At 46.8% G+C, this 57,671-nt stretch carries 47 protein-coding genes (2 of these 47 cut by a window edge); 25 read left to right on the plus strand and 22 right to left on the minus strand.

The annotated features are described in order from the left end of the window. Nucleotides 1-454: the 3' portion of a hypothetical protein gene (locus CWE08_RS00275; protein WP_241973792.1), read on the plus strand. It extends 14 nt beyond the left edge of the window; 454 of the gene's 468 nt are visible here — the last part of the coding sequence; its start codon lies beyond the left edge, outside the window; its stop codon occupies nt 452-454. A 25-nt stretch (nt 455-479) separates the two neighbouring features. On the opposite strand, the gene CWE08_RS00280 is transcribed toward CWE08_RS00275, so the two are convergent. The 3 genes from CWE08_RS00280 to CWE08_RS00290 form a co-directional block, all read right to left on the minus strand. Next, a complete protein-coding gene (locus CWE08_RS00280; protein WP_126764669.1) occupies nt 480-734 on the minus strand; it encodes a hypothetical protein in 255 nt (84 codons plus the stop codon). 59 nt (nt 735-793) lie between these two features. Then, entirely contained in the window at nt 794-1,966 is a 1,173-nt protein-coding gene (locus tag CWE08_RS00285; RefSeq protein WP_126764670.1) for a dicarboxylate/amino acid:cation symporter, read from the minus strand. Between the two features lie 104 nt (nt 1,967-2,070). Next, a complete protein-coding gene (locus CWE08_RS00290; protein WP_126764671.1) occupies nt 2,071-3,000 on the minus strand; it encodes a patatin-like phospholipase family protein in 930 nt (309 codons plus the stop codon). A 123-nt stretch (nt 3,001-3,123) separates the two neighbouring features. On the opposite strand from CWE08_RS00290, the gene CWE08_RS00295 reads away from it, so the two are divergent. After that, nucleotides 3,124-8,718 carry an alpha-2-macroglobulin family protein gene (locus CWE08_RS00295; protein ID WP_126764672.1) on the plus strand — a complete coding sequence of 1,865 codons (5,595 nt, stop codon included), beginning with the start codon at nt 3,124-3,126 and terminating at the stop codon, nt 8,716-8,718. 24 nt (nt 8,719-8,742) lie between these two features. On the opposite strand, the gene mnmE is transcribed toward CWE08_RS00295, so the two are convergent. From mnmE to rpmH, 5 genes are all read right to left on the minus strand, one after another. Beyond that, nucleotides 8,743-10,164, minus strand: a complete 1,422-nt coding sequence (gene mnmE, locus CWE08_RS00300; RefSeq protein ID WP_126764673.1) for a tRNA uridine-5-carboxymethylaminomethyl(34) synthesis GTPase MnmE — start codon at nt 10,162-10,164, stop codon at nt 8,743-8,745. A 247-nt stretch (nt 10,165-10,411) separates the two neighbouring features. Beyond that, complete coding sequence (gene yidC, locus CWE08_RS00305; protein ID WP_126764674.1) at nt 10,412-12,079, minus strand: membrane protein insertase YidC; 1,668 nt, start codon at nt 12,077-12,079, stop codon at nt 10,412-10,414. Between the two features lie 2 nt (nt 12,080-12,081). Next, complete coding sequence (gene yidD / locus CWE08_RS00310) at nt 12,082-12,363, minus strand: membrane protein insertion efficiency factor YidD (protein ID WP_476723709.1); 282 nt, start codon at nt 12,361-12,363, stop codon at nt 12,082-12,084. Next, a complete protein-coding gene (gene rnpA / locus CWE08_RS00315) occupies nt 12,327-12,698 on the minus strand; it encodes a ribonuclease P protein component (RefSeq protein WP_126764676.1) in 372 nt (123 codons plus the stop codon). Before rnpA ends, yidD begins: the two co-directional genes overlap by 37 nt. A 36-nt stretch (nt 12,699-12,734) precedes the next feature. Further along, nucleotides 12,735-12,869, minus strand: coding sequence for a 50S ribosomal protein L34 (gene rpmH / locus CWE08_RS00320; protein WP_007419525.1), 135 nt, complete (start codon nt 12,867-12,869; stop codon nt 12,735-12,737). 358 nt (nt 12,870-13,227) lie between these two features. On the opposite strand from rpmH, the gene dnaA reads away from it, so the two are divergent. Genes dnaA through gyrB form a run of 4 tightly spaced genes read left to right on the plus strand, consistent with a single transcriptional unit; the run spans nt 13,228 to nt 19,375 of the window. After that, complete coding sequence (gene dnaA, locus CWE08_RS00325) at nt 13,228-14,691, plus strand: chromosomal replication initiator protein DnaA (protein WP_126764677.1); 1,464 nt, start codon at nt 13,228-13,230, stop codon at nt 14,689-14,691. A gap of 40 nt (nt 14,692-14,731) precedes the next feature. Next, complete coding sequence (dnaN, locus tag CWE08_RS00330) at nt 14,732-15,832, plus strand: DNA polymerase III subunit beta (protein WP_126764678.1); 1,101 nt, start codon at nt 14,732-14,734, stop codon at nt 15,830-15,832. A gap of 17 nt (nt 15,833-15,849) precedes the next feature. Then, nucleotides 15,850-16,944, plus strand: coding sequence for a DNA replication/repair protein RecF (gene recF, locus CWE08_RS00335; protein WP_126764679.1), 1,095 nt, complete (start codon nt 15,850-15,852; stop codon nt 16,942-16,944). A 13-nt stretch (nt 16,945-16,957) separates the two neighbouring features. After that, nucleotides 16,958-19,375: a DNA topoisomerase (ATP-hydrolyzing) subunit B gene (gene gyrB, locus CWE08_RS00340; RefSeq protein WP_126764680.1), complete on the plus strand. Its 2,418-nt coding sequence runs from the start codon at nt 16,958-16,960 to the stop codon at nt 19,373-19,375. A 238-nt stretch (nt 19,376-19,613) separates the two neighbouring features. Here the strand turns inward: gyrB and CWE08_RS00345 are convergent, their stop codons facing one another. The 3 genes from CWE08_RS00345 to glyQ form a co-directional block, all read right to left on the minus strand. Then, nucleotides 19,614-19,904: a hypothetical protein gene (locus CWE08_RS00345; RefSeq protein WP_126764681.1), complete on the minus strand. Its 291-nt coding sequence runs from the start codon at nt 19,902-19,904 to the stop codon at nt 19,614-19,616. Nucleotides 19,905-20,165: 261 nt separating this feature from the next. Beyond that, nucleotides 20,166-22,235, minus strand: a complete 2,070-nt coding sequence (glyS, locus tag CWE08_RS00350; protein WP_126764682.1) for a glycine--tRNA ligase subunit beta — start codon at nt 22,233-22,235, stop codon at nt 20,166-20,168. 1 nt (nt 22,236) lies between these two features. After that, nucleotides 22,237-23,187, minus strand: coding sequence for a glycine--tRNA ligase subunit alpha (glyQ, locus tag CWE08_RS00355; RefSeq protein WP_126764683.1), 951 nt, complete (start codon nt 23,185-23,187; stop codon nt 22,237-22,239). Nucleotides 23,188-23,293: 106 nt separating this feature from the next. On the opposite strand from glyQ, the gene CWE08_RS00360 reads away from it, so the two are divergent. Continuing rightward, on the plus strand, nt 23,294-23,884 hold the full coding sequence (locus CWE08_RS00360; RefSeq protein WP_126764684.1) for a DNA-3-methyladenine glycosylase I: 591 nt from the start codon (nt 23,294-23,296) through the stop codon (nt 23,882-23,884). 144 nt (nt 23,885-24,028) lie between these two features. Continuing rightward, nucleotides 24,029-25,342 carry a serine aminopeptidase domain-containing protein gene (locus CWE08_RS00365; RefSeq protein ID WP_126764685.1) on the plus strand — a complete coding sequence of 438 codons (1,314 nt, stop codon included), beginning with the start codon at nt 24,029-24,031 and terminating at the stop codon, nt 25,340-25,342. On the opposite strand, the gene CWE08_RS00370 is transcribed toward CWE08_RS00365, so the two are convergent. Continuing rightward, nucleotides 25,259-26,008 carry a helix-turn-helix domain-containing protein gene (locus CWE08_RS00370; RefSeq protein WP_126764686.1) on the minus strand — a complete coding sequence of 250 codons (750 nt, stop codon included), beginning with the start codon at nt 26,006-26,008 and terminating at the stop codon, nt 25,259-25,261. The genes CWE08_RS00365 and CWE08_RS00370 overlap by 84 nt on opposite strands. Nucleotides 26,009-26,131: 123 nt before the next feature. On the opposite strand from CWE08_RS00370, the gene CWE08_RS00375 reads away from it, so the two are divergent. After that, a complete protein-coding gene (locus CWE08_RS00375) occupies nt 26,132-26,614 on the plus strand; it encodes a GNAT family N-acetyltransferase (protein ID WP_126764687.1) in 483 nt (160 codons plus the stop codon). A 146-nt stretch (nt 26,615-26,760) separates the two neighbouring features. Here CWE08_RS00375 and tusA read toward each other — a convergent pair whose 3' ends face one another. The 3 genes from tusA to fadB form a co-directional block, all read right to left on the minus strand. After that, complete coding sequence (gene tusA, locus CWE08_RS00380; RefSeq protein ID WP_126764688.1) at nt 26,761-27,003, minus strand: sulfurtransferase TusA; 243 nt, start codon at nt 27,001-27,003, stop codon at nt 26,761-26,763. A 407-nt stretch (nt 27,004-27,410) separates the two neighbouring features. Beyond that, nucleotides 27,411-28,574: an acetyl-CoA C-acyltransferase FadA gene (gene fadA / locus CWE08_RS00385; RefSeq protein ID WP_126764689.1), complete on the minus strand. Its 1,164-nt coding sequence runs from the start codon at nt 28,572-28,574 to the stop codon at nt 27,411-27,413. An 18-nt stretch (nt 28,575-28,592) separates the two neighbouring features. Beyond that, nucleotides 28,593-30,734: a fatty acid oxidation complex subunit alpha FadB gene (fadB, locus tag CWE08_RS00390; protein ID WP_126764690.1), complete on the minus strand. Its 2,142-nt coding sequence runs from the start codon at nt 30,732-30,734 to the stop codon at nt 28,593-28,595. 259 nt (nt 30,735-30,993) lie between these two features. Here fadB and CWE08_RS00395 point away from each other — a divergent pair, with 259 nt between their 5' ends. Both CWE08_RS00395 and CWE08_RS00400 read left to right on the plus strand, forming a co-directional pair. Next, nucleotides 30,994-33,150, plus strand: a complete 2,157-nt coding sequence (locus tag CWE08_RS00395; protein WP_126764691.1) for a transglycosylase SLT domain-containing protein — start codon at nt 30,994-30,996, stop codon at nt 33,148-33,150. A gap of 45 nt (nt 33,151-33,195) precedes the next feature. Beyond that, nucleotides 33,196-34,695 carry a TrkH family potassium uptake protein gene (locus CWE08_RS00400; RefSeq protein ID WP_126764692.1) on the plus strand — a complete coding sequence of 500 codons (1,500 nt, stop codon included), beginning with the start codon at nt 33,196-33,198 and terminating at the stop codon, nt 34,693-34,695. Between the two features lie 74 nt (nt 34,696-34,769). On the opposite strand, the gene trkA is transcribed toward CWE08_RS00400, so the two are convergent. Genes trkA through def form a run of 4 tightly spaced genes read right to left on the minus strand, consistent with a single transcriptional unit; the run spans nt 34,770 to nt 39,030 of the window. Beyond that, nucleotides 34,770-36,152, minus strand: coding sequence for a Trk system potassium transporter TrkA (gene trkA, locus CWE08_RS00405; RefSeq protein WP_126764693.1), 1,383 nt, complete (start codon nt 36,150-36,152; stop codon nt 34,770-34,772). 13 nt (nt 36,153-36,165) lie between these two features. Further along, entirely contained in the window at nt 36,166-37,506 is a 1,341-nt protein-coding gene (gene rsmB, locus CWE08_RS00410; RefSeq protein WP_126764694.1) for a 16S rRNA (cytosine(967)-C(5))-methyltransferase RsmB, read from the minus strand. Between the two features lie 23 nt (nt 37,507-37,529). Beyond that, a complete protein-coding gene (gene fmt / locus CWE08_RS00415) occupies nt 37,530-38,492 on the minus strand; it encodes a methionyl-tRNA formyltransferase (protein ID WP_126764695.1) in 963 nt (320 codons plus the stop codon). Between the two features lie 25 nt (nt 38,493-38,517). Continuing rightward, nucleotides 38,518-39,030 carry a peptide deformylase gene (gene def / locus CWE08_RS00420; RefSeq protein ID WP_126764696.1) on the minus strand — a complete coding sequence of 171 codons (513 nt, stop codon included), beginning with the start codon at nt 39,028-39,030 and terminating at the stop codon, nt 38,518-38,520. 149 nt (nt 39,031-39,179) lie between these two features. Here def and dprA point away from each other — a divergent pair, with 149 nt between their 5' ends. From dprA to CWE08_RS00450, 6 genes are all read left to right on the plus strand, one after another. Continuing rightward, complete coding sequence (gene dprA, locus CWE08_RS00425; RefSeq protein WP_126764697.1) at nt 39,180-40,361, plus strand: DNA-processing protein DprA; 1,182 nt, start codon at nt 39,180-39,182, stop codon at nt 40,359-40,361. A gap of 5 nt (nt 40,362-40,366) precedes the next feature. Further along, nucleotides 40,367-40,843 (plus strand): DUF494 family protein, encoded by a 477-nt coding sequence (locus CWE08_RS00430; RefSeq protein ID WP_007419504.1) that lies wholly within the window; start codon nt 40,367-40,369, stop codon nt 40,841-40,843. A 29-nt stretch (nt 40,844-40,872) separates the two neighbouring features. Further along, entirely contained in the window at nt 40,873-41,433 is a 561-nt protein-coding gene (locus CWE08_RS00435) for a DNA topoisomerase family protein (protein ID WP_126764698.1), read from the plus strand. A gap of 32 nt (nt 41,434-41,465) precedes the next feature. Then, nucleotides 41,466-42,038 carry an L-threonylcarbamoyladenylate synthase type 1 TsaC gene (gene tsaC, locus CWE08_RS00440; RefSeq protein WP_126764699.1) on the plus strand — a complete coding sequence of 191 codons (573 nt, stop codon included), beginning with the start codon at nt 41,466-41,468 and terminating at the stop codon, nt 42,036-42,038. Continuing rightward, a complete protein-coding gene (hemF, locus tag CWE08_RS00445) occupies nt 42,035-42,958 on the plus strand; it encodes an oxygen-dependent coproporphyrinogen oxidase (RefSeq protein WP_126764700.1) in 924 nt (307 codons plus the stop codon). Before tsaC ends, hemF begins: the two co-directional genes overlap by 4 nt. A 177-nt stretch (nt 42,959-43,135) precedes the next feature. Then, nucleotides 43,136-43,900: a prolipoprotein diacylglyceryl transferase gene (locus CWE08_RS00450; protein WP_126764701.1), complete on the plus strand. Its 765-nt coding sequence runs from the start codon at nt 43,136-43,138 to the stop codon at nt 43,898-43,900. Nucleotides 43,901-44,107: 207 nt separating this feature from the next. On the opposite strand, the gene CWE08_RS00455 is transcribed toward CWE08_RS00450, so the two are convergent. Beyond that, complete coding sequence (locus CWE08_RS00455) at nt 44,108-44,536, minus strand: group II truncated hemoglobin (RefSeq protein WP_126764702.1); 429 nt, start codon at nt 44,534-44,536, stop codon at nt 44,108-44,110. On the opposite strand from CWE08_RS00455, the gene aroE reads away from it, so the two are divergent. The 4 genes from aroE (at nt 44,535) to polA (ending at nt 52,123) form a co-directional block, all read left to right on the plus strand. Next, the gene (gene aroE / locus CWE08_RS00460; RefSeq protein WP_126764703.1) at nt 44,535-45,377 is read left to right on the plus strand and encodes a shikimate dehydrogenase; all 843 of its coding nucleotides are present in this window, start codon (nt 44,535-44,537) and stop codon (nt 45,375-45,377) included. The two genes, CWE08_RS00455 and aroE, sit on opposite strands and share 2 nt — an antisense overlap. A gap of 67 nt (nt 45,378-45,444) precedes the next feature. Continuing rightward, nucleotides 45,445-47,424: an SLC13 family permease gene (locus CWE08_RS00465; protein ID WP_126764704.1), complete on the plus strand. Its 1,980-nt coding sequence runs from the start codon at nt 45,445-45,447 to the stop codon at nt 47,422-47,424. Nucleotides 47,425-47,494: 70 nt separating this feature from the next. Then, on the plus strand, nt 47,495-48,712 hold the full coding sequence (locus tag CWE08_RS00470) for a DUF945 family protein (protein WP_126764705.1): 1,218 nt from the start codon (nt 47,495-47,497) through the stop codon (nt 48,710-48,712). A 588-nt stretch (nt 48,713-49,300) separates the two neighbouring features. Further along, a complete protein-coding gene (gene polA, locus CWE08_RS00475) occupies nt 49,301-52,123 on the plus strand; it encodes a DNA polymerase I (protein WP_126764706.1) in 2,823 nt (940 codons plus the stop codon). Between the two features lie 161 nt (nt 52,124-52,284). On the opposite strand, the gene CWE08_RS00480 is transcribed toward polA, so the two are convergent. Then, a complete protein-coding gene (locus tag CWE08_RS00480) occupies nt 52,285-52,926 on the minus strand; it encodes a c-type cytochrome (RefSeq protein WP_126764707.1) in 642 nt (213 codons plus the stop codon). A 176-nt stretch (nt 52,927-53,102) separates the two neighbouring features. Between CWE08_RS00480 and yihA the strand changes: the two genes are divergently transcribed. Together yihA and CWE08_RS00490 are read left to right on the plus strand one after the other, a co-directional pair. Continuing rightward, a complete protein-coding gene (gene yihA / locus CWE08_RS00485) occupies nt 53,103-53,744 on the plus strand; it encodes a ribosome biogenesis GTP-binding protein YihA/YsxC (protein WP_126764708.1) in 642 nt (213 codons plus the stop codon). Next, nucleotides 53,741-54,646, plus strand: coding sequence for a DMT family transporter (locus CWE08_RS00490; RefSeq protein ID WP_126764709.1), 906 nt, complete (start codon nt 53,741-53,743; stop codon nt 54,644-54,646). The genes yihA and CWE08_RS00490 overlap by 4 nt, the downstream gene beginning before the upstream one ends. 90 nt (nt 54,647-54,736) lie before the next feature. Here CWE08_RS00490 and CWE08_RS00495 read toward each other — a convergent pair whose 3' ends face one another. Next, entirely contained in the window at nt 54,737-56,452 is a 1,716-nt protein-coding gene (locus tag CWE08_RS00495; protein ID WP_420837067.1) for a DUF885 domain-containing protein, read from the minus strand. Nucleotides 56,453-56,976: 524 nt separating this feature from the next. Here CWE08_RS00495 and CWE08_RS00500 point away from each other — a divergent pair. After that, the gene (locus CWE08_RS00500; RefSeq protein ID WP_126764710.1) at nt 56,977-57,156 is read left to right on the plus strand and encodes a hypothetical protein; all 180 of its coding nucleotides are present in this window, start codon (nt 56,977-56,979) and stop codon (nt 57,154-57,156) included. 328 nt (nt 57,157-57,484) lie between these two features. Then, nucleotides 57,485-57,671, plus strand: partial view of a Der GTPase-activating protein YihI gene (yihI, locus tag CWE08_RS00505; RefSeq protein WP_126764711.1) — the 5' end (the start) only. It continues 317 nt past the right edge of the window; the window shows 187 of its 504 coding nt (coding positions 1-187); the start codon lies at nt 57,485-57,487; its stop codon lies off the right edge, out of view.

The following is a 57,671-nucleotide window of genomic DNA, read 5'->3' on the forward strand; positions in this document are numbered from 1 at the left end:
TGCAGATGCAGCAATAGTGCAAAAAATGATTCAGATAGTTGCACCAATTTACGCCGTAATGGAGCCATATTTACCCATAATTGCCAGCGTGAGTGTACTAATGGTGCTCGCCTCTATGCTGATTATTCCGTTTTTAATCGTAAAAATGCCAGCTGATTACTTCGTGAATAAGCGCCGGCCGCGCACATGGAGTATCCCAAGAATTGTGCTGTATATTCTACGGAATTTTGTTGCTTTCATTTTGTTTATAGCAGGGGTGCTAATGCTGGTGTTACCGGGGCAAGGGTTACTCACCCTTATTGTGGCGGTTGTGGTATCTGATTTTCCGGGGAAGTTTCGATTAGAGCGCTGGCTTCTTAAACAACGCGGCGTATTGCGGAGCATTAATTGGATTCGAAAACGCTATGATAAGCCTAAAATACATGTACCAGAGGAATTAGAAGATAAAAGTTAGCGCTTACTAACTTTTCAAATAGTTACTATTCATCAATATACCGAGCAAACACTGATTGCCCGGTAGTATTCAAACCATTTACCGACCATGCGCCGGTGATAGGATTCTGCAAAACCCGCCCCATCATTTGCATTATTTCACCGGAATCAAAAGTAACGGTGATTTCGCACATGTGATTAGCTTCTTTTTTGAAATCAGGAACCGCCACCGCCACAGGTTTTGGCTCATTTCCGGGCTTGCGCCGTTTATGCCAACTGAGCTGGCGAATTTCAAAAGGCATAGGTTAAAACCACCCCCCAGGGGAAAGGAGGGTGGTTTATAACTGTAGCTTTATGGATATCAACTTGGCTCATTATCGCCGGGCTTCGTTTCCGGAGCAGCTTCGTTTACGAAAAGCGCTATGGCGCCATCGCCGGTAACATTACATGCGGTTCCGAAGCTATCTTGGGCCATATACAGCGCAATCATCAGGGCGATCGCCGTTTCACCGAAGCCAAGCATAGAGCCAAGCAGGCCAACGGCCGACATCACGGCACCCCCAGGAACACCCGGAGCCGCGAGCATTACGATGCCCAGCATCAAAATGAATGGGAAGATGGTGATAAACGAAGGAATGGCCAACGAACCATGGAGCACCATAACGGCTACTGTGCAGCTCACAATGGTAATCGTGGAGCCGGCCAAGTGCGTGGTAGCGCAGAGCGGAATCGTGAAGTTGGCAACGTCGTCATCAACGTTATTATTTTTTGCACATTGCAGCGTTACTGGAATGGTAGCAGCACTCGACATGGTGCCCAAGGCGGTGAAGTATGCGGGCAACATATTCTTAATCAGCTTCACAGGTGAAGCGCCCGCTTTGATACCCGCTAGTACAAACATGGTAACGATATAGAGCCAATGTAGGGCTACGGCTAGAACCAAAATCACGCCAAAGGTTTTCAAGGTTTCAAATACCGAACCGGCGGCAGCCATTTCCGCAAATACACCGGCAATGTAAAACGGCAATAAAGGAATGATAATTTTCACTAGCAATAGCTCAATGATATCGCGGCCCTGATCCGATAACGCCTTTAAGGTTTGCGCACCGGTGGCAGCAATTCCCAAACCTAAAATAAACGCAAGCGTGAGCGCTGTCATCACCCCAAATACAGGCGGAATCTCAAGCTCAATAAAAGGTTCTAGCACTACACCGGTAATGCCGGCCACATCGGTGTTTTCGGTGGCGAGCATGGGTACAATTAATGCGGCGGCGAAAAAAGCAACAACGCCGGCGATAATCGTTGATAAGTAGGCAATACCCAAGGTTCTTCCGAGTAATTTGCCAGAGTTATTCGGCAAGCTAGCAATACCACTGGTGATAAAAAATAGAATCAAAAGTGGAATAGTAAAGAAGAGGAGTTGGCCAAACATTACTTTGAAGGTAAGTAATAATTGCGTAACCCAATGCGGTGCATACAGCCCAATAAAGCTACCAACAACAATACCGGCGATTAATTTAAAAATGAGGCCCATAATATTTTCTCGTTTTTGTTATAGGTGTTTAGAATTTAGGGTAACCCTTAATATTTGCGCAGCTACCATAGCCTTTTCGGCATAATAGCACAAAATAGAATCGCTTAAGGATGAGTATGATGGCGAACCAATGATTCAGAAATAAACCGAGAACCGGCGTTCAGGCCTTGGTTATAGCCCATATTCAACGAGTCCAGATCCATAGTGAAACGGCTCACTGGAAAATTCGAAGGTGGCGCAATGATATTTAATTGTAAATCTTCAGGCGGTTCGGCAATGAAATCGAGCGCGCGATTATATTGATCATTACGCTTAGTAACCGCTTCAAACAGCGCAGGGTGTTCAGTAAACAAAGGTTTCAGCAAACTTGGAAAGCGTGCTTCTTTCTTCTTAAAGCCTAGGGGCTGAGATAACAATACCGTTATATTGCGCGCGCCCTGTTCGTAGGCGTAAATAACCGGAATAGAATCGGCTAAGCCGCCATCGGTCATAGGTTCATCGTCGATAGGTGGAAATTCTCGAAATACCACCGGCATGGCGCACGAGGCAGGGAACAGCAGGTTCATGTTTTCTTCATCCACCAAGTAGTAACAAGCCTTGCCGGTAACAATACTGGTGGTTACTACCGTAAGCGGAATGTTCCGCTGCAGAAACTGCGATATGTTCAGTGGCACCTCTTCAAAGGACGTATGCCAAAGCCAATTCACATCGCAAAAATGCCCGCCTTTGAGATAGCGGCGGATATTCATAAATTCATCGCGCCGAGCATACTCGGTAATCACACGGTAAGAACGCTTGTGATTTCCGGCAAGGTAGCCAATAGAATTAGTAGAACCCGCGGAAACACCAATTACTGAATCAAAGGGATAGAAATTCGCCTCAATGAAAGCATCGAGCACACCAGCGGCAAAAATGCCGCGCATAGCGCCGCCTTCCACAACCAGAGTGTGATGCTGTGAATCAGGCGCTATTGTTGCTTCTTTTCCGTGAGTATCTGCCGCTACGGGAAAAGCTGTTTGTTCGCTAGTTGTCATTGAGGGCCTCTTCACGGGCGCTGGAATATTATTTTGTTTGTTTATTAGTGTAGCAAATTTATGCTGAAGCGAGCGTAAATGTTGCTATAGTAAAAACTCTCATTAGAGTGAAAAAGGAATTTTATGTTGCGGCCGATACTTTCAAACCAAGGGCTATCTTCGCTGGTTGCGAACCTGCCAAATCTGCGCACTGGTATAGTGTCTTTGCTTATGGCTTTCTGGGTAACCGGCTGGTTATCAGCGTGCAGCCCTACGCTTGAAAATACCCCCTCTGCAACCGCAAGTACAGCATCGAATGCAAGTGAAAATAACGATGTTATCTTCACGCAGAACGATGCCAGCGGGAAAGATGTTCGGCAGTTGCGATTTCAATTTTCCGAGCAGATTGCGATTGCTGGCGCTTTACCAAGAAGGGAGCAGGTTGCCGCTATTCACTTTGAGGGCGAACACTTCCCAGGCTGCGCTTGGCGGTTTTTAAATACAAAAACCTTAGCGTGCGAACTCGAAAAACCTTTACCGTTAAGTTCCGAATTTAGGGTATTGATTAGCGCTGAATTTGCCACCATAAATCAGCCCTTGGGAGCGAATTATCGGTTTACCGTTACCACCCCAGCGCCGGAATCTTTGGCAGACATTTTCAACGACAACGTGAGTATAACCTTCAATACCGATTTAAATGAGCGCCAGATCGAGGGTTGGGGTTATGCATACCCCCTCGATGACACGAGAGATGTTTTAGCAGAATTTAGCACAACGGTAACCGAGCTTATTGAGCTAAAACGCCCAAATGGAGAGCTGCTGCCGATAAACGGCGAAATTGAAATAGATGATGGTTATTTATCTTGGAGAACGCAATTAACGTTGCCGGATGCAGGCCTCTATCAACTGCAAATACCAGCAGGAAGTTTGCTGCCCGGTACCAATCAACCGCTCCCAGAAACCTTGATAATCCATAAAGCGCGGATATACAACCAGTTGCGGTGGCTGGGTTATCGGTGTGTCAGTCATGATTCTGAACAGCAAGCCTGGATATTGGATGATGCAGAAGAATATGTAGCGGAGTGTCCATCTGCTGGCGTGGAAATGCGGTTTAGCCATACTTTCCCAACGCAGAAAACCTGGGGAACTAGTGTTGGCCGTTTATTGCATGAATATCCTTGGTTATCAGCCCCGGCTTACCCTTTAGATAGCTATAATGATGGCGAAGAATCTTTGTTCGTGGTTACGTTTTTACCGCTTCCCGATACGAATTATGAAATTGATTTGAATGGGATTTGGCTAGCTCATTTTGCAAATGGTATGAACGCGGAATCAAGCGCAAAGCCGAGGGCTAATAATGAGGAGCAGCCGAGCATTCAAATAGAAGCGCCAACTCAGGGTGTAATCAAAGTAAAAACACGTGATTTCCCCTCAGATTGGTGGCCCGCTTGGCAGCAATTAAATGAATTTTTCGATAATCCTTTTCAAACGGTTTTGCGTCTTACCGATGATCAACCGGCGCAAGCAAGTATTCGCTATTCCGATCCGATTCAATTACAAGTGCAGGCGCTTACTTCGGCAAATGAGCTAGCTAAATTTCTGAGTAATTCTTTTAACCTTACACCGTTTGAATGGCAATTGGATGAGCAGAGCAATGGCAACCTCCATCAGTTACCGCTCGATGAGCTGCTTGGACCATCTGGTGTGTTATATGTGGAAGGGCCAAGCGCTTTGCCGAAGAAGCCTGGCTTTATACAGCGCGATAGTTTTTTATTGGACGTTTTATATGCCTCGGAATGGACCATTTTCACCTGGGATTTAGCTGGCGCAGCTCTTCCGAACGTAGCTATTTACCAAGTATGTGCCGGCGAGAGCGAGCCTGCGTTATTGGGTGTTACCGGCGCCGATGGTGTTTTAGTAAGTGCGCCGCAATGGCCGTTGGAGGAAGATTTAGAGTGCTGGTTGTGGGCAACAGCAGCATCGCCGGAACACAGTAGCGAGAAGCATGCGAGCATAGCGCTTACTTTACGCGGTGCAAGATTCGAGTTCGCCCAGGTGACCGGGAGCTTGATACCGGCACAGAAGCATGTGCGTTATCACGATACGCTACATTTTTTAATCGAGTTGCGAAATCGCTATGGTGAGAAGCTCGATAGCGAAGAACTCGAAGTTTCGATGCGCTCAGACAATCAGGTTTATCCGGTTACGGTGAGCGCTATTAGCACTCAGGGGTTAGCCTCCGGTGCTGTTCAATTTACTGAGGATATGGCGGCAGGCTCATATTGGTTCCGTGTGAGCTATCAAGGCAAGCTGATTGACTCGGAATCAATTGAACTAACCAAATTTATAGCGCCGGAACTCGATCTTTCAATGCAAGCCGAGTTGCAACTGGAAAATACTGATTGGTGGTTTTTACGTGGTGAATTACAGCGGATATCCACTGCGGCAATGTCCAATCAAGCGGTGGATATCACCTTTGAATTTGATTCATCGAAGTACATTCCACAACAATCCGGCTGGCCAGAATCGTTGGATTATGGATTTTCGTTAGAAGAAGCCAATACCGAGTATGATTTCGAGCATCGGGTGTTACTGCAAACGGCGAATAACGGTGAATTTACCCTAACTGCTCGAGAGAATGCTGAAGCGGCTGAAACACAAGGGTTTGCTGCGATCGTTCCGCAGTTATCGCCAAACACACAAGGTTATTTGCGCTGGGAGGTTAGTATCGGAACGGTTAGCGGCGAGCCGGTTGTAAAAAGTGATAGCCAGGTAATTTATGGTTTACCCGCGTATCCAGGGCTTATTCGGCGTGCTGATAGTGATGTTGAAGTTCGCCTGATTAATGCTGAAGGGCAGTGGGCCAGTAACGATTTTGTGGCAGAGTTTTATGAGTTAGATAATGAAAATAATTTATTAAACGCCTGTGAGGGCGAGAACGGCAGTGCTAGATGCGAGCTTCCAGAGGGTAAAGATTTTTTATTGAAGGTTCGAGTAGCTGAGGCGGTTTTTGAACGAATCCTACGGCGTATCGAGATTGAGCAGTTGCAGCGGCCAACCCTTGATCTTCCCGATGCTTTTTTTGTTGCTCCGGGCAGTGTTTTGCCGGCGAACGAAGATGCACAGAACTTAGAAACAGAGAACGTAGAAACAGAGAACTTAGGCATTGAGAACATAAGTGCAGGCAACAATACGGTTAGCGTAAATTCACCCACGGCACGTTCGGCGTTACTTCTGGTTTACAGCGATAAACTTGAGCATAAAGAATGGATCGCGTTGGCACCCGGTGAAAACTCGATTCCAATACCTGTTATAGAAAGCTGGGGGGCGGCGGTAGAGGTGGCGCTCGCTTATATGGAAGCAGGCGCTATAAAATTTACGAGTGATGCAGTGAACATCAGGAAAACACAACAACGGTTGCAGCTCGATATGCGCAGCCATAGTGATGTTTTAACCGTAGGCGAGCCGCTTCATGTGCGTTTTTACAGCGAACAAGATGCCGAAGTGCAACTTTGGTTTGTAGATGAAGGTTTAGTTGTTGGGAATTTAGCGGAAATCCCAACAAAGAAGCAGATTCAGAGTGATGATGCCAGGGAATGGCAATCGGCGTTTAGTTATTTCTCAAATCACCGGAGTGTTTCGATCCCGCCTGAGCCACAAGGTTTTTACAGTGGTTTATTTCTTGATGAAGAAAGCGTTGCCCAGATTCGTCGCCGTTCTGCCTCACCCATGCAGCCTGGTATGGGCCTCTATCTTGGCGAGCATAAAGTAGAGGCTGAGCAGCTTGTTCTGTGGCAAAAGCCGATTCAGCTAACGGCGGGCGAGGAGGAAAACGTTGAATTCAATCTACCACCAAGGCCAACAGGCTGGCGCCTTGTTGCGGTAGCGGCCACAGCAGATGAGCGCTACGTGCTAAATGAATCAGTATCCGTTCAGGCACCTTTTGAATTTAGTGTGGAGGCGGCAGAAGATAGCTTCGAGGGCGATGAATTGCAGTTAGCCCTTAGTGCCACAAACCGCTCTAGTGATCAGCGCGTTATTGAATCGGTGGTTGTGAAGCTTAATCATGAATTACTTGAGGTGGTTTCGTTTCAGCTTGAGCCTAACGAATCACAGAGGCAAACAATTAAGCTACCGGGCCTAACCGTTGGCCGCCATCAGGTAATCGTTTCGCACCAAGGCAGTGAACAAGCGCGAACAGTTGCGTTATCGGTTAGGCCGGAGCACATCTTTGCGCAACAACGTATTTTTCCAGAAGGGGCGAATACCTTTAGTTGGCAACAACCGGATGGCATTGATGAGGTAGAATTTTATCAATTAGAAGGTGAGCTTGCATTGGATTGGCACTTACTTCGCGAGCAGATGCTGCAGAACAGGGTTCGATCTTGGCAGCAGCGATTAAATGCCGCTTTATTGTTAGCGATGATGCCGGAAGCGCACGTAGAGGATGGCGATGAAGCACTTGTAGGGAAATTGCTTGCCGAACCCTTTGGGTACTTTGGCCGGCGTTTTCAAACCTTTCCAAACTATGATATTACCTTTGATGATTGGCTAACAGCCTACAGTATTTTGCTGTTACAGAGGTTTCAGGATCAGCGTTATCAGGAATATGCCGATCGAATCCTACAGCAATTTAATATCACCAATGAGTTAACTCAAATTTTAGAAACCTCAAGTAATTTGAATGCCCGAGCTTTGGCGTTGTGGGCCTTAACAGATACCGCTGATATTAACTACGCCGATTATCAGGCGCTTGCAGAACACCTAAGGGTAGGTGCTGATTCGCAAGCACGCTTACTCTATCTCGCAAGCTTGAGCGATTATGCCGAGGCCGAACCGATTATTGATAGTTTAGTGGCGGAGATTGCAAGTAATAACTATCAAAGCCAAGCCGGAACTATGTTCACGAGCAATCTGGAGCGTTGTTTAAGTTTACATGGGCTTTCTTACCAGCGTTCGGCAGGTCATTCTTTGGGAATAAGCTCAGCAAACCTGAGTTATCAGCAGGAAAGCTTAAATTTACTCGCAATGCAGCGCGAGCGGGGTGATTTCGGCGATGCATACAGTAATGGTTTTTGTTTGTTAGCGTTGCATGCAGGGGCGGGATCTCAGGAGACTGAATCGGCAAAGCCTGAAATCACTGTGAATGCTGATACTCATGCTGATATCTATTCCAGCAGTAACGGCGAGCAGCCAGTAGCTGCGAAAAGTTTGGGGTTGGGCCGTTGGCAAATTGAAAACTCATCCGGGGCAGCGCCAATGTTTGCGCGTTATAAAGCGGATTATCAGAGCTTACCTGAGCTGGCGCAAAGTTTAAGTTTGCAGCGTAATTACGAAATTTTGCAGCGCGCGGAAAATGGCGAGAACGCTTGGCAGCCATTAACGGCCGATACGCCCGTAGCTCTCGGCGATGTCATTCGCGTAACCTTGCGGTTAACAGCCCCCATGGCACTCTCAGATGTGGTTGTTCGTGATTTTATTCCCGGCGGTTGGTACGCCAATCAGAGCGGATTTTGGGCTAAGGATTCTCCGTGCTATCGGTGCTATCAAGAAGTTGAGGGGCAGCAAATCGCCTTATCACAACATTACATCCCTGCCGGCGTTACTACCATTCAATATCAAGTTCAGGTACGCAATTCCGGCACCTACCTGGCCCCTGGTGCAACCGCAGAGGCACTCTTTCGAGGCGATGTGCAAGCACGAACAGAAAGCACAGTTTGGGAAATACAGAGCAAGTAAAGGTAAATTAAACAGAGCAGGAATTCATTTACCAATACAGAAGCTGCTAAATATCTTCCCGAGTAAATCATCGGAGGTAAAAGCGCCGGTGATTTCGTTGAGGTGGTGCTGCACTAGCCGCAGTTCCTCAGCGAGTAGCTCACCAGCTTGATAAACCTCAAGTTGCTCTTGGCCGGAGAGCAGGTGTGTTTTTGCCCGGGCGATTGCTTCAAGGTGGCGGCGGCGCGCCATAAAGCCGCCTTCCATTTTGTCGTTGAAGCCCATGCAGGATTTTAAGTGGTCCCGCAAATACTCAATGCCTTCACCCGTAGAGGCACATAAAGACACCACGGGAATACCATTTATTTCGGAAAAACCGGTGGTTTCCGCGGTTAAATCTACTTTGTTGCGAATTACGCTGAAGGGCAAATGCTCGGGCAATCGAGCAAAGAATTCGGGCCAGATATCATCTGGGTGCACGGCGTTGGTTTCGGTGCTATCCACCATGAATAAAACTCGATCAGCTTGCTCAATTTCCGCCCAAGCGCGCTCAATACCAATTTGTTCCACTTTATCAGGGCTTTCTCGTAAACCTGCGGTATCAATTATGTGCAAGGGCATGCCATCGATTTGAATGTGCTCGCGCAGAACATCGCGCGTGGTGCCGGCGATATCGGTAACAATGGCCGATTCACGGCCCGCAAGTACATTCAATAAGCTGGATTTACCCGCATTAGGCCGGCCAGCAATTACCACACGCATACCTTCACGTAATAACGAACCTTGTTTTGCCTGCGTTTCAACGTTATCTAATGCCGAGATAATGGCGTTTAAATCAGCGGCTACTTTGCCATCGCTTAAAAAATCAACTTCTTCATCGGGAAAATCAATGGCGGCTTCTACGTAGATACGAAGATGGATAACGGCATCTACCAGTTGGTCGATTTTATGGGAGAATTCGCCCTGTAAGCTTTGTAGCGCCATACGGGCCGCTTGTTCTGATGTAGTATCAATTAAATCGGCAATCGCCTCTGCCTGGGCTAAATCGAGCTTATCGTTCATAAAGGCCCGTTCACTAAATTCGCCGGGGCGGGCAAGGCGAGCTTGATTGCTGGCAAGAATCGCCTTGATCAGCATATCAATGACCACTGGGCCGCCGTGGCCTTGTAGTTCTAATACATCTTCACCGGTAAACGAATTCGGGCCTTGGAAAAACAGTGCAATACCTTGATCAAGGAGTTCGCCGGCACCGTTTTTAAACGCTGTGTAATCGGCCGAGCGAGGCTTTGGGCAGTAGCCCAGAATGAGCTGGGCAATAGCTTTGCTCGCAGGGCCGCTCACACGCACTATACCAACCCCACCTTTACCCGGTGGTGTGGCTTGCGCAACGATAGTATCGCTATCGTGATTTAATGTGGGTTCGGCAAGGTTTTGGCTGGCGCTTTTATCAAAAGCCGAGTGGGTCATATGAGCCTCGAACAGGTAGAAACGAAATATATAGGCATATCATAGAGCAAAAAGCCGACAAAATCAGAGTATTCATTAGGGCTTAGTTGAGCGCTCAGGTTCGCCAAAACGAAGGTGATAAAAAACCACCAAGGCCGAGAACAGCCGCTTGGTGGTTTAGAAACGCCCGTTGCCGAGCGTTTAGTTCTTTTTTGTTGCCACTTATTTTGTTGCAGCAGTGGCTGAGCAATAGCGGCGCAAGTGAAGATTATCGCGCTTTTGCTTTACTCTTCTTCTCGTCTTGTTTTTCGATTTGGCGATAAATCCATGTCATTTGTGTAATCGAAATCAAGTTACTCACTAACCAGTAAAGTACCAAGCCTGCAGGGAAGAACAGGAAGAATACCGTGAAGATAATTGGCATAAACTGCAGAATCTTCTGCTGCATAGGGTCAGTTACCGGCGTTGGTTGCAAGCGCTGCATTAACCACATACTGCCGCCCATCAATAGTGGCAGGATAAAGTATGGGTCGCGGCTCGATAAATCGTTTATCCAAAGCATGAAATCGGCATGGCGAATTTCAGGGCTTTCGAGTAATACCCAATAAAGTGCTAAGAAGATAGGTAATTGCAGCAACATTGGCAAACAACCACCAAGTGGGTTCACTTTTTCTTCTTTGTACATCTTCATCATGGCGGCCGACATTTTCTGCCGGTCGTCGCCAAAGCGCTCGCGCATCTCTTTCATTTTTGGCGCGATTTTACGCATTTTCGCCATAGATACGTATTGTGCTTTGGTAAGCGGGTAAAGAATTGATTTGATAATCACAGTTACCAAAATAATTGCTAAGCCCCAGTTAATCACAACGCTTTGCAGCAACGAAAGCAGCCAGTAAATCGGCTGTGCAAGCCACCACAAGAAGCCGTAATCAACGGTTAAGTTCAAGTGTTCAGCCAACTCTTTTAAGCGTGCTTGGTTCTTCGGGCCCATGTAAAGGGCGCCACCTAACTCTAACGTTTCACCGGGTGCTACCGTATGTGCAGGCCCAATAAAACCAATCATGCCTTCGCCAAGCGCATTATTGTTGGTGTAAAGGCGGTTGGTAGCTTCTTGATCTGGAACCCAGGCGGTTACAAAGTAATGCTCTAGCATGGCTACCCAGCCAGCTGGGGTATTGTTGCTTAATGCACTATCTTGAATATCGGCGAAGCTATATTTTTTGTAGCGGTTACTTTCGGCCGAATATGCGGCACCGCGGTATGTTGGCATGAACATGCTATCACGGCCGCCATCGAGCATGGTTTGCTTGAGTTGGCCATACATGCTCATCGTTTTTGCACGATCGCTGTTGTTTACGATCTGATAATCAACGTTGATGGCGTAATCACCGCGCCGAAATGAATAGGTTTTGGTTACTTGAGTGCCATCTTCTTGCTGGTAAACGAGCGGAACTACAAGGGTATCACCGCGCATTTCATAAGTGCGCTGTTGAGCGCTGAATACTGGGCGTGTTTCCGCGTTATCAACGCCATCAGGGCCAATTAAACCACTTTGAGCGATGTGCAGGTTGCCCGGCCGCTGGTATAAAATAGTGTAACGTGCTTCTTCGCCCAAAGTTTCGGCATGTTGAAGCAGTTCTGATTTAATTAAATCACCGCCACGCAAGCTAATTTCTACACGTAAAACATCGGTTGAAACTACGATAGAATCACCTTCTATAGCCGTTGTTTCAGTAGTAGGTGTATCGTTGTTGGTGGCTACGGGAATATCGCCTGTTGCTTGCGGTACATCGTTATTAGCAGCAGGCTGAGCTACTTCAGGTGTGCTTGTAGCATCGATACCTGGGGTGTTAACGCCCTTGAGTTGCCATTGTTGGAACATAAAAAATGATAGAACCAAAAGGGCAATAACCAGAATTGTACGTTGCGAATCCATAGTTACTTCTTCTCTCGTTGTGTTTCTTGGTGTTCGGTATCGCTTTGCGAACCGGGAACCGGATCAAAACCACCGGGATTCCCCGGATGACACTTACTAATTCGTTTTATAGCGAGCCAGCTGCCTTTGCCTACACCGTGAAGCTTCAAAGCATCTTTAGTATATTCTGAGCAAGTTGGATAAAACCGACAACGCGGGCCTAGCAGTGGGCTTATTACCAACTGGTAAACTCGAATTAAAGCCACCATTACTTTAACAAGTATTGATTGCAGCGTTTGCCTAATTTTCGCCATAAATAATCCAATAACTCTCTGAGGGCATGGTTATCTAATTTCATCACCCCAGGTTTAGCGATAACGATAATATCAAAGCCAACGAGTTTATGCTGCTTTAAACGGTAGGATTCACGGATTATTCTTTTAATGCGGTTACGATCAACGGCGCGTTTAGCGTTTTTCTTGCTAACTGTAACACCCATACGCGGATGTTCCCGTTGATTAGGCTTGGCAAGAAACGTGAATTCGTTACTTACAGCTTTTACAGGAGGATTATTGAAGACGTTTTGAAAGTCTGCGGGAGTTAACAAACGTAACTCCCGAGGGTATGTATACCGACTCACTCAGCAACCTGAGCTTTGCTTAACGAAGCGATTCGATTAAGCAGCTAGTTGCTTACGTCCTTTTGCACGACGACGAGCAAGGACCTGACGGCCGTTTTTGGTTGCCATACGTGCACGGAAGCCATGAGTACGCTTGCGTTTTAATACACTTGGTTGAAATGTTCTTTTCATAGCTGTTCTTCCGTAGCTGATCTGAGTTCAAAATGAGCGCGGATTCTACCCAGAAAAAGGATCGCTGTCAAATATAAATGCTAAAAAACGCCTGTGGATAACTTTACATAATAGGGGCCAAAATACTGGCGTATAGCAGGTATTTTACGTAGAATGAAAAGCTAAGTTTTGAGTTATTACTAAGGGTGATCTGTTGCCGGATCTGTAACATGATCGGTGTGTTTCTTGAATAACCTCAACACAAAAAAATAGTGTATCGAAACAACATAAAAAAAAGCATCGCAAGGGTGCTTATAAAAAGTGCGTTAGCGCAAAAACAACAATATATATTAAGAGATAGGAGTACATGGGGTGAGCTGTGAGTAATTCACTGTGGAGCGATTGCGCGGCGCGTTTGCAAAATGAGCTGCCTGCACAACAGTTCAATACCTGGATTCGCCCATTGCAGGCGGATTTAGAACAGAACACCCTATTTTTGTATGCACCAAATACTTATGTTGTTGAGTGGGTAAAAGATAAATACTTAAAACAAATCATTACGTTTTTGCGTAGCGCCTCGGGTGAGCAAGCCCCGAATGTTGAATTACGTGTTGGCGGCTCTCGTAAGCCAACCGGATTAGATGCCACAAATGGGGCGGCGGTAACCAATGGTAAAGAAAGGGAGCAGGAAAATTCGGCTTCCGCAGAGGCAACCGGTAATTCTGCTGCAGCCAATGGCAATGCCAACGGAGCCAACACTGGCCGGCAACAATATACACCACAGGTATTAACGAATCCGGTTGATCGGCCAATTTCGTTGCAGCATAGCAATTTACAACCTACCTATACGTTCGATAATTTCGTGGAAGGTCGCTCTAATCAGCTGGCCCGCGCCGCAGCATCGCAAGTAGCCGAAAACCCTGGTAAAGCCTATAACCCGCTGTTTATATATGGCGGCACAGGCTTGGGTAAAACCCATTTGCTACATTCTATTGGCAACGGCATTTTAGCCAATAAACCCGATGCGAAAGTGTTCTATTTGCGCGCCGAGCGTTTTGTGCAAGATATGGTGTATGCCATGAAGCACAACAAAATCGATAGCTTTAAAGAGAGCTACCGTAGCGTTGATGCGCTGCTTATCGACGACGTGCAATTTTTTGCTAAGAAAGATCATTTCCAGGACGAATTCTTCCATACATTTAATTGGCTTCTTGAAGGTAATCAACAAGTTATATTAACTAGTGATGTTTATCCGAAAGAAATTGAGGGCGTGGATGAACGCCTGAAATCGCGTTTTGGTTGGGGTTTAACCGTAGCCATTGAACCGCCAGAGCTACCTACCCGGGTAGCCATCTTAGAGCGCAAAGCGGAAGAACGGAAAACCAAATTACCACACGAAGTGGCGTTTTTTATAGCGAAGCGCTTGCGCTCGAATGTTCGTGAGCTTGAAGGTGCATTAAACCGAGTAATCGCCAACGTTACGTTAACGGGCCGTGATATCACCATTGATTTTGTAAAAGAAGCACTGCGAGATTTGATTGCTGCTCAAGAGCGGTTGGTAACTATTGATAACATTCAGCGCACGGTGGCTGAGTATTATAATATTAAAGTTTCAGATTTAACTTCGAAACGGCGCACGCGCTCGGTAGCGCGGCCTCGTCAGGTTGCAATGGCGTTGGCAAAAGAGTTAACTAGCCATAGTTTACCCGAGATTGGTGATGCCTTCGGCGGGCGCGATCATACCACCGTGTTGCATGCGTGCCGGAAAGTGAAAGAGCTAATTGAATCGGATCATGAAATCCAAGAAGATTACCGCAACTTGAACCGAACGTTATCGGTTTAATGCTGCAGTTAACGAAATAATAATAAGGGGAGTTAGCCGCATGAAATTCACTATTAGTCGTGATGCCTTGCTCAAGCCGTTACAGGTCGTTAGCGGAGCAGTAGAGCGCCGGAATACCTTGCCAATTTTGAGCAATGTGTTGATTCAAGTTACGGAAGATAGCCTGCGCATGACAGGCACCGATTTAGAGGTTGAATTGGTTTCTGAGGTTCCGTTAGAAGGGGCTACACCGGGCGAGGTTACGGTACCCGCGAAGAAGTTTTTAGATATTGTGCGTTCGCTTTCTGAAGGCGCAGATGTGAAGTTCGATGCTTCTGACGATAAAGTAGTGGTGCGGGCTTCGCGCAGCCGTTTTACCCTGAGTAGTTTGCCGGCGAGTGATTTTCCCAATATTGATGAATGGGAAAGTGAAATTCAGATTCAAATGGCACAAGGTGATTTGAAAGATTTAATGGAAAAAACGCATTTTTCCATGGCCAACCAAGATGTTCGTTATTATTTGAATGGTATGTTGTTTGAAGTGAACGACGATGTGTTGCGCACGGTGGCTACTGATGGGCACCGTTTAGCGCTTTCGGCGGTTTCCTTAGAGCAAAGCGCATTGCCACATAAACAAGTGATTGTGCCGCGCAAAGGTGTTTCTGAGCTTCTGCGTTTGTTAGGCGATGATGATGCGCCGGTATCACTTTCGCTTGGCCAAAACCATATTCGGGTTACTACTGGTAACATGACGTTCACCAGTAAATTACTTGATGGCCGCTTCCCTGATTATCGGCGAGTATTGCCGCAGGGTGGCGATCGCATTGTTGTGGCCGACCGCGATTTGCTGCGCCAATCTTGTGTGCGCGCATCGATTTTATCGAACGAAAAATTCCGTGGCGTGCGTATGGCGCTTTCGCCAAACGAAGTAGTACTCACTGCAAATAACCCAGAGCAGGAACAAGCAGAAGAACGCTTGGAAGTTGATTATTCGGGGGAATCGTTTGAAATAGGCTTCAATGTTACTTACTTACAAGATGTTTTGAATGCTATTCAAGGCGAGCAAGTTAAGTTAACTTTGAGCGATCCAAATAGCAGTGCCATTGTTGAAGACAACGCCGATGACGGTGCGCTGTACGTGGTTATGCCAATGCGCCTATAGAGCGCGTTGCCGAGTTTATGCAGTTAACCCAGCTCGCGATTTCGCATTTTCGTAATCTTGAAACAGTAAAGCTGGAGCCGGCCGCCGGGATCAATATTATCGGTGGTGAGAACGGCAGTGGTAAAACGAGTATTTTAGAAGCCATTTATAGTTTGGGGTTTGGCCGTTCGTTTCGAACGCATCAATCTCGGCAGGTGGTGCAAGATGATAAAGATGCATTTACTCTTTTTGCGCGGGTGCAATCATCCTCTGCGGTGGATGAGGAAGCATTGAAGGTAGGCTTTCGCCGGCAGCGAAATGGCGATACCGAAATACGCATTAATGGTGAAAATGAGCGAAAATTTAGTGCACTGGCGAAATTGATGCCGGTGCAGCTGATAACACCCGAGGGCGTTTCGCTTGTTACCGAAGGGCCGAAGCTTCGTCGGCAATTCATGGATTGGGGTTTGTTCCACGTGGAACAATCGTACTATTCGAATTGGCTTACATTCTCACGCTTACTGAAGCAGCGTAATGCGTTATTAAAGCAGCGTGTTTATGATTCACAGGGTGGCTCGCTTTGGGATCAGCAGTTAGCCGCTGCAGGCGAGGCGGTTACAAATGCTCGGCGAAGTTATCTCGATGGTTTGAACAGCCAGCTTAATCGTTATTGCCAAACTTTTTTACCGCAATATGAGTTTGAATTTAAGCTACAGCAAGGTTGGTTTGAGAGCGTTGAGTTACTTGAAGCATTAAGAGATAAGCTAGAACTCGATAAACGCCAAGGATTTACCAGCGTTGGTCCTAATAAAGCCGAGTGGCAAATAAGGGCCGATGGTATTGATGCCCGTGAGCGGTTATCTCGGGGGCAATTGAAGTTATTAGTAGCGGCTTTGCGCTTAGTGCAAAGTGCTGATTACTACTCGCATCGAGGCGAGCCTTGTGTCATCTTAGTGGATGACCTTCCGGCAGAATTGGATAGCGAGAACCAACAGAAATTCTGTGAAGCATTAGTACAGAGTGGAAGTCAGGTGTTTGTTACGGCAATACATCAAGAAGAACTAAAAAGCCGGTTCCAAAACACCGAAGCCCGATTGTTCCACGTGGAACAGGGAACGATCAAAAATGATTAAACAGGAATAATTTATGTCAGCTAGCAATTACGATCAGTCGAACATTAAAGTTTTAAAAGGGTTAGACGCGGTTCGAAAGCGCCCGGGAATGTATATCGGGGATACCGATGATGGTACAGGCCTACACCACATGGTATTCGAGGTGGTGGATAACTCAATCGATGAAGCGCTAGCAGGCCACTGTAATGAAATCTATGTCACCATGCATACAGATGGCTCGGTTTCTGTGCGTGATGATGGCCGGGGTATTCCTGTTGATATGCACGAAGAAGAGGGTGTTTCTGCGGCCCAGGTTATCATGACCGTTCTTCATGCGGGTGGTAAATTTGATGATAACTCTTATAAGGTTTCTGGTGGTTTGCACGGTGTAGGTGTTTCGGTAGTAAATGCCCTCTCTGAAAAATTGCAGCTTACTATTCACCGCACTGGTAAGGTTTGGAAACAAACTTACACGCACGGAAACCCTGATTCCGATATTGAAGCTGTTGCGGATACAGAAAAAACCGGTACTGAAATTCGTTTTTGGCCAAGCCATGAAACTTTTACGCAAACCGAATTTCATTACGATATTCTCGCCAAGCGCGTGCGCGAACTTTCCTTCTTGAACTCTGGGGTTTCCATTCATTTGATTGAAGAGAGCTCAGGCCGCAGAGATCATTACAAGTATGATGGTGGTATTGCCGCTTTTGTAAGCTACTTGAATGATAAAAAAATGCCCATTCACCCAAAGGTATTTCAATTTTCGATTGAGCGTGAAGATGGTATCTCGGTAGAAGTTGGCTTGCAGTGGAATGATTCATTCCAAGAGCATATTTATTGTTTCACCAACACTATTCCGCAGCGCGATGGTGGTACTCACATGGCCGGGTTCCGTGCCGCGCTAACACGCACGTTGAACACCTACATGGAGCAGGAAGGCTTTACTAAGAAAGCAAAAACCAGCGCCACGGGTGATGATGCCCGGGAAGGTTTAACCGCCGTTATTTCTGTAAAAGTGCCGGATCCGAAGTTCTCTTCACAAACTAAAGATAAGTTAGTTTCTTCAGAGGTGAAAACAGCTGTTGAACAGGCTATGAACGAACATTTGGCAAATTATCTGTTGGAAAACCCAACTGATGCCAAAATTATCGTGCAAAAAATCATTGATGCCGCTCGCGCCCGTGAAGCGGCACGAAAGGCCCGCGACATGACTCGCCGCAAGGGTGCACTTGATTTAGCAGGCTTGCCGGGGAAACTGGCGGATTGCCAAGAAAAAGACCCAGCACTTTCAGAACTCTACATTGTGGAGGGTGATTCTGCGGGTGGTTCTGCGAAACAGGGCCGGAACCGCAAGAACCAAGCTATTTTGCCGTTGAAAGGTAAAATTCTGAACGTAGAAAAAGCGCGTTTCGATAAAATGCTTTCTTCACAGGAGGTTGCAACCTTAATTACCGCGATGGGTTGTGGCATTGGACGTGATGAATATAACCCTGATAAAACTCGCTATCACCGCATCATTATCATGACGGATGCGGACGTGGATGGCTCTCACATTCGTACGCTCTTACTTACTTTCTTTTACCGGCAAATGCCGGAATTGATTGAACGAGGCTATATCTATATTGCGCAACCACCTCTTTATAAAGTGAAGAAGGGTAAGCAAGAAAGCTACATTAAAGATGATCCAGGTTTGATTCAGTATTTAACCACGTTGGCTCTCGATCGTGCATCGTTGCACGTAAATGCCGAAGCACCAGGAATTGCCGGCGTGGCACTCGAGAAGATGGTGCGGGATTATCAATTTGCTATGGACACAATACAGCGCTTAAGCCGAGTATTGCCAAAGCATATGCTAGCGCGTTTGGTTTACGCCGAGCGCCTTACGCCTGAGAACATGAAAGATGAAGCCTATGTAAAGGTTTGGGGAGAGAAATTCACCAATGATCTGATGGATAAAGAGAAGGATTCCGCATCTTACGAGGTTTTAGTAACACGCAACGAAGAACGCGGTGTGTATCTGCCTACAGTTCGTTTGCGTAGGCACGGCGTATTTACTGATTTCCCGCTTACCTACGAATTTTTAGTTTCGCGCGATTACGATCGCTTGGCTACTGTGGGTAATGATATTAACGGCCTCGTTGAAGAGGGTGGTTATGTTCAACGCGGCGAAAAAGTACAACCGGTGGACGATTTCGTTGAGGCAATAGAATGGCTTATCAATGAATCGAAGCGTGGCTTGTATGTGCAGCGATACAAAGGGCTAGGTGAGATGAACCCTTCGCAGTTGTGGGAAACAACCATGGATCCGGATTCACGCCGTATGCTACAGGTAACCATTGAAGATGCGATTGGTGCCGACCAGTTGTTCTCTACACTTATGGGCGATGATGTTGAACCGCGCCGTGCGTTTATTGAAAGTAACGCATTGAAAGTAGCGAACCTAGACGTTTAGGGCATAAACCTGAGCATAGCCCTAAGCGTTAACGAGCAATAATACTCCAAACGCTAGGCATTTAAGTTTAGTAGAAAGCCTGAATCAGCAACTGCCGATTCAGGCTTTTTTGTGTTGCAACCCCATGGCGGCCATAACACTGGCTAGCGGATTACTGCAGGGCTTAACTCGCGGGCTATGAGGCGAGGCCGTTACGAGAAGTGGCACTGCGCTAATCAACTTCTTTACCGCGTAAAGGCTAGTTATGTTTCTGCTGGTTGCGAGCCATGTGAAAAACCACAAGAGCAATAATAGAACCGGGCGTTGCAAGAAATGCAAACAAAACTGTGGCTAGCGAATTCGGATTTACACTATCTTCGGCAACCATATTTGGAAACATGAGTTGGAAGATAAAGTGAAACACAAACACCAAAACAAATGGCATTAGCCCCGCAACAAATAACCCAGTAGCATAATGTTTGATTTTACCGGCATTAACACCAATCCAAACGCATATCGAAAACGCAAAAATGTAAACGAGAAATGCCATAGCGGTTGCCCTTCCTGATTCAGTTGGCATGCAGCGAGTAAAATTAGAGCTCGGGTTGGCGCTGCCACATTAGTTCTAACGAGATAATCCTGCCAAGATAATACTATCAAGATATTAACATCAAGATGATCTGTAACTCATTGCCAAGCGTGCTTTTGATATGAAGAAAGTGCATAGAAGGATATAAAAAAACTGCCGCTAGCGAAACACTAACGGCAATTTTTGTTTTTGGTACTCAGTAAAAGCTGGCTACTAATAGCGTTATTGAAGTAACGAAATATCAGCCACTTTCAAGAACTCACCGCGAAGCGCGTTGAGTAGTGCTAAACGATTGTTCCGTACCTTGCTATCTTCCGCATTTACCATAACGGAATCAAAGAAGGTATCCACAGGTTCCCGAAGCGTTGCTAGAGCACTCAACGCAGCGCTGTAATCACCGTTAGTAGCGGCAGCGCTAACAGTTTCTCGGATGCCGTTTAAAGCATCGTAGAGCGCGATTTCGGCAGCTTCGGTTAGTAGTGCCTTATCAACTACGCCGATCTCACTTTCGGCTTTTGCCAGAATATTGCTTACCCGCTTATTGGCAGCGGCTAAGGCTTCCGCCTGAGGGTTGGATCTGAATTCCGCAACCGCCTTAACCCTATTGTCAAAATCCAGTGCTACCGTGGGCCGACGAGCTAATACGGCTTGAATGACATCAACGCTGATCCCTTGTTCTTGGTACCATGCGCGGAAGCGGCCGAGTAGGAAATCAACTACTTGCTGATTCACCTCAGCTGGATTCGAAATGATTGCGGCATAGCTTTTTACTGCAATGCCCACCAAGTCGTTTAAATCCAACGGTAGTTTTTTCTCAACTAAAATGCGAATCATGCCTATAGCGGCTCTTCGTAAACCAAATGGGTCGCGGTCGCCCTTAGGCGTTTGGCCAATGCCAAAAATACCCACCAATGTATCGAGTTTATCCGCTAGCGCTACAGCACATCCTTCTAGGGACGATGGTAATGCATCGCCGGCAAATCGCGGCCGATAATGGGCTTCAATGGCTTGAGCGGTTACTTCTGATTCACCATCATGGCGGGCATAATGCATGCCCATTACGCCCTGAACTTCTGGAAACTCCATAACCATTCCAGAAACCAAATCGGCTTTTGCTAATAAGCCTGCGCGCGCTGCCGCAGCAGCATCGGCATTTAAGGCTTTGGCAATTGCACCTGCATTCGCCTCAATGCGGCGTGCTTTATCGCCTACACTGCCGAGCTGCTTTTGGAATAAAACTGAATCTAATTTACTCACACGATCAGCAAGCTTTGTTTTCTTATCGGTATCGAAAAAGAACTGCGCATCTGCAAGGCGAGGGCGCACAACTTTTTCATTACCGGAAACAACTTGAGCTGGATCTTTACTCTCAATGTTGGTAATAAAAATAAAGCGCGGCAACAAGTTACCTGTTTGGTCAACCAGCGGGAAATAACGTTGGTCGTCTTTCATAGTATAAATAAGTGCTTCTTTCGGAACGGCTAAGAATGCTTCACTGAAACCAGCTACTAGGGCAACCGGATACTCCACTAAGGATGCAACTTCGTCGATTAGATCTTCATCCCAAACTGGCAGGGCATTTTCTCTTTTCGCTAGTTCGGTTACTGCTTGTTGGATTTTTTCCCGGCGCTCAGCGAAATCCGCAATCACCCACCCTTTACGCAGAGTTTCTTGATATTCATTGGCGTTTTGTACTGTTAAATCATCCGGATGATGAAAACGATGTCCGGTCACCTTATTGCTACTTACAATACCAAATAATTTCGCCGGTAGAACTTCATCGCCTAAAAGCACGGTAAGGCGATGCAAAGGGCGAATAAAGTGATGTTCACCGGAGCCCCAACGCATTGTTTTTGGAATGGGCAACTGTTTTACCGCAATTTCTAAAAAGCTCTGCACTAACTCTTTCAGTGCTTTACCCGGCACGGTGGCTTTGTACATCAGCCACTCACCTTTATCGGTTTTTAACCGATCGGCTTGCTCTACACTAATTCCCATGCCACGCGCCCAACCTTGGGCGGCTTTTGTTGGGTTACCATCGGCATCAAACGCGGCGGCAATAGCTGGCCCACGCTTTTCTACCACCTCATCTGCTTGAGCGGTTTCAACGCCACTTACTAATACGGCAAGGCGCCGCGGTGAAGCGAATGAACGAATGTTGGTATAACCTAAGCGCGCTTCTTCAAGCTGATTAGCGATACTTTGCGTGAAGCTCTCACTTAAACTTTTTAAGGCTTTTGGTGGCAGCTCTTCGGTGCCAAGCTCGATCAGTAAATCGTTATTCTGATGCATGCTATGCTCCTTTTTTGCTGCTTTGATACTGAGAAATGGCTTCCTTAGCGAGCTCAGGCTCGGCTAATGGGAAACCGAGTTCAGCACGGGAGGCGTAATATACTTCGGCACAGGCTTTAGCCATGGTGCGCACGCGTAGAATATAGCGCTGGCGTTCCGTTACTGATATAGCCTGGCGTGCATCGAGTAAGTTGAATGCATGGGAAGCGCGCATAACTTGCTCGTATGCAGGCAAGGCCAAACCATTTTCTATCAACAATTCACATTCTTTCTCACAAGAATCGAATCGGCTAAACAAAACCTGAACATCGGCATATTCAAAATTGTAAGTTGATTGCTCAACTTCGTTTTGATGAAATACATCGCGATAGTAAATGGTTCCGCGCGGGCCGGTTGTCCAAACTAGATCGTAGATACTATCAACGCCTTGAATGTACATGGCGAGGCGCTCAAGGCCGTAAGTGATTTCACCGGAAATCGGTTTGCATTCAATGCCGCCTACTTGTTGGAAATAGGTGAACTGAGTAACTTCCATGCCGTTAAGCCACACTTCCCAACCTAAACCCCAAGCACCAAGGGTTGGTGATTCCCAGTTATCTTCAACAAAGCGAATATCATGAACCAGCGGATCAAAGCCTAATAATTTTAATGAGCCTAAGTACAGCTCTTGGATATCAGAAGGAGAAGGCTTCATGATCACTTGGAACTGATAATAATGCTGCAAGCGATTTGGATTTTCGCCATAACGGCCATCAGTAGGGCGGCGGCATGGCTGCACGTATGCGAAGCTCGCAGGTTCAGGGCCAAGCGAGCGTAAGAATGTCATTGGGTGAAAGGTTCCAGCACCAACTTCCATATCAAGCGGCTGCACGATAGCGCAGCCCTGTTGGGCCCAGTAATCTTGCAAGGCAAGAATTAGGCCTTGAAACGTTTTTACATCAAATTTTTCCATGGGATTTCCACTTAATTCGGCCGAATGTACGCTAACTCTATTTCTAGCGACGTGGGTTTGTGTGATTATACCCTGAGCAAACCACCAATTTACAGGGAGAAACGCTATGGATCGAAGCAAATCGCAAATTAATCGCTGCCCATGGTGTGGAGATGCCGAAGATTATCAAGAATACCACGATAAAGTGTGGGGTAGGCCCGTTTATGAAAGCCACGATTTGTTTGCCAAACTATGCCTTGATGGCCAACAAGCGGGGTTAAGTTGGATTACGATACTGCGCAAACAGGCAGGTTACGAAGCGGCATTTCATGACCTCAATCCAGAAGTTTTAAGTTGCATAAAAGGCGATGAGCGAAACCGCTTTATCGAAGCGCAAATGAGCAACAAGGACATTGTACGTAATCGGTTAAAAATAGAATCGATCTTCCGAAACGCCGATGGTTTCATGAAGATAGAAGAGGGCGGCGAAAACTTTTCGGATTTTCTTTGGGCTTTTGTTGGCGGTTCGCCGAAGGTTAACTACCCAAAAACCATGGCAGATATCCCTACTAGTTCGGCAGAATCAGAGGCAATGTCGAAAGCATTGAAAAAGGCTGGATTTAATTTTGTTGGGCCCACCATTGTGTATGCTTTCATGCAAGCCGTTGGTATGGTGAACGATCATCTGGTTGATTGTGAGTTTCGAGAGGTTAATTAACCGAGCTCCTCGCGCTCATGTTCCACGTGGAACATTAAAGTTGCATAGGGAACTGGCGGTAAATTATTAAAAATTCACCTCGTTTATTACTACCAAACTCTGAACTTGAAAAATTTACCGAACATAAATAGGGAAGCACCCGAAATGGAACAAAAGCTTGGATGGCAAGCGCGCTTTCTGTTTGCCGTTATTGCCGCAATATCGGTATCTGGCTGTACCGCAATGATCGAAAAGCAGATTTTGAATACGGCTCCGGTAATCACTGGGGTGGGCGACCTGAAAGCAGAATATGCCAAAAATAGATTTTCGTACTGTACGCAAAAAGTGGCTGATACCCAACAGCTAAGGCTGCAAAGTAGCGACCGTGAGCCGGCAGACCCAAGGCCTGAAAGCGCTGGGCTTAAAAACACCAGAAGCGAACACACTGGAAACGAACACACTAGAAACGAGAACCCCCAGCATTGCGTTACCTATTATGATTTTGCCGAATTTCTCTTAGAACTGGATGGCGAAATTAAGAGTATACCGAAAGGCTCTTTCGAATTTACGGATGCAAACTATCGAGAAGAAAACTATCGAGAAGAAAACACGGAGGCGCTCAACTTTAAAGAAAGGATGGAGTTTCGTTTTCCTGATCTATCAGGAAATGCACCCTTAGTGATCGTAGCGCCTGGCTATGGCTTGAGTGCAACACATATGATTTTACCTTGGGCCTCTTGGTTTCGCTCTATGGGTATGCACCCAATCGTCTTGCTGGGGCCAACAGAAGCTAAGCCGATGCAATTTGGCTTAAATCACACACAAGCTGTTGCAACAATGCTCACAGAGCAATATCCGAATCGAGACATTGTGCTATTCGGTTTCTCCATGGGCGCTCTTGGTGCATTGGCTATCGAAGCAGAGCTTCTTGAAAAGGGGATGCGGCCACAAGCATTAATGCTCGTGGCCCCGATGAACAATTTTCGCGAACAAGCATTATCTGCTTACCACACCATGCGTGCGAACGATTGGAAGGTGCGTTGGTTCGTGCCAGAAAGCCGATTTTCAAAAGCCGTGGATCGAATCATTCTCGCGAGTAATATCCATGAGGAAGAATTGCTTTTAAAGCCTAAGCTCATAAACGCCCGAACACCTATGTTCGTTGCGGCAGGTGAAGGAGACTCCCTAGTAAAATATGGAGAACTGCGCGATATTTTGAATTTACCAGGTGAACAGGGCGGCGAAGCATATCAGCCGTACCCCGGACATCCTGAATTTAATGTAGTGATTGAACCGTTGGCGAATGATGAATCTCAGTTCGTGAGTATTCCTCGATTTAATCATGCCGCCATGTTTTTCCTATTACGCCCATTACGAACACCTTTGCAAGAATGGTTAGGCACGCGGGTAGAGCTTACGCTCGCGCCAGAAACCGAGTATCCCGAACACAACGAGGAACAAGCCGAAACCTTGGAGTAGGCCATTCACAGGACGGTGTACTATAGAGCCTTGGTTAATACCTTGCCGATACCAAGTTCGATAAATCGTGTTATCGTCGTTTTCTAGCTCTTCAGTATATTGGCTGCCGCGGTTTTCGAAAGTGAGAATAAACTTTTCATCAAGGCGGTCTGTTATTTCTTGCTGTTTAGCTAAAAACTCTTCGCTGTTGGAGGAGAAAAATGCGCCACCTGGGTGACTTTGATTCCAGTTTCGGTAGATATCAACGGATTCGTTCTCATAGATATGGCCATATGACATGTACTCATATTGCTTTTCTGGAAAGATACTCGCAGTGTAACCAAGATAAAAAAGTGGAATCGCAAATGCAATCGCTAAACTGGATAAGGTAATTAATCGAGCGCGCTGCTGCAAATATTTAGTTTGTTGATTGTTCAGTAGCGTATCGATATCTGCGATCTGGGTAAGTTTATTGCGAATGTAACTTTGCCCCAATGGTGCCAAAACTTCGGTTAAGCTCAAGTTGAGCGCTTCATGCCAACGGCGGAAGGTTTCATTACTTGGTAATGAACGGTCGTTTTCTAGTTTTGATAGAAATGATTGCTCAATACCCATCTTCTCGGCGAGCGCTGGCTGGCTTAATTCCAGTTCGTTACGGCGTTGTTTTAGTCGTTCTCCAAGCGTCATTTTGATATCCTCGTATTATTGCTGTTTTCCGCAAACGCGCCAGTGCGTTTTTGTATCGCGGTGAGGTTATTCTTTGCTATGTATTGTGGCATAAGAAGATGAATAAAGGGGAATCTTAAAGAAATGTTACGAATAGAAGCAGTAGATTACAAAAATGCAGTACATGCAGCCGCATTGCTTGAGCTTTTAGATCATTATGCCCAAGATCCTATGGGCGGTGGCGAAGCTTTGCCGGCAAAAACACGGGAAAACTTAATTGCCGAAATGGCAGCACGTTCTACAGTGTATAGCTTTATTGCTTGGCATGAAAAAGATGGTGCAGTGGGGTTAATCAATTGCGTTGAAGGCTTCTCAACCTTTGCCGCGAAGCCAGTATGTAACTTGCATGATATTGCGGTTCGGGAAGGTTACCGGGGCCAAAATATTGGCCAAAAGCTCATTGCAGCGGCAGCCGAAAAAGCGAAGCAGCGTGGATGCGTGAAGCTAACCTTAGAGGTACTTAGCGGCAACGAACCAGCGCGTTTGGCCTATCGGAAATTCGGTTTTAAACCTTACCAACTCGACCCGGAAATGGGGCAGGCAGAATTTTGGGAGTTTAAGCTTTAGTTTTAGCGTTGTGTTTTGATGTTGAATCAAGCAAGTAGCGCAACTGAACTAGCGTTTATTGCAGCAGGGCTATGTAGCTCCCGGACCTGTGTCTTTGGCTCCTGCGCCTGATGTTCCATGTGGAACATGCGGGCTAGAGCTTATGATCACAAACCTTTCTGAATCAGATAACGATAGGACATTTCGTCGGTTTGCTCAGCGAGCAGTTGATGGTCCATGAAGCGGCAAAACGCAGGGATGTCTCTAGTGGTAGCTGGGTCATCAGCCAGCACTAGAAGCGTTTCTCCATTTTTCATTTGCCGAATCTTCCCCCGAATTAGCATTACTGGCTCAGGGCAGCGCAAACCTTGCGTATCGAGCTGGAAATCTGCGTTGCTGAATGGCGCCATGCTTCACCTCGTTAATTAAATGAACCTGGGGTAGCAAACCCAGCAAAAAGCCTTAACAAAAAAACTTTAACTTAGTTACATAAAATGAATATTTGTGGCCACACATGGCACGCTTTAATGAGTGCCGAAGCCGAATATGCCTTGCCTAAGTATATTCTGAAGCTAATAAAAAATCCCATAGTGCGAACACACTATGGGATTTTATCGTATACCGACAAACATTAAAGCAAAATTAGGAACTTGGTGGCGCGTTAAAGTGTTTAGTAAACGTACTTAGTAAACGTACTTAGTAAAAGCATCTAGCTAAAATATCTAGCTAAAGTAGCTAAAAAAACCAATGCTGCTTCCTTTACGCCTTCAAGAACATGCTCTAAAAGCATATTTTCCCTCTAATATGTTGGCTATTTTTATACGCGTTCAAACACGGTAGCAATACCTTGGCCCAAACCGATACACATGGTTGCTAAACCGAGTGTTGCGCCTTTTTGTTCCATAAGGTTAATCAGCGTTGTGCTGATACGAGCACCCGAGCAACCAAGTGGATGGCCAAGAGCAATAGCGCCGCCGTGTAGATTCACGTGGGTATCCATCTTGTCTTCCATTTTTAAACCGCGCATAACCGATAATGCTTGGGCGGCAAAGGCTTCGTTAAGCTCGAACAAATCAATATCACCTAAGCTCAAGCCTGCACGCTTCAACGCTTTTTCGGTTGCCGGAACTGGGCCATAACCCATGATCGAAGGATCACAACCGGCAACGGCCATTGAGCGGATGCGAACACGTGGTGTTAAACCAAGCTCTTTAGCTCGCTCTGCCGACATAATTAAGGTTGCAGCAGCACCATCTGAAATAGCAGATGAAGTACCAGCCGTTACCGTACCATTGGCCGGGTCGAATACCGGACGTAAACCAGCAAGGGCTTCTACAGTGGTTTCTGGGCGAATCACTTCATCATGCTTGAATCGCTTTAACACCCCGTGCTGATCATGGCCGTTTATTGGCAGAATTTCACTATCGAATTCACCATTTATGGTGGCTTCATGAGATAACCGATGTGAGCGAGCTCCAAATGCATCTTGCTCTTCTCGAGTAATACCGAATTTCTTGCCCAATAACTCGGCTGTTAAGCCCATTGAACCAGCGGCTTTCGCCACTGACATATTCAAACCAGGGTGAAAATCAACACCATGCATCATCGGCACGTGACCCATGTGCTCAACACCACCAGCGATAAAGATATCACCATTACCGGTTTGAATAGCACGGGTAGCATCGTGAATAGCCTGCATGGAAGAACCACACAAACGGTTTACGGTTACTGCGCCAACTTTGTGCGGAATACCAGCCAAAAGTGCGCTGTTCCGGGCAACGTTAAAGCCTTGCTCTAGGGTTTGTTGTACACAGCCCCAATAAATATCTTCTAGCTCGTTAGGGTCAACGTTAGGGTTCCGGGCTAACAAGCCTTTCATCAATTCCGCTGATAAATCTTCGGCCCGCACATTGCGGAATGCTCCGCCTTTTGAACGGCCCATTGGGGTACGAATTGCATCTACAATAACGACGTCTTTCATAACATTCTCCGTTCGTGGTTAGCTTTTAAAATAAGTGCCGCCGGTTTTCGCTTTCTCGCGTAAACCATCAGTTACTTGATAAATTTCACCGAGATCTGCGTACTTATCGGCTAACTCAACAAATTTCTCTAAACCTAATGTTTCTAAATAACGGAATGCGCCACCACGGAATGGAGGGAAACCTAAACCGTAAATCAAGGCGATATCGGCTTCTTCGGCGGAATCAACAATGCCTTCTTCTACACAGCGTATCATTTCGTTAACCATTGGAATCATGCAGCGCGCAATAATTTCATCTTTATCGGCGGTTGCAGATTTTTTGCCAATGATTTCATACACATCGGGGTTTACCACTTTCTGAGGGCGCCCGCGCTTATCAACACTGTATTCGTAGAAACCTTTGCCATTTTTCTGGCCATAACGCTCAGCTGCAGCCAACTTTGCAATAGCGCCGTTATCATCACGGGCCATACGCGTTGGGAAGCCTTCAGCCATTACGTTGGTAGCGTGATCGGCTGTGTCCATACCGACAACATCACATAGGTAAGCAGGACCCATAGGCCAACCAAATTCTTTTTCCATCACTTTATCGATACCGGTAAAATCGATATCGTCGTCAAGCAGTTTGCTGAAGCCGGCAAAGTAGGGGAATAACACTCGGTTTACTAGAAAGCCTGGGCAATCATTTACTACGATTGCTGTTTTACCCATTTGCAGTGCGTAAGCAGTTACGGCAGCGATAGTTTCATCAGAAGTATGCTTACCACGAATGATTTCTACCAACGGCATCTTGTGCACTGGGTTAAAGAAGTGCATGCCACAGAAGCGGCTTGGATCTTCTAAGCTTTCAGCGAGCTTATCGATAGAAATAGTAGAGGTGTTTGAGGTAATAATGGCATCTTTCGCTACTACTTTTTCTACTTCCGCTAAAACAGACGCCTTGATTTTCGGGTTCTCAACAACGGCCTCAACAATGATATCCACATCGGCAAGTTCGCTATTATTCAATGTAGGCGTGATTGAAGTAAGCGTTTTAGCCACAACTTTTTGGCTAATCTTGCCACGCTCTAACGCCTTACCCAAAATTTTCGAGGCTTCGTTTAAGCCTAAATCAAGCGCATCCCGGCGGATATCTTTCATTACTACCGGCACGCCTCGAGAAGCTGATTGGTAAGCAATGCCACCACCCATAATGCCCGCACCTAACACACCGGCTCGGCTAATTTTCTTAGTGGCTGATTTAGCAACTTTCTTGCTTTTGCCTTTAACGAGCTGGTCAGCCAAGAAAATGCCCACTTGTGCACGAGCTGCATCGGTTTGCGTGAGCTTCACGAAAAGCTCATTTTCGATGTTCAATGCTTCTTCACGCGCTTCGCCCGCACCACGCTCAACTACTTCTAAAGCTGCGTGAGGTGAAGGGTAGTGCTTACCTGCTTTCGCCCAAATCATACCTTTAGCGGTACTAAACGACATCAGCTTTTCCGTGTCATTGGCTTTTAAGGCTTCTAACTTAGGTTGGCGTTTGGCTTGCCAGTCGAGTTCACCGGCGATGGCATCACGAAGGATGCTAAGAGCACCTTCTTTGAGGTGATCACTGCTGGTAACTGCATCGATCAAGCCAACAGCGAGAGCTTTTTCCGGCTTGTGGTTCATGCCGGTAGTAATTGCTTCTAATGCATTATCAGGGCCAATTACTCGTGGTAAGCGCACGGTGCCACCGAAGCCGGGAATTAAGCCTAACTTCACTTCGGGTAACCCAATCACAGCAGTTTCATCAGCAATACGATAATCACAGGCTAAAATGGCTTCACAGCCTCCGCCAAGGGCAAAGCCATTTACAGCGGCAACACTTGGAACTGGCAGATCTTCAAGTTTGTCGAAAACTCGCGATGCTTTATGCACCCAAGTTTTGGTTTTTTCGAGGTCAGCGAAAAGAGTAAGGAATTCTGTGATATCGGCACCAACGATAAATGTTGGCTTGGCACTACGAACTAATACGCCTCGTAAATCGCTATTACCGGAGAGTGAATCAAGCGCTTCACTAAATTCAGTTAGTGTTTTCTCATCAAACTTGTTGACTGAGCCCGGAGCATCGAAAGTAATTTCCGCAATGCCTGGCTCGATAAAATCAACGTGAAGGTTATCACCTTTGTAGATCATCTTAGGTCTCCCGACTAGTGAGCAGAGTAAATCCCTACTAACATACAATTCTTGCGTGTTGTGTTTGGCAAAATTATTCTATTTTCGTTCCAAATAGACATTTTTTCACGCATACACGTATTCTACGTAAATGTTGTTCATCAGTGATTACAACGAACATAAACAAGAGTATGGTAAAAAATTCGCCAGTAATCATCCCACAACCGCGAATAAAATTAAACACCCGTTTGAAAGTAACCTGTGAGTAAATTAAGAAGTAATGCGAAAGTTTAAATTCAAAGCAGAAAAAGAAAAGGGCCAGAAGGGTGTTGTTGCTCTAATCGCGGCACTTGTAGTTACCCTTTTTTGTTCCCTAAGTTTGGCAATCGCGAGCGATATCAGTGCAAATAATGCTTCCCACCAACAATCTGCGCCTTTAATGTGGCCCCAGCTGGCACCCACATCAACAGGGGTTTCGGCTCTTGCCCGTGGAGCCTCTGAGCCAGAAACTGGCTTACAATTATTAATGAAGCCGTGGGGCATTTTAGTGGATGAAAAGCTCGAATCACAGCGCCAAGCCTTTGTTGATATCGAAGAAATGATTAATCGGCGCCAGTTTACTCAAGCACAAGAAGCAATGCTGGCAATTCCTGATTACCCACTGTTTCCTTATTTGGAAGCGGCACTGTTAGAAGCAAACTTGCGCATGGAAAACGAAGCTGTAATTGGTGAGTTTTTAGCGGAACATGGTGATGAAGCGTTTGCGCGTTCGTTGCGAACCAGCTGGTTGCACATGTTGCGGCGAAATGATGAAGCCGCACTTTATTTACGCGATTACACACCGCAATCATCGGCTTTGCTAGCGTGCCAAGCATTACGGTACCAGTATCGCAATTTAGTCGATTATAGTAGCGAGGAAACCCATGCATTTTGGCTATCAGTTACCGAATACTGGACCCAAGGTGAGAGTTTACCCTCGGCTTGCGATAGCTTGTTTCGTTTGTGGGCAGAGGCAGGGTATCGCACTGAAGATGTAGTTTGGGAGCGCATTCAGTTGGCTTTAAATGCGCGGCAAAATTCGCTGGTGCGGTATTTGAGCCGGTTTATTTCAGAAGATAAAAAGGCGCTTTTGAGTTTGCAACGGCGAGTATTGGCAAACCCAAGGGTGGTGCAGCGCTATCATGAATTTACCAGTGATGAACCGTTCATTTCCGAGTTAGTATTGAATGCCCTCAGCCGGCTGCGGTGGAATGATCATTGGAGTACCATAGCGGCGTGGGAGCATTATCAAAATAGGCTCAGCTTTAGTACCGAACAAACTCAGAGCATGAATGCAGATATCGCCGTAACCTTAGCATTGCGTGGGGAACCTGAGGCGATTGAATGGTTTCAACGGCTGCCAATTACGGCGATGTCGAGCTCAGTGCAACAGTGGTATTTGGCGAGTTTGCTTGAACAAGAGAAATATAAAGATATTAACGAATTTGTGCTCGCATTGCCCGCTAGCGAGCAAGCTCAACCACAATGGTTGTACTGGCGTGCCAGAGCCCTTGCGGAAATGGGTTATTTAGAAGATTCCACAGAACTCTTTGTGCAAGCCGCTCAGAGCCGAAACTATTATGGTTTCATGGCAAGCGCGCGAATGTCGTTACCGGCGAACTTGCAACATGCGAGCACACCCTTAGTGGTAGATGATTTAACCGCGATTAGCCGCCGGCCAGAAGCCCTCCGCGCACGAGAACTTCGGCATCATAACCGCCTTTTAGAGGCGCGCCGAGAATGGAATAATTTGCGTGCGCGAGCACCCGCCGAAGAGCAAATCTTAATCGCGGTGTTGGCTTCCGAGTGGGAGTGGCACGACCAAGCAATATTTGGGCTTGCAGGAACCAACGCGGTGAACGATGTAACTCGGCGTTTTCCGCTTGCTTATGCGAGCTTAATTCGAACTCAATCTGAATCCGCGAATATCCCGCCAGAATGGGCTTTCGCAATAGCGCGAAGAGAAAGCTCGTTCCAAGCGGATGCGGTTTCACCAGTGGGCGCCCGCGGGTTAATGCAAGTAATGCCTACTACCGCGGAATATATTAATCGCCGAAGCCCAGGCCCTACCAATACAAGAAGTGCAAGGTTCCGCATTGATGTGCCGGAAGATAATGTGCGCATGGGCACCCAGTATTTAGCTGAATTGTATCGCCGTTTTGATGGTAATTGGCTCTTTGCTACTGCCGCATACAACGCCGGGAGTAACAGGGTTCGTGAGTGGATTCCGGGTACCCCGGTGGCGGCTGATTTATGGATAGAGTTGATTCCCTATCAAGAAACACGCGATTATGTAAAAGCGGTAATGGCATATCAGCAAATTTATGCGATGTTGCTGGGAAATAATGCTAATGTATTAAGGCCCTTAGTGCGCATGCAGGTTAGTTCAGGCGGCTAGGGAACACCTAAACTAGAATAATATTTGCCGAAAAAAGGGCTTTTCATGCAAGTACGCACAATATTGCGGATTCTTGGGCTTCTTATCGCTGTTTTTAGCGTTACCTTGCTGCCCCCAGCAGCACTTGCCTATTTTTATGAGGATGGTGGCGGTTGGGCATTCTTATCGGCATTCGTTCTCAGCCTCGCTATTGGTTTGTTGATTTGGTACCCAAACCGAGATAAACGCCAAGAACTCAAAACTCGCGAAGGCTTTATTATTGTGGTTATGTTTTGGGTGGTGCTGGGCTCAGTGGGTGCTATTCCCTTCTGGATGCCGGATGCCTATTCTTTAAGCTTCACCGATTCTATGTTTGAATCTTTTTCGGCCTTAACCACAACTGGGGCCACGATTCTTACCGGCATCGATGAGCTCCCCCATGCGTATCGTTTCTATCGCCAGCAGTTGCAATGGCTCGGTGGTATGGGGATTATCGTATTGGCGGTAGCCATATTACCGATTCTAGGCATAGGTGGCATTCAGTTGTATCGGGCCGAAATGCCAGGGCCCATGAAAGATTCGAAAATGACCCCGCGTATTGCCGATACGGCGAAGCAACTTTGGTATATCTATCTGGGCATTACGATCGCCTGCGCCTTAGCCTACTGGGCTGCCGGCATGACACCCTTCAACGCGGTTGGCCATGCATTCTCTACTGTGGCTATTGGCGGCTTTTCTACCCATGATGCCAGCATGGGGTATTACGATAACCCCGTGATTCACATGATTTGCGTGTTGTTTTTGCTGATTGCTGCAGTGAATTTCGCACTGCATTTTGCTGCTTTTCCGCGTATGTATAGCCGCCGTGTTAACGGTAAGAATGAACGTGATTGGAGTAAAGGCTCACTACTCACTTATAGCCGAGATCCGGAATTTCGGGCTCTAATGGGTATTCAGTTCGCGTTAATGCTTGTGGTTGTTCTCACATTAGTGAGCCAACGCTTTCACCCAGATTGGAGCGATTCACTGTTCCACGGCATATTTCAGGCGGTATCGATTGCAACCACGGCGGGCTTTACTACCGAAAGTTACGTAACTTGGCCGCTGTTTTTACCGGTTCTGTTAATTTTCGCCAGTTTTATCGGCGGCAGTGCGGGCTCAACGGGTGGTGGTTTAAAAGTGATTCGTGTGCTCCTGTTATATCGGCAAGGTAAGCGCGAAATCGATCGGTTAGTGCACCCAAAGGGCGTGTTTACGGTAAAGTGGGGCGATAAAGCATTGCCCGATAGGGTGGTGCAGGCGGTGTGGGGTTTCTTCGCAACCTACGCGTTGCTCTTTGTGATTATCATGTTGTTGTTTATTGCCACAGGCTTAGATGATTACTCGGCCTTTGGCGCCACTGCCGCAACGCTGAATAACTTGGGCCCCGGCCTTGGTGAGGTAGCATCGAATTTCACCACAGTTTCCGACCCTGGCAAATGGATAGCAATTCTTTCGATGCTCTTCGGGCGTTTAGAAATTTTCACGTTGTTAGTACTGTTCACGCCGGCATTCTGGAAACACTGATGCTTGCAAGCACTGAGTAGCCAAAATTTAGCGTGCGGTTAAAATCTAGCGTGCGGTTAAAATCTAGCGTGCGGTTAAAAGTATAGAGCGCCAGGTGCGAATAGGCGCTCGATTTCGTTTACATATTTCTTATCAACTAAGAAAAGTATTACGTGGTCGTCGGATTGAATTAAGGTATCGTCGTGCGCGATCAATACTTCTGAGCCTCTCACTACGGCGCCAATGGTAGTACCGGGTGGTAATTTTAATTCACCCACTTCGCGGCCTACAACCTGAGAGGTTTTTTCATCACCTCGGGCCACTGCTTCAATGGCCTCGGCCGCCCCGCGGCGCAACGAATAGGCGCTAGCGAAATCAGATCGATGAATGTGTTTTAAGAGCGCAGAAATCGTGGCTTGCTGCGGGGAAATTGCCACATCGATTTCGCCGCCTTGTACTAAATCTACATAAGCACTGCGCTGAATCAACACCATGGTTTTCTTCGCACCCATGCGCTTGGCTAAAAGCGCCGCCATGATATTTGCTTCATCATCATTCGTTACCGCGATAAACGCATCGATTTCCTCAATCCGTTCCTCGCTAAGCATTACCTGATCGGTGGCGTCACCATGTAATACCAGCGTTTTCGAGCTTAACTCGGCGCTTAGTTGTTCTGCGCGCGCTAAACCAAGTTCAATAATCTTGATTTTGTGGGTTTCTTCTAACTGTCGAGCCAAGCCGGCACCAATATGGCCGCCGCCCATGATCATAATATTCTTGTAACGGGCTTCAAGTGGCTGCAATTCTTCCATAACAGCGCGAATATCTTTTGAATCCGCCACAAAGAACACCTCATCATCGGCTTCGATAATGGTGCTACCTAGCGGGCGAATTGCGCGGTTTTGCCGGAAAATAGCAGCTACCCGGGTATCGATATTTGGGATGTGTTTACGTAGGGCAGCAATGGCGTGGCCAACTAGCTTACCCCCGTATGAAGCTTTTACCGCTACCAAACTCACTTTCCCTTCGGCAAACTCAATCACCTGCAAGGCGCCGGGATAATCGATTAAGCGCTTAATGTAAGTGGTTACTAACTGTTCAGGCGAAATAATGTGATCAACGGGAAGCTGTTCTTTACGAAATAACTGATCATGATATTTGGTGTATTGTTCTGAGCGAACGCGAGCAATTTTCATGGGCGTATTAAAAATACTATGAGCAACTTGGCACGAGAGCATATTTACTTCATCCAAGCTACTAACCGCAATTAACATATCGGCATCATCCGCACCAGCTTGGCGTAACACATCTGGGTGTGCGCCGTTGCCTTGAATCACTCGCAAATCATGCTTATCTTGGAGCTGAGATAACAAAGCTCGGTTTTGGTCAACTACCGTTACTTCGTTGCGTTCGCTTACCAAGCTTTCAGCAAGTGTGGCCCCAACTCGGCCGGCTCCCACAATAATCACTTTTTTCATGTTCTTGGCCTAATTATTTGCGCTTTTGTAGTAAGAAATAGAAAAAGCCATCGCCACTATCGGTATCCGGCAATAATTGCCAACCGTTAATGGCCGAATTCTCTACCACCACATTAGCACCGGAACCATCTTTTTCAATGCTAATTTCAACTGCTTCGGCATCATCTACTGTAGCTAGAAAGGCTTGAATTTGCAGTATGTTTTCTTCAGGCAGCACAGAGCATGTGGCATACAGCAGGCATCCGCCTGGTTTTAAAAGGCGCCACTGGGCCTGTAATATTTGTTTTTGTAGAGCAACTAGGTTGGCAATGTCATCGGCGCGGCGCAGCCATTTAATATCCGGGTGGCGGCGAATAACGCCAGTAGCCGAGCAAGGCGCATCGAGCAAAATTCGATCAAATAACTCACCATCCCACCAGCTTTCAGGGTTTGCTGCATCCGCACACAGTACTTCAGCATTAACAGCCGCACGTTGAAGATTTTCATGCACTCGTTTCAATCGATCGGCATCGAAATCTATGGCCGTTACCTTTAAACTCTCGCTGTGCTCCAACAAATGCACTGTTTTACCGCCGGGAGCGGCACAAGCATCAAGAACGCGCATACCAGGCTCTGCCGCTAAAATGTGGGCGGCCAACTGCGCGGAACGATCTTGCACGGAAACATGGCCTTCGGTAAAACCCGGTAGTTGGGTTACATCCATGCCCTGTGCTAATCGAATTGCTGAAAAATCACCGCTGGATGCTTCAATACCGGCCGCTTCAAGTTTAGCAAGATAGGCAGCAGGCGTGTGATGTTGCGTATTTACCCGCAACCATAAGGGTGGAGCGATGTTATTAGCGCTGCATATTACCTGCCATTGCTGCGGGTAAGCTGCCTGCAAACGTTTCAATAACCAACCCGGATGACCATAAGCTAGGGCAGGCGTTTTTTCGCTAACGGCGGCGAGTTCTGCTTCTAACTCGGCTTGTTGCCGTTGATATGAGCGCAGCACGGCGTTCACCATACCTTTCAAGTTTTTTTGCCGAACTAGGCTACAGGCCTCAACAGTTTCGGCAATGGCAGCATGGGCAGGAACACGCATATCACGCTGTTGGCATAGGCCCACAAGAAGTAGGTAATGAACAACGCGAACTTTTGTTTTTAAGGGTTTTTCAATGAGCTTTGCGATTAGCCACTCGTAGCTTGGTAGCTGCCGAAGCACCTGATAACAAATAGCTTGAGCAAAAGCACGGGTATTGGGCTCTAGGTGTGCGGTTTCTGCCGGAATCGCTTGGCTTAATGAACGGCCATGTTGCAAAACCTGTTGCAGAATTTTCGCGGCCGCCGCACGTGAACCAGCGGCACTACTCATATCGGCCTCCCTTTTCAGTGAGGCTATTCACTTGCGGTATTCATCAGTTGTGTGCTCGGTGTAAACCATTCCCGCCGCGCATTGAGCAAATCGGCCACTAACATTGGCTTTTTCCCTGGAATCTGCACTTCTAATAAGCGCAGGCTATCTTCACCGCAGGCAATATCAATACCTTGTTTATTCGCCTCTAAAAGGGTGCCGGGCGCTTTGCCGGCATTACCCTTAATGACCTGTGCACGCCATACTTTAATCGCTTGCTTTGGAAATTCCGGATGCAAAAACGAACTGCCGGGCCAAGGGTTGAATGCGCGCACGCAGCGTTCAATAAAAGCTGCACTTTGTTGCCAATCAATGATGCCTTCATCTTTGCTAAGTTTGGCAGCATAAGTAGCTTTAGTTGATTCTTGTGGCACTGCCTTGGCATCACCGGTGTTCATGCTCCGCAGAGTTTCCACTAGCGCCAACGGCCCTAATTTAGCCAGTTTCTCGTACAACGATGCCGAAGTATCATTCGCTTCGATGGGTAACCAAGATTTAGCCAGCATTGGCCCCGTATCAAGGCCCTCGTCCATTTGCATAATGGTTACGCCGGTTTCTGAATCACCCGCCCATATCGCGCGCTGAATGGGCGCTGCTCCGCGCCAGCGGGGCAACAGTGAGCCATGCACATTTACGCAGCCTAAACGTGGAATAGTGAGAACTGCGGGCGGGAGAATCAAACCATAGGCTACTACTACCATGGCATCGGCCTGCCAGCTCTGCAGCTCGGCCTGTGCTTCGGGAGTTTTCAAACTAGCAGGCTGACACACCGGAATATCGTGGGTGAGTGCTAACTGTTTCACAGCACTGGCTTGCAGTTTTTTACCACGGCCGGCTGGGCGATCAGGTTGCGTGTATACGGCAACCACATCTAAATCATGAGCTTCTAACAGCGCTTGTAAATGGCGTGCTGCAAAATCCGGTGTACCGGCAAAAATTATTCGCACTTATCGATTCCTTTAAGGCTAATGCTTAAGCTAACTTCGCTTCCAAGCGAGCTTCTTTTTCGAGTTTTTTCCGAATACGATCGCGCTTCAATGGTGATAAGTAATCCACAAACAGCTTACCGTTCAAGTGGTCTAGTTCGTGCTGAATGCAAATGGCGAGCAAACCATCGGCCTCACGTTCGAAGATTTCGCCCTCACGATCCAAAGCTCTTACTTTGATTGTTCCGGCACGCTCAACCTTGGCGTAAACATTCGGAAAGCTCAAACAGCCTTCTTCATTTTCAAAAAGGCCATTGCGTTCAATAATCTCTGGGTTAATGAAAACCAACGGTTCTTTGCCATTTTCACTGCAATCCGCCACAAATAAACGTTTGTGTACATCAACTTGGGTAGCGGCTAAACCCACACCCTGCGAGCTATACATGGTTTCGAACATGTTATCGATAGTTTCGCGCAGCGCATCATCTACGCTCTCAACCGGCTTTGCTACGGTGCGTAAACGCTCATCGGGATACTTTAAAATTGTCATCTTTGCCATAACTGAAACTCTTTTTGTATTTGAATACAATAATACCCCTAATTTTAACGGGAAGATCGCTGAATTGATAGGATTTGTATTGCTACCATCTATTCAGTGCCTATATTGCCAATATGGGGATTAAATGACTACAGCGCAAGGATGTGTGCATGGAAACTAACGATTGGAATCATCGGGAATTAAGCGTGTGGTTACAGGTGCAGCGAGCACCAGAAAAACTGAAGCGGCAAGTGCGTGAGTTTTTAAGCAATAGCGCCAATACGCTGGCAAGTTTGCCTGCGGAACTAGAGCAACAATTGCCGCAGCTACCGCAAGGTTTAGTTGAACGAACTTGGCAATGGCTCGAAAGCTCAGAGCAGCACTTTATATTGCCTTACGGCAGTAGCGAATACCCCGAGCCCTTGAAAGAAATCTATCGGCCCCCCATATTGTTATTTGGAATAGGTGACCGGCAATGGCTGCGTTGCTCGCTTCTTGCGGTAATTGGAAGCCGAAAGGCCTCGCCTTTAGCGTTAAGCCTCACTGCGGAAATGGTGCAGGATCTCTGCCAGAACGGGTGGGGTATTGTTAGTGGAATGGCGTTAGGTATTGATGGTCTGGCGCATCGAACGGCATTAGCCAACGGCAGCCCAACTATTGCCGTGCTAGGGTGTGGCGTTGATTTGGTTTATCCGCCACGTAATCGGCAATTACGGAACGAAATCGCCGCTGCCGGTGTAGTTTTAAGTGAATATGCACCGGGAACACCGGCACGAACTGAACATTTTCCGGCGCGAAACCGTATCATTAGTGGTATTAGCTCTGGCGTGCTGGTGGCTGAAGCAACCTTAAAGAGCGGTTCTTTAATCACGGCTCGTTATGCGGTGGAGCAAGGCCGCGAGGTATTCGCGATTCCTGGGCCAGTGCCGCACCCTGGTAGCCAAGGCTGCCATTTGCTAATACAGCAGGGGGCAAAGCTCGTTACTTGCAGTGCCGACATCCTAGCAGAGTTGCCTGCCCAGGCGGATCTATTTGCCGCTGATGGAAAAAGAGCGAAAGGGAATTGTGCACCGGCAGAGATTGCTGCAGATTCAGAAGCTGCAGAGCCGGAGGAATTAGGGGCCTTCGCAGAGAGTGCGAAAGGCCATGAAAAGAATTCTGCGAAAATTCCATTAAACGTATTGGCAAACGAGCGTTTATTGGCTAACGTGGGGTTTGAAACAACGTCGTTCGATTGGTTATTAAGCCAAAGCGACGATTCTGTTTCGGTAGTTGTGAACCAGCTCATCAGTCTCGAGTTGGATGGATGGATTAAGACAGTACCTGGCGGTTACGTTAGGGTGAGGAGGTAAGAGCCATGTTTGATATCCTCATGTACTTGTTTGAGAACTACGTCCATTCGGAAATGGAAGTGGTAGTGGACCACGACGAACTGACTGACGAGCTTACCCGAGCCGGTTTCCATGAACAGGAAATAGGTAAGGCTCTCGCTTGGTTAGAACGTTTGGCCGACTTGCAGGATAGTAAAGATCATCCGTATTTAGTGCAATCTGCACCTGCGGCATCTTTCCGTGCCTATACACCAGAAGAACAAGCTCGTTTAGATATGCAATCGCGCGGCTTTCTGTTGTATTTGGAACAAATCGGTGTGCTTGATTTTACTACGCGAGAAATGGTGATTGATCGGGTAATGGAACTAGATACGCCCCAGTTCCTTTTGGAAGATTTAAAGTGGGTTATTTTAATGGTGCTGTTTAATGTTCCCGGCCATGAAGATGCTTACAGCCAAATGGAAGAGCTGTTATTTGAGGAGCCACAGGGGCTCATGCATTAAAACAATGCAGAGCAACCATTGAGGCGTGAATGACATCTGAACTTTTTAACTCGCCAGAGCGAAACGATCAGCGAGCAGAGCCTTGCCCGCGCTGTAATAGCGCGGTTAAGCTCAAACATATCGGCAGCCATTCATTTTGGGGCTGCAGTAACTACCCGCAATGTGATTACACCCAATCTCTTCATGAATCAGGTGATTTTGAGCCGCAGCCCTTGCCGGGCGAAAAATGCCCAGAGTGTGGCAGCGATTTACTCTTAAAAAAGGGCCGTTACGGGCTTTTTATTGGGTGCAGTGGCTTCCCGAAATGCCATTTTATGTTAGATCCTACCGCTGATAAGGCTAACCAACGCGAAACGATTACTTGCCCAGATTGCAAAAAAGGGCAACTGCAAACTCGAACAAATAAATATGGCAAACAGTTTTATGCCTGCAACCGTTACCCGAAATGTAAATACGCAGTGAACGACGAGCCCGTAGATCAGTCCTGCCCATATTGTGGCTGGGGCATTTTGGTTAAACGCGATTCCGCTGCCGGCACACGCCTGCGTTGTGCGCGAAAACAGTGCGGATATAAATCAGAGCCGATATAATAGAGGCTGTTAACAGAAATGGAAATCCGGCCTTGAGTAACGAAACCACCAAAACAGATGCCTTTGAGGGCGCGCGAGCTGCATTGGCGAATCATGGGCTAATTGCTTACCCCACCGAAGCGGTAATGGGTTTAGGCTGTGCCCCATACGATGAAATAGCAGTGCGAAAACTTTTAACGATAAAAAATCGCCCTGAGCACAAAGGCTTAATTTTGATAGCCGCAGATTACAGCCAACTGCTCGATTATGTGGATGATAAGAGAATTCCCCAAGATATGCGCTTCAATGTATTTCAGCATTGGCCTGGCCCGATCACTCTAGTATTGCCGGCTCGGCAAGATGTGCCGCGGTATTTGAGAGGTGATTTTGATACTATCGCCGTGCGCGTTACTGCTTTTGAACCGGTACGGCAGTTGTGTAAAGCTTTGGCAACGCCTTTGGTATCAACCAGTGCTAATCGCTCTGGGCAGTCTCCTTTGTTAACTCCGGAGAGCGTTTTCGAAGAGTTTGGCCCGGAAGTTGATTGGATCATGGCTGGCGAAACCGGTGGCCGCTCTAGCCCCAGTAAAATTCTAAATCCATTAACGCAAGAGGTATTGCGGTGAAGGAACATCATTACTTAGAGCAGGTGAAAGCCTACTTACAGCAACTGCAAGATAATATCTGCCACAGCCTTGAAGGTGTTGATGGTAAGGGTAAATTTTTTGAAGATAGCTGGGTGCGTGAGCTTGGTGGCGGTGGCCGCTCGCGAGTAATGAAAAATGGCGCCGTGATTGAGCAAGGTGGCGTGAATTATTCACATGTGTTTGGTGAGGCCATGCCGGCCTCGGCTACTGCACATAGGCCCGAGTTAGCCGGCAGAAGCTTTAATGCTTGTGGTGTTTCGCTAGTGATACATCCACATAATCCATATATCCCAACATCGCATGCAAATGTTCGGTTTTTCATTGCTGAGAAACCCGGAGAGGAACCCGTTTGGTGGTTTGGTGGTGGTTTTGATTTAACACCGTTTTACCCATTCGTAGATGATGTGGAGCATTGGCACCGCACGGCAAAATCGGCGTGTGAGTCGTTTGGTGAACATTACTATCAAGAATATAAAGAATGGTGTGATAAATACTTTTTTTTGCCGCACCGAAATGAAACACGGGGTGTTGGCGGGTTGTTTTTCGATGATTTAAATAGAAATCCGCAGGGTGAACTTGATTTTGAGCATGCATTTGGGCTTATGCAATCGATTGGTAACCACTATACAAATGCCTATTTGCCCATTATCGAAAAGCGTAAAGATACACCCTTTAATGAGCAACACCGGCAATTTCAGCTATATCGCCGCGGCCGTTATGTGGAATTTAACCTTGTTTATGATCGTGGCACTTTGTTCGGCTTACAAACCGGCGGGCGCACGGAATCCATTTTAATGTCGATGCCGCCGCTGGCACGCTGGGAATATATGTATACAGCCCCCGAGGGTAGTGAAGAAGCTAAATTACAAGAATTCCTGCAACCACGCGATTGGCTTTAACTTCGTGTTTGGGTAATGCCGTTGATTTTGCTGCCGCTGATAACATTACGCTGAATAATGAACATTAGCGCTGAAAAACTTCTAGAGTAAGAACAAATCCCCTGCGGCACTTGTCAGCGCCGAGTTTTGATATTATGCTGAAATTCGAATAAAAATTAATCGAAGCTAGGGGCTTTCATGGCACAGAATCTTTTTCTTCTTATTATCGTGGTTATTGTGATCGTGTTTCTTGCACGGCGTTTACTAAAAATGAATGCTTCCGGGCACGCTCAAGCGGATACAACCGCGGCAAAAGAGCAAACTGAAGCTAGCGAGAAAGAAGCCGAAATAAAGAGAGAATCGGCGCGGTTAGCCAATGAAGCGAAATCAGCCACAGAAGATGCGGTTGAAGCAGGCAAAGATGCCGTTGAAAGCGGCACTGAGGCCGTGAAGAGCAAAGCTTCAGAAGCTAAATCGGCAGTGAAAGAAACCGCAAAAGAGGCGCCGGCAAAAGACGTTGATCCAGTAATCGATAGTGGCAACAAATCGCAGCCATCGCCGATAGGAGCTGAATTACCCGATGAGCTCTCAGAGCCTGTTGCTGAGCTAGAGCGTACCCAAGAGCCGTTGGCTCGCCACCGGTTGTACCAGCAAATCACAGAAAACAGCTATAAAAACCGCAATGACGCGGGCTGGCGGCAAATAAGCAAAACTTATTCGCAGCAGCACATTGCTGAATTTTCCGAAATCGTAAAACCCTTGAAGAAAGCCAATGGTGGCTCGTTGCCGCAAGTGCTTACCTTCCAGAATTATGCAACTTTGCTAGCCGAAGATGGCCACTACAGTGAGGCCATTGCAGTGTGTGAAAAAGCGCTTGAATTTGGTTTAGATGATAAAACCAAAACAGGCTTCTCGGGCCGTATTGAGCGTATTCGCAAGCAAGAAAAGAAAGCAACCCAATAGAAGAAAGCAGCGCAATAAATAAAAGCTGTATTAGCCAATGATTTGAGCGGTGTGTTAGTAAAAACAGGCCCCAGTTTCCGAGAGGTGCTGGGGCCTTTTCTATAATACGCTATTTTTACTGAGCCGGAGTTGATGGCGGCTCGCTATCGTAATTCGTGAATGCCTAGAGTTTGTGCCTCTCGGTAAGGCCGGCTATTAATTTTGGTATTAGTTGTCGGTATTAATCATATGGTGTGCCAATCGCGTGAACCGAACGCGTAACTCGTTATGTAAAGAAGGTTCGGTTACTTGCTCGTCAAGCACTTGATACATACAGTGTAGCCATTGATCGCGCATGCTGGTATCAATACGGAATGGTAAATGCCGTGCTCTCAGCATTGGGTGGCCATATTTCTCAATATATAACTGAGGCCCGCCAAGCCAACCAGAAAGAAACTGAAAAAACTTTAAGCGAATCGCATCCATAGGTTGCGGGTGTATGGCAAGTAGCTCGGCTGCGGCTGGATCTTCTTCCATGATATCGTAAAACCGCTCTGCTATTGCGCGCACTGCGGATTCGCCACCTAACTGTTGGTATAGGCTAGTGGTATGCTCTACTGAGCCGAAGAGCTGTTTAACCCGAGAAGGAATTTTCATGAAACTCGCTGTTTTTGGAAGCCCAATTGCACATAGCCGCTCGCCAGAAATTCATCAGGCGTTTGCTGAGCAAACAGGGCGAGAAATTCAATACGAACGAATTTTAGCATCACCAGAAGAATTTTCAGAGCGCTTTGCACAATTTGCCGCTGCAGAGGGCGTTGGTGCCAATGTAACCGTACCTCTTAAAGAGTTAGCCCTTGGTTTTAGTAAACGTTTGAGCCCTCGAGCAGAGCAAGCACAAGCGGTAAATACGTTGATTTTCCGTGATGGCGAATGGTTGGGGCACAATACCGATGGCGATGGGCTTGTGGCTGATCTTTTTCGTTTCGGCCAAGCGCTGCGTGGCGCTCGGGTTTTATTAATTGGCGCCGGTGGTGCAGCCCGAGGCGTAATAGGGCCCATGCTGGACGCCGAGGTAGCGCATTTACACATTGCTAACCGCAGTGGAACAAAAGCTGAGAACCTAGTTGCTGAATGGCAACAGCGTTTGGCAGGGCAACATCATGCGCAAGCAAAAGTTTTTTTCACACTATTAAGTGCTGGCGATTTAGCTTCTGCAAATGGCCAATGGGATATTGTGATTAACGCTACTTCATCATCGCTCACCGATGAGCGCCCAGCAGTAACCGAAGCCACTTTAGCGAATACACCATTTTGCTACGATATGGGATACGGCAAGCAACCAACCGCCTTCATGCAATGGGCAAAAGCAAACCACTGCGCGGTTGCCGATGGCCTTGGTATGCTGGTTGAGCAAGCTGCTTTAAGCTATTTTCAATGGACTGGGGATATACCCGATACCCAAGTAGTGCTAGATTCGTTACGTTCAAGGTTATAACCAACAATACGCGTACTGGATTTCAAGAATTCCCATAGGGATTAAGCCAAATGAAAGAGAGCTTTGCATGACGTTACCTGAAATAGCGATTCTTGGAATCCTGCTTTGTACCTTGATATTTTTTATCTGGGGCCGTTGGCGCCACGATATTGTTGCCCTGGGCGCGTTGCTTGCTTGCGTTGCTTTTGGCCTTGTACCTGCTGCCGATGCCTTTGCTGGTTTCGGCCACCCTGCGGTAATTACCGTTGCTTGTGTATTAGTGCTCAGTGCTTCTTTGCAAAGTACCGGGGCTATCGATGTAGTGGCTCATAAACTCACGCCAACATCAGGTGGCGCGGTAACCACAATCGCCTCGCTTACCGGGCTTGCCACTGTTCTTTCTGCATTCATGAACAATGTTGGCGCTATGGCGTTGTTGATGCCGATTGCGGTTCAGCTTGCCGCAAAACTGAATATCCCGCCTGGGCGAGTATTAATGCCCGTTGCATTTGGCTCGATTTTGGGTGGCATGACCACGCTTATCGGTACCCCGCCGAACCTTATCGTTTCCGGCTATCGGGCAGAATCACTGGGTAGTGGGTATCAAATGTTTGATTTTGCGCCCGTCGGTATTTTAGTGGTGTTAGTTGGGGTGATTTTTATCGCGTTGGGAGGCTGGCGTTTAGTACCAAAGCGAGAGCGCACCGATGCAGAAGGATTCGATACCGGTAAATATCTTACCGAGGTAAGAGTATCTGAGGATGGCAAAGCGAATGGCATGCTGCTCCGAGAGCTTGATTTGAAACTACAAGATGCTGATGCCGAAGTTGTGGGAATGGTGCGGGATAAGGTGAAGGTAGTGCACCCTTATGGCTATCAACGGCTTAGTAAGGGTGATTTGCTCATCATTAAAGCGGAACCGGAAACCCTAAGCCAAGCCATTAATGTTCTTGGCTTGCGTTTGGTGGATAACGTGAAACCACCGGAGGTTGAAAGCAATGATACGGAAAACGATTCGAGTGCAGCAGGCGATGCTGTTTTCAGCCAGGATAACAGGGAAGCTGTAGGTGAGAGAACCGATGAGAATATACCGAATAAACCCTACACCGCTTGGGTGGATCGGAAAGTAACCGCGTATGGGAATTACACATTGCGAGGTGGTGTAACAAGCCGTGCTGATAAAGAAGCAGCCCCACGCGCTTCGGATGATAGTGAGGTGGTGTTGGTAGAAATGGTGGTGATGCCAGATTCTGCATTAATTGGCAACACTGCTGCTGAGTTACGATTGCGTAGCCGCCTTGGCTTGAACTTGTTGGCGATATCCCACGAAGGTAATCAAAAAATCTATCGCTTGCGGCAAACGCCGATCAAATCTGGCAGTGTGTTATTGATGCAAGGTGGTGCTGAGGCATTGGCGCAATTTGCTTCCATTTATAAATGCGTACCCTTAGCTGAGCGAACCGTTCGTGTGCCCAGTAAGCGCCGAGCTATGTATGCTTCAGGCATTATGGTTGGCGCTGTGGCATTGGCGGCTTCCGGGATAGCCTCGGCCGCTGTGGCATTTGCTGCAGGCATGTTCGCAGTTATGGCATTGCGAGTTATTCCACTTCGGCAAGTATACGAAAACATTGATTGGTCGGTGGTGGTGTTGTTGGCGGCTTTGATACCGATTGCCTTAGCGATGGAGCAAACTGGTGCGGCAGATAGTGTTGTTAATGCGCTGCTTTACTATGTTGCCGGAGGCAGCCCCGCTATCGTACTGGGGCTATTGTTAATTATCACCACATTGCTTTCAAGTGTGATGAATAATGCCGCCACGGCGGCAGTGATGTGCCCCGTAGCGGTGAGCATTGCAAGCCAATTAAATGTGAACCCTGATGCATTTTTGATGGCGGTTGCAGTAGGTGCTTCTTGTGCATTTTTAACGCCTATTGCACACCAAAATAACACCTTAATTTTAAGCCCCGGTGGTTTTAAGTTCGGTGATTATTGGCAGATGGGCTTGCCGCTCACATTAATCGTATTTGCTGTTGCTATTCCAGCATTGTTGTACTTTTGGCCACTATAATTGCTACACTTTGCAATCAGTTTTGAGCTGCTCGGGTTGCGGAATTAAAAATTATAAATGAGGAAAAAACATGCGTAAGGGATTGATAGCCATCATTGTGATTGTTTTAGCTGTGGTGGGTTATGTTGCCGGAGTTATCACCACGAAAAAAGCTACTTATCAAGCGATAGAGGCGTTAGTTGAAGAAGTTGAACGCAGTGCCCAATTTCAAGTTGATGTCGATGTTGATTGGCAAGAGCAGGGTGCCCGTAAAGCCACTGTAGTTTTCAATGTAAACCTAAAAGATTTAGAAGATGTTGATTTTCCGGTGAGTTACGAAGAAACCATTGAGTTAACTTACGGTTTTTTGAACACTAAGTGGGAAGGCCGTGGTGATATTCAAATCGAGGATCGTAATTTAAGCGATATTTTGTTTTCCGGTAATCGCTTTACCTCATCGGGTGTAGTGAGCCGCGGCGGTTTGCGGGTTACCTACGATTTCCCAACCTCGGAATTGCAAGAAGATGATTTCACAGTGAGCGCCCAACCGATGCAAATGCACTTTGTGATGGCGGGTGAAGAGCGCCGTTTCCACTTCCAAGTGCCGGAACTCGAGCTTGCGGATATGAACCAACAAAGCTTAGCGTTCACCGAGCTGCTGATCACGGGTGATACGCGCATGCTAGATGGCGAAGTATTTTCCAGTGAATCAAAGATTTCGTTAGCGAACATGGAATTAAACCTCGAGTCTTTCGGCACTCCAATACAAGCTACTGGATATTACTCAACATTAAATACACTTCGTGCTGATGAAGAGCTTCGCTTAGATGGCATCTTTGGCTTGGAATCATTCGATGCGGGCCCAACAGTGAAAGGGAATGCTCGTTTTGATTGGGCGCTCAGTGGTTTAGATTACAATGCCATTATGGTTTTAAATGAAGCTTTAAATCGTGGTGATTTAGAGAGCGAAGAAATTGATGAGTATTTCTACTCAGCATTGATTGCCAGCGATGATATTCAGCTTCGCATAAATGAGTTTCTAGTAAGTGCCGAGGGTTGGGGTGATTTCAGTAGTAGCGGTACGGTAGGTTTCAATATATCAGAATTATCTGACGCACAGAAACGTACAGTATTTGAAAGCCCGGAAGCGTATGAATATATCGCCGCTGATTTCGTTGTTGAGGAGATGCCCGGTATGCTGCAAATGATGCTGATGGCGTTTACTTCTGAATCATTACCTTGGCAAATTCGTGTGCGGGATGGTGTGCTTTATATCAATGATGAGTTGGTTGATCTGAGCGCGCTTTAACGTATTGCAAGTACACTAAAAACTATTATCTTTAGTTTAACGAGGCGGGTAGATACTCGCCTCGTTTTTTTCAAAATGCATTGCGATCTGTTTTTAAAAATAGTTTTTAATTGAAAAATAATAGCTTAGAAGAAGAGGAATAAATCCCTAATTCTTCAGATCGAAAAATGTTAAAAAAGATCGAAAAATGATCTGGTATTGTTTATTCAATGTGCTAATCTGTCGGTCCGGTTTAAGAGATTGCTTACAAAATCTGCTGCGGTAACCAAGCGCCATCGCTGCTCTTGAAAAACGCACACAAAGCAACTTTCCACAATCGAAAAAAAAGCAATAACTATAAATATAAGCTGTCCGAGATCGTGTAATTCTCGCGTTATATCAAGTGTTTACCTCTTTTTTCATGCTGCTATTCAATTTCTGAATATACGGCAGGATAGATAGTTCCTCACAGAGTTATCCACAGGTTATGCATAAGGTAGCCTCGATATTTGCGCTCAATTTCCTTGCGTAAAATTGGCTAGATTAGCGCCCCTGTGGCATCCTTAACCTTTAGCAACTTCGTGCTTAATAAAGAATAGGTTTCCCCATATGCAACGCATTCCAAAGCAGCCTTTTATTCTGGTTGATGGTTCTTCATATCTTTTCCGCGCATTCTATGCGCCTCCGCATTTAACCAATTCGGCTGGAGAGCCCACAGGAGCCATTTATGGCGTAGTGAATATGCTACGAAGTTTGTTAAAGCAATTTGAACCTACGCATATGGCGGTGGTGTTTGATGCCAAAGGTGGCACGTTCCGCAACGAAATGTATGCGGAATACAAAGCGAACCGCCCACCTATGCCCGATGATCTGCGCTCGCAAATTGAACCGCTACACAACATTATTCGCGCCATGGGGCTACCGCTCATTTCCATTGAAGGTGTGGAGGCAGACGACGTGATTGGCACGCTTGCTCAGCAAGCGGCGAAAGAGGGCCGAACTTGCTTAATTAGCACCGGCGATAAAGATATGGCGCAGTTGGTGAATGATCATGTGATTTTAATCAACACCATGACAAGCACTGTATTGGATGAAGCTGCTGTGCCGGAGAAATATGGTGTGCGGCCGGATCAGATGATTGATTTTCTCGCTCTGATGGGGGATAGCTCAGATAACATTCCCGGTTTACCCGGCGTGGGTGAGAAAACGGCATTAAAAATGTTAGAAGGCATGGGTAGTATTGCGGCAATGATTGAAAACCCGGATAAGTTGGCAGAGCTGAGTTTTCGGGGTGCGAAGTCAATGCCAGATAAAATCCGTGAGCATAAAGATATCCTTTTACTCTCCCAAGCTCTTGCAACCATTAAGCTCGATGTGGAAATGGCGCTCAAGCCTGAAGAATTAACCCTAAGTGAACCAGACGACAACGCGCTTGCCGAGCTTTATAAAGAATGTGAGTTTCGCCGCTGGCTATCGGAATTGCTGGCAAAAGGCCAAGAAGCGCCCGAGCATCAGGGCAAAGCAAGAAATTCAGGAAGCCAAACTGAGTTGCTTGCGGGGATGGATGCTCCAAGTGATAGCGATGAAAACGAGGAAATGGCGCCCATTGATACGAGTGCTTACGCCACTATCACCGATAAAGACACATTCAAAACGTGGTTGGAAAAATTAACGAAAGCCGAATACTTTGCCATTGATACGGAAACAACCAGTTTAGATTACATGGAGGCTGAATTGGTCGGTATTTCCTTTGCTGTGGCGCCTGGTGAAGCGGCTTATGTGCCTCTTATGCATCAAGATCTCGATGGCCCCCAGCAGTTAGAGCGCGATTGGGTTTTGACTGAATTGAAGCCGCTTTTAGAGGATACGAAAGCGCAGAAGATAGGCCAGAATATTAAATATGATATGCATGTTTTCCGCCGTTACGATATTCATGTTCGCGGTATTTTGAACGATACTATGTTGTCGTCTTATGTATTGAACAGCACCAGCTCACGCCACGATATGGATACCCTAGCGCTCACGCACTTGGGCCACAAAACCATTGCTTATGCCGATGTGGCGGGAAAGGGCGCAAAACAAAAACGTTTTGATGAGGTGCCAATAAGCCAGGCATCACCTTACGCCGCAGAAGATGCGGATATTACCTTGCGATTGCATGAAGTGTTGTGGCCACGGGTAAAGAAAGAAGGGCGCTTACAGGAAGTGCTACGAGAAATAGAGCTCCCTTTAATTCCGGTGCTGGCGATGATGGAACGCCGCGGTGTAAAAATTGATCCGGACCAACTCGCCAAGCAAAGTGCTGAAATTACAAAGGAGCTTGCCGAGATAGAAAAGGAAGCTTTTGAAATCGCAGGTGAACCCTTTAATTTAAATTCAACCAAACAGCTGCAAGCCATTTTATTTGAACAGCTCGGTTTACCGGTTAAGAAGAAAACTCCGAAGGGTGCGCCCTCAACTGCCGAAGAGGTTCTGCAAGAGCTGGCGCTTGATTACCCATTGCCGGATCTGATTCTTCGTCACCGAGGTATGGCGAAATTGAAATCGACCTACACTGATAAGCTGCCGCGAATGATTAAAGCGAGTACCAGCCGTATCCATACCTCTTATCATCAAGCGGTTACGGCAACTGGGCGGCTTTCTTCAACCGATCCGAACTTACAAAATATTCCGATTCGAAATGAGGCGGGCCGAAGAGTGAGAAAGGCCTTTGTAGCACCTGAAGGCTATAAAATTGTAGCTATCGATTATAGCCAGATTGAACTGCGAATTATGGCGCACATCTCACAATCACCGGGTTTAGTGGAGGCCTTTGCTCGCGGCCGCGATATTCATAAAGCTACCGCTGCAGAAGTTTTTGGTGTGGCCTTAGATGATGTTTCGAGCGAACAACGGCGGCGCGCGAAAGCCGTGAATTTCGGTTTAATTTACGGAATGTCGGCCTTTGGTTTGGCGCGGCAACTGAATGTTCCGCAGAAAGATGCGCAACATTATATGAATGTTTATTTTGAGCGGTTTCCGGGTGTGCAGGAATACATGGAACGCACGCGTGAAAGCGCGAAAAAACACGGCTATGTAGAAACAATTTGTGGCCGGCGGTTGTATTTACCCGAAATCAACGCGGGTAATGGTATGCGAAGAAAAGCAGCGGAACGGGCAGCGATTAATGCGCCAATGCAAGGTTCGGCTGCCGATATCATAAAAAAGGCGATGCTGGATGTAGCGGCTTGGTTAAAGAATCCTGATAACGTGAATGAGGGTGATGTATTCCTAACGATGCAAGTTCACGATGAACTAGTATTTGAAATCCGTGAGGAAAAAGTTGATACCTACGTGAAACAACTGGTGGAAGTAATGGAGCAAGCGGTGAAATTAGATGTGCCGTTGATCGCTGATGCAGGTGTTGGTGATAATTGGGATGAAGCACACTGATTTTATTGAATATTTAATGGGAAACTTTTTGTGCAATCGCCACTCATAGTAAGTGAGCGTATTGCTCTCCCAAGATGTTTTCCCTGGACATCGTTTACCCCGGCTAAATAGCCGGGGTTTTTTATGCTTAGGGCTGAATACCAACCCTGCAACGACGCTTCTTAATATAGGCCGTTAATGTATTTTGATAGAATTTCGATATCACGGTCGGTTAAACGCGTTGCGATGTCGCGCATCATACCATTTGGATCGTTGGCGCGGTCGCCAGAGCGGAACATCTCAAGCTGAGCTTGGGTATATTGCGCGTGTTGGCCGCTGAGCATTGGGAATGCCGCTAAGCCCATACCCGCACCACTAGGGCCATGGCAGGCTGCACAGGCTGTAATGCCACGATCGGTATCACCGCCCATGAATAAACGTTGAGCTTCGGCTACGATGTCTTCATCTACTGAACCAATCGCATGTTCTTGTGAGCTATAGAATGCAGCTAAGTCATGCATATCCTGATCGCTAAGGTTCACCACTTGGCCAGCCATCAATGCGTTGTTACGGCCTCGTTCGCCATTACTTTCAACGCCTTCGCGGTAATCCATTAACTGCTTCACTAAATATTTATAACCTTGGCCGGCGATATTTGGGAAATCGCCCGTTGGGCTATTGCCTGATTGACCATGGCACGCCGCACAGGTTACCGATTTCTCTTGCCCGGCTTCTGCGTCACCCTTCAGACCTTCTGAATCTGAAGCCATTGCTGCTCCGCTGGCGAACAGCATCAAACCACATAGAATCGCGAGTTTTTTCATGAGCTCTCTTCTCTGTCTTCTCTTCGTTTTCGGCTGGGCAAACGCCCGGGAAAAATTCAGGTTCCTATTTTACACGAATCTCGCCACGATGAAACGTTTGAATCGTTGTTCTGTGGTTGGCTCAACTGCATTCATGGGTCATAATAGGCATCATTCAAGATTTATCGAGGTTTATAGTGAGTACTGATACCCTGCATTTCCAGAACGCCCACTTTGTTACGAGCGCTCCGGATATCCGCCATTTGCCTGCCGATGAAGGCATGGAAGTAGCATTCGCTGGGCGCTCAAATGCCGGCAAATCAAGTGCTCTGAACGTGCTTACTCGGCAAAAAAGCCTTGCCCGCACAAGTAAAACACCGGGCCGTACGCAGCAAATTAACGTGTTTGGCTTAGATGATCACCGCCGCTTAATTGATTTACCCGGCTATGGTTTTGCAAAAGTGCCACTTGCTATGAAATTAAAATGGCAGCAGGCGCTTTCAGAATATTTAGAAAAGCGGAATTGCTTGCGTGGTCTCGTGGTGTTGATGGATGTGCGCCACCCCATGAAAGATCTGGACCAAGAGCTAATTCATTGGGCGGTTGCCAGTGATTTGCCGGTATTAGTGGTGCTCACTAAGATTGATAAACTGAAAAGTGGTCAACGAAAAGCTGCGCTAATGCAAATTCAAGAGGCCATCCCGGGGTTTGGGGGCGATGTATCGGTTATTTTATTTTCTTCGCTGAATAAAACGGGTTTGCCGGAACTCGAGCAAAAACTTCATTATTGGTTTGCGAACCCGAAGGATCCGGAAGTTGAGGAAGCTGCTGATTCATGAAGCCAAACTTGGTTGCCGAGCAGTATCCGCCAAGTACTTGGGCAAAATTATTTCTTCTGGCACTGGTGTGGGGCAGCTCGTTTTGGCTTATTAAAATGGGCTTGGTTACCTTTACACCAACCGAAGTAGCTGCTGTTCGCTTAGCCGCCGCTGCCGCGTTTCTAGCGCCTTTTGCGATTGTGCGCATGCACCGCATTAAGCGCCACCAATGGCCGGTAGTGCTCTCGGTTGGCTTAACCGGTAGTTTACTCCCCGCATTTTTATTTGCTCTAGCACAAACTCAGATAGCAAGTGGCGTTACGGGTGCTATTAATGCCCTCACGCCGTTATTTACCTTAATTATTGGCGCGATTATCTTCCGCCAGTGGGTTACGGGCCGCACTGTTGTTGGGTTGTTGATTGGTTTTGGGGGCACAGCAATGCTAGTGCTGTTAAACGCTAGCGGTGAGTTGGTTTTAAATGGCTATGCTTTATTTATTGTCCTCTCTACTATTTGCTACGGCGCTAATTTAAACCTAATAAAAGTATATCTCCCCGATCAGAGTCCCCTTACCATTACCGGCGTTTCTTTGTTAATGGTGCTACCGGTAGCGGTGATTTACTTAATTGGCCCAGGAGAGGTGAGCAGTAAGCTCGTTTCCTCGGCGGCCTGGGGCTCGCTCGCAGCCATCTTAGTATTAGGTGTGGTAGGTACAGCTTTGGCGCTTATTTTGTTTAATCACTTAGTGCAAATAGCCACATCGGTATTCGCCAGTTCAGTAACTTATTTAATTCCGATTGTAGCAATGACATTAGGCGTACTGAGTGGAGAGAGCATTGGTGTTTATCAATTAGGCGGCATGGCGTTGATATTGTTTGGCGTTTGGCTTGCGAACCGCAAACCTATGCCAGCGCGTGGCTAAACTCCGTGCTGGCATAGGTGATTTCTTTTGGTATAGGTGATTTCCGTTGGTGTAAACCTCGTTACTGAACGCTAATTTATTGGCAATCGCTTATTCAGCCGCGATTCTTGCCTGCTCAGCGTTAATGTAATCAGCAATTTGTTGTTCCAATGTAGCGAGCGGAATACTACCGTTGCGCAATACTTGATAATGGAACTCCCGCAGATCGAAATCGTCCCCAAGAGTGGCTTCTGCTTCTGCCCGCAACCGTTTGATCGTTAAATCACCTAGTTTGTAAGACAAAGCTTGGCCTGGCCAACTAATATAACGATCAATTTCCGTGTTCACATTATGCAAGGAAAGGGCGGTGTTGCTGCCAAGAAATTCCACAGCGCGCTCACGGCTCCAGCCCATGGCATGCATGCCGGTATCAACCACCAACCGAGCGGCCCGCCACATTTCATAGGTTAGGCGGCCGAAATTGCTGTACGGGTCTTGATAAAAGCCACTTTCTAGGCCGAGGTATTCAGCATATAAGCCCCAGCCTTCACCAAACGCACTAATATAAGTAGAACGGCGATACTGCGGCACACCTTCCATTTCAGCCGCTAGCGAAATCTGCAAGTGATGCCCAGGAACACCTTCATGCAACGTTAACGCTTCTAACTCATAAAGTGGGCGAGTTTCTACCGCGTAAGTGTTCACCCAATATTCACCGGCTTGATCATCACGTCGAGCACCGGAATATCGGCCTTGGGTGTAATTCGGTGCAATTTCCGCAGGTACCGGCACTACCGTATAAGGGGTGCGCGGTAGATGGCGAAATAACTGTGGCAATACGCCATCTGCTTTTTTGGCAATATAAGCGGCTTCTTTTAAGAGTTCCTCACCCGTTTCTACGTAAAACTGTGAATCAGTGCGAAGGAAATTGATAAACTCCGCGAAACTGCCTTCAAATTCCACCTCTTCAATAACCGCTTCCATTTCTGCTCGAATTCGAGCTACTTCGGCTAACCCAATCTCATGAATTTCTTCTGGGCTGAGATCGAGGGTGGTGTAGTGTTTAACGCGATTGGCATAAAACGCTTCGCCGTTTGGCAAAGACGTTGCGGCAATTTCTGTGCGAGCGTTAGGAATGTACTCTTCTACCAGAAATTCATGGAAATCCATAAATGCTGGATTAATTTGCGTGGCAATTGCAGTTTGTAACTCTAAATCGAGCTCTGCAAATTCTTCTTCAGAAAGTACGCGTTTCGCCACGTGGGCGGGTTGGTAAAACACGCTATCGGTCGGGTCCATGGCGATGTAGGCATTTACGCCGGCAGCGAAATTCTCTAACACAACCTTTGGCTGGGCCATGCCAGTGCGGATACCTTCCCGCATATATTCCGTTTGCTGCTGCATCCAATCGGGAACATCGTTTAACAAACTTAAGTAGCGATCGAAATCTTCAGCGCGTTGAAAGCGAATACTGTTTGGTAAGCCAGCCATTCGATTATGCGGGCCGGTTTCGTTGGTGAGAGGCATCAAATACATGTTGAATTCGTAATCCGACAACATGTTTTTTAATGCGTACAACAACATATCGCGATTAATTTGATTTTCTGCACTTAAACTTTCGGCCGGAATAGCTGAAATTTCTTCATAATAGGCCAATCGTTGTTCATAACGCGCAGCAAGCGCTTCTGGGCTGATGTCTTGTAACCGTGTTGGGTCTGTATTGCGGCCAAACTGCCAAGCGGCGTCGGCCAGTTCGGTGAATTGGTTATCGGCATTGATTCTTGGTGATTCGGCTGTTTCTGGTGCGGCTTGGCATGCTGAGAGCATTACCAGTGCGCAAGCCATAACAACAGAGCGAGGCAACATACGCATGCGAGTATCCTTAAATAAAGCAAATAACAATAAAAATTCATTTTGCATGGTATTGCCAAGGTTTACCAGCCTTAGAAATCTCGCAAAATCAGCGCAAATCTATAACTTTCGTAATAAAATGTTAGCTTAAATGCGATTTTGAAATAAAAAAAACATTTTTAGATCAATTAAATTGTTGCGAAACCAACTCATTCACGTATTCTTAACGCCGTTGAGAGGTAGCGAATTGCCAGATTAGCAAGGTTCTATAAGGGCTGTGGGGCTGTTGAGATAAGAATAAAAAAAGATCAATCGTTCTAAGCCTTTGTTAAAGAGCTAACTTTATACCAGGTAATTGTTACAAAGCTGTGATAATATTTACCCGTAAATTTTGCGGAAACGCTTTCGCACTACTTACTTTGAATTGAAGCAACTCAAACTAAAAAGTTGTTAATAACAATAATAAATGCAACCTAGTTTCGGGGAGTTCGAGGAAGGTAGTGCAACATCAGGGAACAAGAATAACGCCAGGAGGCGACTCTCTCGCAAAACAGCCAGCTAAAACACAAAATAATAAAAACAAAACAATAAAATCAATAAAAATACAAAAGCTGGGCGAGAAAAACATTTTGGGAAAGAAATACTGCGCCATCGAAATACCGAGAAGAGTAGTTGATTAGCACTAAGAAAGCATTTTTAAGCGCTAACGCAGTTTAAGTAGAACAACCACCGATAAAAAGTTGCATCTTGAAGGTGCTGAGAAAAAGAGGTGGATTTTCACGGAAGAAGAAAAACAATAAATAATAATAAAAACAATATTAATAATAAAAAACAAAGGGATTTGAGAAAGCCGATCTAGGTTGTACCCTGGGGGAGAGTTTCAATTAAGGCGATGGCTTCCATCGCCTTTTTTATTGCCTGCGATTTCGTAAATGCCCTGAATAGGCTATGATCAACCTACCTTGCTAATCAACTTTCAACACCCAACGCGAAAGGGCCTATCGATATATGACACGCATTAAGAAAACTCGAAAATCTGGGCCGCTGGCTTTACGTAAAGCTGATCGAAAACCAGAAGATAACGTATCCTCAAACAAGGCTAAAGAAAACAGCAAAGCAAAGGGTAAAGGCAAAGCCGCGGGTAGCCGATATGGTGTGCAAGCCAAATCTCAGCAAGAAAGGGCCGCGGGTGAAT

The sequence above is a fragment of the Aliidiomarina iranensis genome (assembly GCF_003987135.1).
Classification (GTDB): Bacteria; Pseudomonadota; Gammaproteobacteria; order Enterobacterales; family Alteromonadaceae; genus Aliidiomarina; species Aliidiomarina iranensis.

Bases quoted from the DNA above. Each gene is read 5' to 3' on its own strand.
- CWE08_RS00280 (WP_126764669.1), bottom strand. From the start codon at position 734: ATGCCTTTTGAAATTCGCCAGCTCAGTTGGCATAAACGGCGCAAGCCC.
- CWE08_RS00285 (WP_126764670.1), bottom strand. From the start codon at position 1,966: ATGGGCCTCATTTTTAAATTAATCGCCGGTATTGTTGTTGGTAGCTTT.
- CWE08_RS00290 (WP_126764671.1), bottom strand. From the start codon at position 3,000: ATGACAACTAGCGAACAAACAGCTTTTCCCGTAGCGGCAGATACTCAC.
- CWE08_RS00295 (WP_126764672.1), top strand. From the start codon at position 3,124: ATGTTGCGGCCGATACTTTCAAACCAAGGGCTATCTTCGCTGGTTGCG.
- mnmE (WP_126764673.1), bottom strand. From the start codon at position 10,164: ATGACCCACTCGGCTTTTGATAAAAGCGCCAGCCAAAACCTTGCCGAA.
- yidC (WP_126764674.1), bottom strand. From the start codon at position 12,079: ATGGATTCGCAACGTACAATTCTGGTTATTGCCCTTTTGGTTCTATCA.
- rpmH (WP_007419525.1), bottom strand. From the start codon at position 12,869: ATGAAAAGAACATTTCAACCAAGTGTATTAAAACGCAAGCGTACTCAT.
- dnaN (WP_126764678.1), top strand. From the start codon at position 14,732: ATGAAATTCACTATTAGTCGTGATGCCTTGCTCAAGCCGTTACAGGTC.
- recF (WP_126764679.1), top strand. From the start codon at position 15,850: ATGCAGTTAACCCAGCTCGCGATTTCGCATTTTCGTAATCTTGAAACA.
- gyrB (WP_126764680.1), top strand. From the start codon at position 16,958: ATGTCAGCTAGCAATTACGATCAGTCGAACATTAAAGTTTTAAAAGGG.
- CWE08_RS00345 (WP_126764681.1), bottom strand. From the start codon at position 19,904: ATGGCATTTCTCGTTTACATTTTTGCGTTTTCGATATGCGTTTGGATT.
- glyS (WP_126764682.1), bottom strand. From the start codon at position 22,235: ATGCATCAGAATAACGATTTACTGATCGAGCTTGGCACCGAAGAGCTG.
- glyQ (WP_126764683.1), bottom strand. From the start codon at position 23,187: ATGGAAAAATTTGATGTAAAAACGTTTCAAGGCCTAATTCTTGCCTTG.
- CWE08_RS00360 (WP_126764684.1), top strand. From the start codon at position 23,294: ATGGATCGAAGCAAATCGCAAATTAATCGCTGCCCATGGTGTGGAGAT.
- CWE08_RS00365 (WP_126764685.1), top strand. From the start codon at position 24,029: ATGGAACAAAAGCTTGGATGGCAAGCGCGCTTTCTGTTTGCCGTTATT.
- CWE08_RS00370 (WP_126764686.1), bottom strand. From the start codon at position 26,008: ATGACGCTTGGAGAACGACTAAAACAACGCCGTAACGAACTGGAATTA.
- CWE08_RS00375 (WP_126764687.1), top strand. From the start codon at position 26,132: ATGTTACGAATAGAAGCAGTAGATTACAAAAATGCAGTACATGCAGCC.
- tusA (WP_126764688.1), bottom strand. From the start codon at position 27,003: ATGGCGCCATTCAGCAACGCAGATTTCCAGCTCGATACGCAAGGTTTG.
- fadA (WP_126764689.1), bottom strand. From the start codon at position 28,574: ATGAAAGACGTCGTTATTGTAGATGCAATTCGTACCCCAATGGGCCGT.
- fadB (WP_126764690.1), bottom strand. From the start codon at position 30,734: ATGATCTACAAAGGTGATAACCTTCACGTTGATTTTATCGAGCCAGGC.
- CWE08_RS00395 (WP_126764691.1), top strand. From the start codon at position 30,994: ATGCGAAAGTTTAAATTCAAAGCAGAAAAAGAAAAGGGCCAGAAGGGT.
- CWE08_RS00400 (WP_126764692.1), top strand. From the start codon at position 33,196: ATGCAAGTACGCACAATATTGCGGATTCTTGGGCTTCTTATCGCTGTT.
- trkA (WP_126764693.1), bottom strand. From the start codon at position 36,152: ATGAAAAAAGTGATTATTGTGGGAGCCGGCCGAGTTGGGGCCACACTT.
- rsmB (WP_126764694.1), bottom strand. From the start codon at position 37,506: ATGAGTAGTGCCGCTGGTTCACGTGCGGCGGCCGCGAAAATTCTGCAA.
- def (WP_126764696.1), bottom strand. From the start codon at position 39,030: ATGGCAAAGATGACAATTTTAAAGTATCCCGATGAGCGTTTACGCACC.
- dprA (WP_126764697.1), top strand. From the start codon at position 39,180: ATGGAAACTAACGATTGGAATCATCGGGAATTAAGCGTGTGGTTACAG.
- CWE08_RS00430 (WP_007419504.1), top strand. From the start codon at position 40,367: ATGTTTGATATCCTCATGTACTTGTTTGAGAACTACGTCCATTCGGAA.
- CWE08_RS00435 (WP_126764698.1), top strand. From the start codon at position 40,873: ATGACATCTGAACTTTTTAACTCGCCAGAGCGAAACGATCAGCGAGCA.
- CWE08_RS00450 (WP_126764701.1), top strand. From the start codon at position 43,136: ATGGCACAGAATCTTTTTCTTCTTATTATCGTGGTTATTGTGATCGTG.
- aroE (WP_126764703.1), top strand. From the start codon at position 44,535: ATGAAACTCGCTGTTTTTGGAAGCCCAATTGCACATAGCCGCTCGCCA.
- CWE08_RS00455 (WP_126764702.1), bottom strand. From the start codon at position 44,536: ATGAAAATTCCTTCTCGGGTTAAACAGCTCTTCGGCTCAGTAGAGCAT.
- CWE08_RS00465 (WP_126764704.1), top strand. From the start codon at position 45,445: ATGACGTTACCTGAAATAGCGATTCTTGGAATCCTGCTTTGTACCTTG.
- CWE08_RS00470 (WP_126764705.1), top strand. From the start codon at position 47,495: ATGCGTAAGGGATTGATAGCCATCATTGTGATTGTTTTAGCTGTGGTG.
- polA (WP_126764706.1), top strand. From the start codon at position 49,301: ATGCAACGCATTCCAAAGCAGCCTTTTATTCTGGTTGATGGTTCTTCA.
- CWE08_RS00480 (WP_126764707.1), bottom strand. From the start codon at position 52,926: ATGAAAAAACTCGCGATTCTATGTGGTTTGATGCTGTTCGCCAGCGGA.
- CWE08_RS00490 (WP_126764709.1), top strand. From the start codon at position 53,741: ATGAAGCCAAACTTGGTTGCCGAGCAGTATCCGCCAAGTACTTGGGCA.
- CWE08_RS00495 (WP_420837067.1), bottom strand. From the start codon at position 56,452: ATGCTCTCAGCATGCCAAGCCGCACCAGAAACAGCCGAATCACCAAGA.